Annotated in this window: 47 protein-coding genes and 1 riboswitch (1 of these 48 running past the window's edge); of the genes, 29 read left to right on the forward strand and 18 right to left on the reverse strand. The window is 63.9% G+C overall.

Going from position 1 to position 57,671, the window contains the following annotated elements:
- The 3 genes from ACS8Y6_RS07300 to ACS8Y6_RS07310 form a co-directional block, all read right to left on the reverse strand.
- Positions 1-587, reverse strand: the 5' portion of a protein-coding gene (locus tag ACS8Y6_RS07300) for a MerR family transcriptional regulator (protein WP_440851156.1). It extends 208 nt beyond the left edge of the window; 587 of the gene's 795 nt are visible here — the first part of the coding sequence; it begins with the start codon at positions 585-587; its stop codon lies beyond the left edge, outside the window.
- Between the two features lie 96 nt (positions 588-683).
- Positions 684-1,340 (reverse strand): 3,4-dihydroxy-2-butanone-4-phosphate synthase, encoded by a 657-nt coding sequence (gene ribB / locus ACS8Y6_RS07305; protein WP_440851155.1) that lies wholly within the window; start codon positions 1,338-1,340, stop codon positions 684-686.
- Positions 1,341-1,425: 85 nt separating this feature from the next.
- Positions 1,426-1,576: riboswitch (FMN riboswitch) on the reverse strand.
- A gap of 132 nt (positions 1,577-1,708) precedes the next feature.
- Entirely contained in the window at positions 1,709-2,704 is a 996-nt protein-coding gene (locus ACS8Y6_RS07310; protein WP_440855333.1) for a ferritin-like domain-containing protein, read from the reverse strand.
- A 721-nt stretch (positions 2,705-3,425) separates the two neighbouring features.
- Here ACS8Y6_RS07310 and tkt point away from each other — a divergent pair.
- The 6 genes from tkt to ACS8Y6_RS07340 all read left to right on the forward strand — a co-directional run bounded on the left by tkt (position 3,426) and on the right by ACS8Y6_RS07340 (position 11,048).
- The gene (gene tkt, locus ACS8Y6_RS07315; protein ID WP_440855292.1) at positions 3,426-5,426 is read left to right on the forward strand and encodes a transketolase; all 2,001 of its coding nucleotides are present in this window, start codon (positions 3,426-3,428) and stop codon (positions 5,424-5,426) included.
- 43 nt (positions 5,427-5,469) lie between these two features.
- Positions 5,470-6,480 (forward strand): type I glyceraldehyde-3-phosphate dehydrogenase, encoded by a 1,011-nt coding sequence (gene gap / locus ACS8Y6_RS07320; RefSeq protein ID WP_440851152.1) that lies wholly within the window; start codon positions 5,470-5,472, stop codon positions 6,478-6,480.
- Between the two features lie 329 nt (positions 6,481-6,809).
- Positions 6,810-7,988 carry a phosphoglycerate kinase gene (locus ACS8Y6_RS07325; RefSeq protein ID WP_440851151.1) on the forward strand — a complete coding sequence of 393 codons (1,179 nt, stop codon included), beginning with the start codon at positions 6,810-6,812 and terminating at the stop codon, positions 7,986-7,988.
- 9 nt (positions 7,989-7,997) lie between these two features.
- The gene (locus ACS8Y6_RS07330) at positions 7,998-8,846 is read left to right on the forward strand and encodes an AAA family ATPase (protein ID WP_440851150.1); all 849 of its coding nucleotides are present in this window, start codon (positions 7,998-8,000) and stop codon (positions 8,844-8,846) included.
- A 20-nt stretch (positions 8,847-8,866) separates the two neighbouring features.
- A complete protein-coding gene (locus tag ACS8Y6_RS07335) occupies positions 8,867-10,051 on the forward strand; it encodes a vWA domain-containing protein (RefSeq protein ID WP_440851149.1) in 1,185 nt (394 codons plus the stop codon).
- A gap of 280 nt (positions 10,052-10,331) precedes the next feature.
- Positions 10,332-11,048 carry a SanA/YdcF family protein gene (locus tag ACS8Y6_RS07340; RefSeq protein ID WP_440851148.1) on the forward strand — a complete coding sequence of 239 codons (717 nt, stop codon included), beginning with the start codon at positions 10,332-10,334 and terminating at the stop codon, positions 11,046-11,048.
- A gap of 8 nt (positions 11,049-11,056) precedes the next feature.
- On the opposite strand, the gene ACS8Y6_RS07345 is transcribed toward ACS8Y6_RS07340, so the two are convergent.
- The gene (locus ACS8Y6_RS07345) at positions 11,057-11,704 is read right to left on the reverse strand and encodes a TetR family transcriptional regulator (RefSeq protein ID WP_440851147.1); all 648 of its coding nucleotides are present in this window, start codon (positions 11,702-11,704) and stop codon (positions 11,057-11,059) included.
- Between the two features lie 116 nt (positions 11,705-11,820).
- Here ACS8Y6_RS07345 and ACS8Y6_RS07350 point away from each other — a divergent pair, with 116 nt between their 5' ends.
- From ACS8Y6_RS07350 to ACS8Y6_RS07380, 7 genes are all read left to right on the forward strand, one after another.
- Positions 11,821-13,047, forward strand: a complete 1,227-nt coding sequence (locus tag ACS8Y6_RS07350) for an efflux RND transporter periplasmic adaptor subunit (protein ID WP_440851146.1) — start codon at positions 11,821-11,823, stop codon at positions 13,045-13,047.
- A 3-nt stretch (positions 13,048-13,050) separates the two neighbouring features.
- A complete protein-coding gene (locus ACS8Y6_RS07355) occupies positions 13,051-16,275 on the forward strand; it encodes an efflux RND transporter permease subunit (RefSeq protein ID WP_440851145.1) in 3,225 nt (1,074 codons plus the stop codon).
- Positions 16,268-17,803, forward strand: a complete 1,536-nt coding sequence (locus ACS8Y6_RS07360; RefSeq protein ID WP_440855293.1) for an efflux transporter outer membrane subunit — start codon at positions 16,268-16,270, stop codon at positions 17,801-17,803. The genes ACS8Y6_RS07355 and ACS8Y6_RS07360 overlap by 8 nt, the downstream gene beginning before the upstream one ends.
- Before the next feature lie 116 nt (positions 17,804-17,919).
- A complete protein-coding gene (locus tag ACS8Y6_RS07365; RefSeq protein ID WP_440855294.1) occupies positions 17,920-19,038 on the forward strand; it encodes an MlaE family ABC transporter permease in 1,119 nt (372 codons plus the stop codon).
- Between the two features lie 46 nt (positions 19,039-19,084).
- Positions 19,085-19,885, forward strand: coding sequence for an ABC transporter ATP-binding protein (locus ACS8Y6_RS07370; protein ID WP_440851142.1), 801 nt, complete (start codon positions 19,085-19,087; stop codon positions 19,883-19,885).
- 36 nt (positions 19,886-19,921) lie between these two features.
- Complete coding sequence (locus ACS8Y6_RS07375; RefSeq protein ID WP_440851141.1) at positions 19,922-20,899, forward strand: MlaD family protein; 978 nt, start codon at positions 19,922-19,924, stop codon at positions 20,897-20,899.
- A gap of 160 nt (positions 20,900-21,059) precedes the next feature.
- On the forward strand, positions 21,060-21,617 hold the full coding sequence (locus ACS8Y6_RS07380; protein ID WP_440851140.1) for a PqiC family protein: 558 nt from the start codon (positions 21,060-21,062) through the stop codon (positions 21,615-21,617).
- A 25-nt stretch (positions 21,618-21,642) separates the two neighbouring features.
- On the opposite strand, the gene ACS8Y6_RS07385 is transcribed toward ACS8Y6_RS07380, so the two are convergent.
- From ACS8Y6_RS07385 to ACS8Y6_RS07395, 3 genes are all read right to left on the reverse strand, one after another.
- On the reverse strand, positions 21,643-22,449 hold the full coding sequence (locus ACS8Y6_RS07385) for an OmpW/AlkL family protein (RefSeq protein ID WP_440855295.1): 807 nt from the start codon (positions 22,447-22,449) through the stop codon (positions 21,643-21,645).
- A gap of 1,085 nt (positions 22,450-23,534) precedes the next feature.
- Positions 23,535-26,009, reverse strand: a complete 2,475-nt coding sequence (locus ACS8Y6_RS07390; RefSeq protein ID WP_440851138.1) for an acyl-CoA dehydrogenase — start codon at positions 26,007-26,009, stop codon at positions 23,535-23,537.
- A 79-nt stretch (positions 26,010-26,088) separates the two neighbouring features.
- On the reverse strand, positions 26,089-27,036 hold the full coding sequence (locus ACS8Y6_RS07395; RefSeq protein WP_440855296.1) for an alpha/beta fold hydrolase: 948 nt from the start codon (positions 27,034-27,036) through the stop codon (positions 26,089-26,091).
- Between the two features lie 403 nt (positions 27,037-27,439).
- Here ACS8Y6_RS07395 and minC point away from each other — a divergent pair, with 403 nt between their 5' ends.
- The 4 genes from minC to ACS8Y6_RS07415 all read left to right on the forward strand — a co-directional run bounded on the left by minC (position 27,440) and on the right by ACS8Y6_RS07415 (position 30,972).
- Positions 27,440-28,195, forward strand: coding sequence for a septum site-determining protein MinC (gene minC, locus ACS8Y6_RS07400; protein ID WP_440851136.1), 756 nt, complete (start codon positions 27,440-27,442; stop codon positions 28,193-28,195).
- A 3-nt stretch (positions 28,196-28,198) separates the two neighbouring features.
- Entirely contained in the window at positions 28,199-29,005 is an 807-nt protein-coding gene (minD, locus tag ACS8Y6_RS07405; protein ID WP_440851135.1) for a septum site-determining protein MinD, read from the forward strand.
- Between the two features lie 3 nt (positions 29,006-29,008).
- Positions 29,009-29,272, forward strand: coding sequence for a cell division topological specificity factor MinE (minE, locus tag ACS8Y6_RS07410; RefSeq protein ID WP_109992283.1), 264 nt, complete (start codon positions 29,009-29,011; stop codon positions 29,270-29,272).
- A gap of 62 nt (positions 29,273-29,334) precedes the next feature.
- Positions 29,335-30,972: a GMC family oxidoreductase gene (locus ACS8Y6_RS07415; RefSeq protein WP_440855297.1), complete on the forward strand. Its 1,638-nt coding sequence runs from the start codon at positions 29,335-29,337 to the stop codon at positions 30,970-30,972.
- Here ACS8Y6_RS07415 and ACS8Y6_RS07420 read toward each other — a convergent pair whose 3' ends face one another.
- Entirely contained in the window at positions 30,973-31,860 is an 888-nt protein-coding gene (locus ACS8Y6_RS07420) for a LysR family transcriptional regulator (protein ID WP_440851133.1), read from the reverse strand.
- Between the two features lie 104 nt (positions 31,861-31,964).
- Here ACS8Y6_RS07420 and ACS8Y6_RS07425 point away from each other — a divergent pair, with 104 nt between their 5' ends.
- Positions 31,965-32,894, forward strand: coding sequence for an AEC family transporter (locus tag ACS8Y6_RS07425; RefSeq protein ID WP_440855298.1), 930 nt, complete (start codon positions 31,965-31,967; stop codon positions 32,892-32,894).
- A 420-nt stretch (positions 32,895-33,314) separates the two neighbouring features.
- Here the strand turns inward: ACS8Y6_RS07425 and fadD are convergent, their stop codons facing one another.
- Together fadD and ACS8Y6_RS07435 are read right to left on the reverse strand one after the other, a co-directional pair.
- Entirely contained in the window at positions 33,315-34,976 is a 1,662-nt protein-coding gene (gene fadD / locus ACS8Y6_RS07430) for a long-chain-fatty-acid--CoA ligase FadD (RefSeq protein ID WP_440851131.1), read from the reverse strand.
- A 351-nt stretch (positions 34,977-35,327) separates the two neighbouring features.
- Complete coding sequence (locus ACS8Y6_RS07435) at positions 35,328-36,728, reverse strand: YihY/virulence factor BrkB family protein (protein ID WP_440855299.1); 1,401 nt, start codon at positions 36,726-36,728, stop codon at positions 35,328-35,330.
- Between the two features lie 80 nt (positions 36,729-36,808).
- Between ACS8Y6_RS07435 and ACS8Y6_RS07440 the strand changes: the two genes are divergently transcribed.
- From ACS8Y6_RS07440 to ACS8Y6_RS07450, 3 genes are all read left to right on the forward strand, one after another.
- Positions 36,809-38,524 (forward strand): PHA/PHB synthase family protein, encoded by a 1,716-nt coding sequence (locus tag ACS8Y6_RS07440; RefSeq protein ID WP_440851129.1) that lies wholly within the window; start codon positions 36,809-36,811, stop codon positions 38,522-38,524.
- 40 nt (positions 38,525-38,564) lie between these two features.
- Positions 38,565-39,347 carry an alpha/beta fold hydrolase gene (locus ACS8Y6_RS07445; RefSeq protein WP_440855300.1) on the forward strand — a complete coding sequence of 261 codons (783 nt, stop codon included), beginning with the start codon at positions 38,565-38,567 and terminating at the stop codon, positions 39,345-39,347.
- Between the two features lie 110 nt (positions 39,348-39,457).
- Positions 39,458-40,444 (forward strand): alpha/beta fold hydrolase, encoded by a 987-nt coding sequence (locus ACS8Y6_RS07450; protein WP_440850618.1) that lies wholly within the window; start codon positions 39,458-39,460, stop codon positions 40,442-40,444.
- Positions 40,445-40,484: 40 nt separating this feature from the next.
- Here ACS8Y6_RS07450 and ACS8Y6_RS07455 read toward each other — a convergent pair whose 3' ends face one another.
- The gene (locus tag ACS8Y6_RS07455) at positions 40,485-41,285 is read right to left on the reverse strand and encodes a lysophospholipid acyltransferase family protein (protein WP_440850617.1); all 801 of its coding nucleotides are present in this window, start codon (positions 41,283-41,285) and stop codon (positions 40,485-40,487) included.
- Between the two features lie 137 nt (positions 41,286-41,422).
- The gene (rnt, locus tag ACS8Y6_RS07460; RefSeq protein ID WP_440850616.1) at positions 41,423-42,079 is read right to left on the reverse strand and encodes a ribonuclease T; all 657 of its coding nucleotides are present in this window, start codon (positions 42,077-42,079) and stop codon (positions 41,423-41,425) included.
- Between the two features lie 101 nt (positions 42,080-42,180).
- Here rnt and ACS8Y6_RS07465 point away from each other — a divergent pair, with 101 nt between their 5' ends.
- The 7 genes from ACS8Y6_RS07465 to ACS8Y6_RS07495 all read left to right on the forward strand — a co-directional run bounded on the left by ACS8Y6_RS07465 (position 42,181) and on the right by ACS8Y6_RS07495 (position 49,825).
- Positions 42,181-43,392: an argininosuccinate synthase gene (locus ACS8Y6_RS07465; protein WP_440850615.1), complete on the forward strand. Its 1,212-nt coding sequence runs from the start codon at positions 42,181-42,183 to the stop codon at positions 43,390-43,392.
- A 64-nt stretch (positions 43,393-43,456) separates the two neighbouring features.
- Positions 43,457-44,338 (forward strand): FKBP-type peptidyl-prolyl cis-trans isomerase, encoded by an 882-nt coding sequence (locus tag ACS8Y6_RS07470; protein WP_440850614.1) that lies wholly within the window; start codon positions 43,457-43,459, stop codon positions 44,336-44,338.
- A gap of 792 nt (positions 44,339-45,130) precedes the next feature.
- The gene (locus ACS8Y6_RS07475) at positions 45,131-46,393 is read left to right on the forward strand and encodes an ABC transporter substrate-binding protein (protein ID WP_440850613.1); all 1,263 of its coding nucleotides are present in this window, start codon (positions 45,131-45,133) and stop codon (positions 46,391-46,393) included.
- Between the two features lie 84 nt (positions 46,394-46,477).
- Complete coding sequence (locus tag ACS8Y6_RS07480; RefSeq protein ID WP_109992271.1) at positions 46,478-47,344, forward strand: branched-chain amino acid ABC transporter permease; 867 nt, start codon at positions 46,478-46,480, stop codon at positions 47,342-47,344.
- The gene (locus ACS8Y6_RS07485) at positions 47,341-48,351 is read left to right on the forward strand and encodes a branched-chain amino acid ABC transporter permease (RefSeq protein ID WP_440850612.1); all 1,011 of its coding nucleotides are present in this window, start codon (positions 47,341-47,343) and stop codon (positions 48,349-48,351) included. The genes ACS8Y6_RS07480 and ACS8Y6_RS07485 overlap by 4 nt, the downstream gene beginning before the upstream one ends.
- On the forward strand, positions 48,348-49,097 hold the full coding sequence (locus tag ACS8Y6_RS07490; protein WP_440850611.1) for an ABC transporter ATP-binding protein: 750 nt from the start codon (positions 48,348-48,350) through the stop codon (positions 49,095-49,097). Before ACS8Y6_RS07485 ends, ACS8Y6_RS07490 begins: the two co-directional genes overlap by 4 nt.
- Positions 49,094-49,825: an ABC transporter ATP-binding protein gene (locus ACS8Y6_RS07495; protein ID WP_440850610.1), complete on the forward strand. Its 732-nt coding sequence runs from the start codon at positions 49,094-49,096 to the stop codon at positions 49,823-49,825. The genes ACS8Y6_RS07490 and ACS8Y6_RS07495 overlap by 4 nt, the downstream gene beginning before the upstream one ends.
- A 195-nt stretch (positions 49,826-50,020) precedes the next feature.
- Here ACS8Y6_RS07495 and ACS8Y6_RS07500 read toward each other — a convergent pair whose 3' ends face one another.
- The 5 genes from ACS8Y6_RS07500 to metG form a co-directional block, all read right to left on the reverse strand.
- A complete protein-coding gene (locus ACS8Y6_RS07500) occupies positions 50,021-50,680 on the reverse strand; it encodes a fumarylacetoacetate hydrolase family protein (protein WP_440850609.1) in 660 nt (219 codons plus the stop codon).
- Positions 50,677-51,324 (reverse strand): endonuclease III, encoded by a 648-nt coding sequence (gene nth, locus ACS8Y6_RS07505; RefSeq protein ID WP_440850608.1) that lies wholly within the window; start codon positions 51,322-51,324, stop codon positions 50,677-50,679. The genes ACS8Y6_RS07500 and nth overlap by 4 nt, the downstream gene beginning before the upstream one ends.
- Positions 51,325-51,549: 225 nt before the next feature.
- A complete protein-coding gene (gene rsxB / locus ACS8Y6_RS07510) occupies positions 51,550-52,209 on the reverse strand; it encodes an electron transport complex subunit RsxB (protein ID WP_440855301.1) in 660 nt (219 codons plus the stop codon).
- Positions 52,206-52,844, reverse strand: coding sequence for an NYN domain-containing protein (locus ACS8Y6_RS07515; protein WP_440850606.1), 639 nt, complete (start codon positions 52,842-52,844; stop codon positions 52,206-52,208). Before ACS8Y6_RS07515 ends, rsxB begins: the two co-directional genes overlap by 4 nt.
- Positions 52,845-52,964: 120 nt before the next feature.
- Complete coding sequence (gene metG, locus ACS8Y6_RS07520; RefSeq protein ID WP_440850621.1) at positions 52,965-55,028, reverse strand: methionine--tRNA ligase; 2,064 nt, start codon at positions 55,026-55,028, stop codon at positions 52,965-52,967.
- A 120-nt stretch (positions 55,029-55,148) separates the two neighbouring features.
- On the opposite strand from metG, the gene apbC reads away from it, so the two are divergent.
- Positions 55,149-56,240 (forward strand): iron-sulfur cluster carrier protein ApbC, encoded by a 1,092-nt coding sequence (gene apbC, locus ACS8Y6_RS07525; protein WP_440850605.1) that lies wholly within the window; start codon positions 55,149-55,151, stop codon positions 56,238-56,240.
- 276 nt (positions 56,241-56,516) lie between these two features.
- On the opposite strand, the gene ACS8Y6_RS07530 is transcribed toward apbC, so the two are convergent.
- The gene (locus tag ACS8Y6_RS07530; RefSeq protein ID WP_440850604.1) at positions 56,517-57,518 is read right to left on the reverse strand and encodes a lysylphosphatidylglycerol synthase domain-containing protein; all 1,002 of its coding nucleotides are present in this window, start codon (positions 57,516-57,518) and stop codon (positions 56,517-56,519) included.
- Positions 57,519-57,671: the final 153 nt, after the last annotated feature.

The following is a 57,671-nucleotide window of genomic DNA, read 5'->3' on the forward strand; positions in this document are numbered from 1 at the left end:
ACCAGGCGGACCATGGCATCGGAGGCCTGCTCGACGTTCTCGCGCAACTGGGCGACCACGTCGAGCATGTCCTCGAGCGGGATGCCGGCCGCGACCAGTTCCGCGCCGGCGTGCAGCATGCGGGGGCTGGGCACGCGGTAGCGCATGCCCTCGGGGCGGATCACCTCGAGGGCGACTGCCTTGTCCAGTGCCCGTTTGGAGAACTGGCCGCCGAATTTGCGCAGCAGCTGCGGCATGGTCAGATAGTCGGGCAGTTCGTCCGTCCAGGGGCTGGCGACCGCGGTTTCCAGACCCAGCAGATGGCCGATATCGTTACCCGATTCCCAGCTTTCGATCAGCTCGCCGATATTCGACAGCGTGTAGCCACGTTCCAGCAGCCGATTGATGATGCGCAGCCGCGACAGATGGGCATCGTTGTAGATGCCGCGGCGGCCGCGCCGTTCCGGCGGCGGCAGCAGGCCACGATCCTGATAGGCGCGGATATTGCGTACGGTCGAACCGGTTTCGCGTGCCAGCGCATCGATCGAGAATTCCTGCGGTGTCTCGTTCGGGCTGTTGCTGTCGAGAGCGATCGAGGAGCTGTTCATCCTGCCAAGGATAGTCCTCGGCCCGGATCGCGTCACCCGCGGTCGCGCCGTCGTCGGCCGCGGATGCGCGACATGGCGTTCAGGTCGGCAGCCGGATCAGGCGCATTCGCGGGTCCGTGCCAGTCGGGCCTCGCGGTAGCGCGCGATCTCGTCGATGGTCAGAACCGGCATGTCGTGGCGTGCGGCATAGCGCTCGATCTCGGCGTTTCCGGCCATGGTGCCGTCATCGTTCATCAGCTCGCAGAGCACGGCGGCGGGGCGCATGCCGGCCAGAATCGCGAGATCCAGCGAGCCCTCGGTGTGCCCGCGACGGGCCAGTACGCCATCGTCCACCGCCCGCAGTGGAAAGACGTGGCCGGGGCTGACGATGGCGCCGTGATCGCCGCCGAGTGCTTCCAGCGAGGCAGCGATCGTGCGCACGCGGTCGGCGGCCGACACGCCGGTCGTCACGCCGGTGGCCGCCTCTATGCTCACGGTAAAGCCGGTGCGGTTTTTCGACTGGTTGTTGTTGACCATCTGGGGCAGGCCGAGCGCGTCGATTTCGGCGCCGGGAAAACACAGGCAGACGATGCCCGAGCCATCGCGGATCATCTTGACCATGGTGTCGACCGACAGGTTCTCGGCCGCGGCCACGATGTCGGCCTCGTTCTCGCGATCGCTATCATCGAGCAACAGAACCGGGCGTCCGGCGCGATAGGCCTCGATGGCGGCGGCGAGCCGCGGGAAGCCGTGGAATTCGTTGGATGCTGACATGAAACGTCCTCTTGTCATGGAGTCAACGTTTCAGGGCTAGGCGAGAGGGCTCGCGCCGACGCACCGATTGCGCCGGACTGCCGCCACGCGTCTTCTTTCATCCGGACTGTGACCGTCGGCTCTGGATTCTGACCAGATCTGCTGACCTTCCAACGGGAGTCGGAAGCGCTCGTGGGCTCGGCTGCCTGTGCAGCCCTACCACCGGTGGGGAATTGCACCCCGCCCTGAAGACCATTGCAGCATAGCCGATCGCGGGGCCGGCGAACAGGGTGTGTCTCGTTCACCCGCGCCCGCCGTTGGCATCGCAAGGCCCCGGCAAGGGCCGGGGTTGTCGGTGGGACGACGCGCCCGTGCGGGTCGCGGCGGCTTCAGCTGCTGTTATCGGCGCTCATGGACAGCGCGCTGTGCCCGGGTATGTTGGTGCCGTTCGGGAAAAAGCCGCCCTGGGACACCTGGGCAGCGGTGGCATAGGCGATGTTGTGCACCTGCGCGATGGTGCGGTCATAGGCGAGCCCGTTAGCGTCCGTCGGCACGATATTGCTCGCCGCGTACAGGCTGCCGTTGATGCTGACCATGCCATTGGTCTCGCCCACGGCCTGGTTCTTGCCGATGCCCTGGTCGTCGTTGGCGGCCACCGGCGGTCGACCGTTGGCGTAGTCGGCGCTGACATTCGAATTGCCATCCACACTGTCGCGCACGCCCGAGATATTGTCCGTGAGGTCGCTGAACGCGGTGTTGCCGTTGTTGTAATCCGCCGCCGTGAGGAAGGTACGAACCAGCCCGGCATGATAGGCCTCCACGGCAAGAATGCCCGCGGCGGCATCGAGATAGGTGCGGCTTTTGAGGAACGGCGCGCCGCCATGATAGGCCGTGACCCCGACATCCTCGAAGATAAAGGCGCCGAGCAGGAAGTTCTCGGGGCTCGAGAACGGGTCGAAGTTGGATACGCCGATCAGGTTGCCGAGCGCAGCGAAAGAGTTCTTGAGATCGATCGCCGGAGCGGAAGCCGCATGCGTGCCCAGCGCCGCGCGCAGGAACTGCACGTGATGCAACTCATCCTGGGCGATCTCCGCCGCGTATTGGCCAATGAGTTTATTGCTGCTGAAATCCACTTGTGGCGATCCCTTGATGATCACCATGCCCGGATTGTTGCCCCGGTCGCTGTCGGCCAGTCCGTTGCCGGTCACGGCCCGCAGGTAATACTCGGCTTCGAGATATTCGAGATTCAGCGCGAAGTTGAGAATGGCTTCGTCGGGTGGGCCGCCCACATACACATTATTGTCGCTGGTCGCGGCGACCGCTTTGTTGCTGTGGTCGTTGCAGGCGCCCAGGAGCGCACTTCCGACCAGGCCGGCGGCATACATGCCGCCATGGGCGAGAAATCGGCGGCGGCTTCGGCCGGGCGTCACGCGCGGGGCGGGATGTTCGCTCGCCCCAGTCCCGGCAGCGGTTTCCTGGATGTCGGCATGTCCTGATTTTTTCATGATATTTTTTCCTGTGTCGGCGAGGGCGTGCAGGCACCCACGGGCCGAGTCGAAGCCGGGCCGTTCGGATGCTTTTTTTGTCTGCGGAACATGCGGGGACGCTGCAGACTCAATAAGCAACTACGCGGATTCGGGAAAATAGATGCTTATACAAAGAAATGGCCGTAAAATTCCTTGAATTGACACGCAGAAAGGGCTTGGCGCGCGGTTGAAGGCCTTTTGTTATGAGTTGTAACTACATCCGGGGCGCGTCGAATAGGCTGCCCCTTGGTCCGGCGCAGCGCCCGGTCAACGAGTGGACGACGCGATTGCTTGCGCGCCCGAAGCAGTAGTGTCTAGCCTGCCTTCGTTTTTTGCGCTCATTCGCGTGCGGAGGCAGAATGCTTCTGCTTATTCGGCCGGGTGCGTGTCGGACACAACCCGGGACCGGGTTGCGCAGGCCGGCTTGAATGAGGGATCGTGCCGCCTTCGAACGGGCGGGCTTGCGATAAGGCCGCACACTCTGCCCACGCGTTTGTGCGCTCATCGTCAATGTTGCCGATGCGGTCGTCTTTAATGGACAATGACCAACCTTTGTCAAGCCGTACTCGGGATGGTTGCAATGCCCTCACGACGAGATCTCGCCAACGCGATTCGTATTCTGGCCATGGACGCCGTCCAGAAAGCCAACATTGGACACCCCGGTATGCCGATGGGCATGGCCGATATCGCGGAAGTGCTGTTCAACGATCATCTGAAGTTCAATCCGACCAATCCGGACTGGGCCGATCGCGACCGTTTCCTGCTGTCCAACGGCCACGGCTCGATGCTGCAGTACGCCGCGCTGCATCTGACCGGCTACGATATGTCGCTGGACGACATCAAGAACTTCCGCCAACTGCATTCGCGGACCCCGGGCCATCCGGAAAACACCGAAACGCCGGGTGTGGAGACCACCACGGGCCCGCTCGGCCAGGGGCTGGCCAACGCGGTCGGGATGGCGCTGGGCGAAGCGGTGCTGGCTTCCCAGTTCAACACGGTCGAGCACAAGGTGATCGATCACCGTACCTACTGCTTTGCCGGTGACGGCTGCCTGATGGAAGGCATCTCGCACGAGGCCTGTTCGCTGGCCGGTACGCTGGGGCTGGGCAAGCTCATCGTGTTCTACGATGACAACGGCATTTCCATCGACGGCGAGGTCAAGGGCTGGTTCACCGACGACACGCCGGCCCGCTTCGAAGCCTATGGTTGGCAGGTGGTGCGCAACGTCGACGGCCACGACGCCGGGGAAATCAACACCGCGATCGAGACCGCCAGGAAGGAGACCGCCAAGCCCACGCTGATCTGCTGCAAGACTGTGATCGGTTATGGCGCCCCGACGATGAAGGGCACGGCCAAGGTCCACGGCGCACCGCTGGGCGACGACGAGGTCGCCGCGACCCGCAAGGCGCTGGGCTGGGCGGACGAGACGCCGTTCCATGTGCCGGACGATATCTATGCGGCCTGGGATCACCGCGACGCCGGCGCCGCCGCCGAGAAATCCTGGCAGGATGTGCACGCCGCCTATGTGAAGGCGAACCCGGAACTGGCCACCGAGCTGGATCGTCGCCTGTCCGGCACAATGCCCGCCGACTGGGAAGCCGGCATCGCCAGGCTGATCGACGCGATGCAGTCTGATGGCAAGCGCACGGCGACCCGCAAGTCCTCCAAGGCAGTGCTGGGCGCGGTATGGAACCTGTTGCCGGATCTGTTCGGCGGTTCGGCCGATCTGTCCGGTTCCAACGGCACCGATTTCGATGGTCACAAGGCCGTCACGGCCGCTGATTACAACGGCAACTATGTCTACTACGGCGTGCGCGAATTCGGCATGTCGGCGATCACCAACGGCCTGAGTCTGCACGGCGGCTTCGTGCCGTTCGGCGCGACCTTCCTGACGTTCTCCGACTACGCTCGCAACGCGGTGCGCATGGCGGCGCTGATGAAGTCGCGCAACGTCTTTGTCTACACCCACGACTCCATCGGCCTGGGCGAGGACGGCCCGACCCATCAGCCGGTCGAGCATCTGGCCTCGCTGCGCCTGATCCCGAACCTGCATGTCTGGCGCCCGGGGGACGACGTCGAAGTGGCCGTTGCCTGGAAGGCCGCCATCGAGCGCGAGGCCGGTCCCTGTGCGCTGGCGCTGTCGCGCCAGGACGTCGATCATCAGGATCGCGATGCCGACACGGTCGCCGCCATCGCCCGGGGCGGCTACGTACTGCGCGATACCGGCGGTGCCCCGGATGCCATCGTCATGGCCACCGGCTCCGAACTGGAACTGGCCGTGGCCGCCGCCGACAAGCTGGTTGGCGAGATCGCGGTTCGGGTCGTGTCCATGCCCTGCGTGGATCTGTTTCGCGAACAGCCAGCGGCGTATCGTGATAGCGTTCTCGACCCGGCGGTTACAGCCCGCGTGGCGGTCGAAGCCGGCGTCTCCGATGGCTGGGTCGGCTATGTCGGCCCGACCGGCCAGGTGGTGGGTGTCGACCAGTTCGGTCTTTCGGCACCGGGGCCCGAGGTCTACAAGGAACTCGGCGTGACCGTCGAAGGCGTTGTCGAAGCGCTCCGGAATCAGGTCAAGGCCTGATTTGGAGCGTACTCAAGTTCAATTCCAAGTTCGAGGAGCGAACATGGCAGTCAAGATTGGTATCAACGGCTACGGTCGCATCGGCCGCAACGTGCTGCGTGCCCTGTATGAGAGCAAGCGCACCGGCGAGATCGAGATCGTGGCGATCAACGACCTCGGCGACGCCAAGATGAACGCGCACCTGACCCAGTACGACACCGCCCACGGGACGTTCCCGGGCGAGGTCAAGGCCGAGGGCGAGGATCTGGTCGTCAACGGCGACCGAATCAAGGTGCTGTCCGAGCGCGATCCGGCCCAGTTGCCCTGGGGCGATCTGGGCGTGGATGTGGTGCTCGAGTGCACGGGTCTGTTTGCCAGCAAGGACAAGGCCAGCGCCCACCTGAAGGGCGGCGCCAGGAAAGTGCTGATCTCCGCGCCCGCCGGCAGCGATCTCAAGACCATCGTCTACGGCGTCAACCACGAAACACTCACCCCGGAAGACAAGGTCGTCTCCAACGCCTCCTGCACGACCAACTGCCTGGCGCCGCTGGTCAAGCCCCTGCACGACGCCTTCGGCATCGAGTTCGGGTTGATGAACACCATCCACTCGTACACCAACGACCAGGTGCTGTCGGATGTCTATCACAAGGACATCCGCCGGGCGCGCAGTGCGACCCAGAACATGATCCCGACCAAGACCGGCGCGGCCGCCGCGGTCGGCCTGGTGCTGCCGGACCTCAACGGCAAGCTGGATGGTTTCGCCGTGCGCGTGCCGACCATCAACGTCTCCTTCGTCGATCTGTCGGCCAATGTGTCCAAGGACGTCACGGTGGAAGACGTCAACAACGTGCTCAAGACCGCCGCCAACGGCGAGCTCAAGGGCGTGCTGGCCTACACCGAGGAAGAGCTGGTCTCGCAGGACTACAACCACACTTCGGTGTCGTCCACGGTCGATTCCAAGCTGACCAAGGTTGCCGGTTCGCGCCTGATCAAGGTCTGCTCCTGGTACGACAACGAATGGGGCTTTTCCAACCGCATGCTGGATACCGCGCTGGCCATGGCCAACGTCGGCTGATCGAACGACGATCGTCAGCACTCGAAAAGACCGGACGCAGTCCGGTCTTTTTTTGGCAAATCTGCCCGCAAAAGAACGCGAATAAATGCAAATAGAGTGGCCAAGCACGCCGCCGCGCTATTGAACATACTGTAGCGTGTTCGCTGAGTATCAACGACCACGGCCTGTGTTCAATCTTTATTGGCGTCCATCTGCGGACTGTGCTTTTACGAACGCGATCTCGAGGTCGCCCAAGGCGGCTTTGTATTCGAGCGCGGTGACGGTTAGATTCCTGATCCTGACCAGGTTGCCCGACGGCGCACCGCCCAATTTCTGAACGAGGACACTATATGACCATGCTATCGATGGACGACGTCGATCTCGCCGGCAAGCGCGTGCTGATCCGCGAGGATCTGAACGTGCCGGTGAAAAACGGCCAGGTGACTTCGGCCGCGCGCCTGCGCGCCTCGCTGCCGACCATGAAAAAAGCCATGGCGGCCGGCGCGAAGGTCATGGTCATGGCCCATCTCGGTCGGCCGACCGAAGGCGAGCCGTCGGCAGAGGACAGCCTGGCGCCGGTGGCGAAATGGTTGTCCGACGAACTCGACCGCGACGTGCCGCTGGCCATCGACTGGCTGGACGGCGATGTCGAAGTCGCGGACGGCGAAATGGTGGTCTGCGAGAACGTGCGCTTCAATGTCGGCGAGAAAGCCAACGACGCAGGCCTGGCCCGGAAAATGGCCGCCCTGTGCGATGTGTTCGTCATGGATGCCTTCGGCACCGCCCACCGTGCCCAGGCCTCGACCGAGGGCGTGGCGCGCTTCGCGCCGGTGGCCTGCGCCGGGCCGTTGCTCATGGCCGAGGTCGAGGCGCTCAGAGCCGCGATGAACGATCCGAAGCGCCCCTTGGTGGTCATCGTCGGCGGCTCCAAGGTGTCGTCCAAGCTCGAGCTTTTGAAATCGCTGGCCACGCTGGCCGATCAGCTCATCGTCGGCGGCGGCATCGCCAACACCTTTTTGGCGGCGGCCGGGCACCATGTCGGCGGCTCGCTCTATGAAGCCGATCTGGTCGATTCCGCGCGGGCGATTCTCGCGGACATCCGCGCGCGCGGTGGCGATATCCCGTTGCCCGAGGACGTGGTCGTGGCCACCGAGTTCTCGGAATCCGCCGCGGCCGTGACGCGCAACATCGCCGATGTGGCCGACAACGAGATGATTCTGGACATCGGACCCAAGGCGCGCGCACAGATGGCAGCCATTCTCAAGAACGCCGGCACAATCGTCTGGAACGGGCCCGTCGGCGTGTTCGAGATCGATCAGTTCGGCGGCGGTACCGAAGCCCTGGCCCAGGCCATCGCCGAAAGCGACGGTTTCTCGATCGCCGGCGGCGGCGATACCCTGGCCGCCATCGAAAAATATGGCATCGGCGAGAAAGTGTCGTATATCTCGACCGGCGGCGGCGCCTTCCTGGAATTCCTCGAGGGCAAGACGCTGCCCGCGATCGCGGCGCTCGAAGCGCGCAGCAAGTAGGCGGGCGTGATGAGCCACCAGTTCGAGGGCACCGAGCGCTACGTCGCGACCGACGATCTCAAGCTGGCCGTGAACGCGGCCGTGACGCTGACGCGGCCGTTGCTCATCAAGGGCGAGCCCGGCACCGGCAAGACCATGCTCGCCGAGGAGGTCGCCGCCGGGCTGGGCAAACCGCTTCATCAGTGGCATATCAAGTCGACGACCAAGGCGGCGCAGGGGCTGTACGAATACGACGCGGTCTCGCGCCTGCGCGATTCGCAGCTCGGCGACGCGAAAGTGCACGATATTTCGAACTACATCGTGCCCGGCCCGTTATGGGATTGCTTCACCGCCGCCGAGCAGCCGGTGCTGCTGATCGACGAGATCGACAAGGCCGATATCGAGTTCCCGAATGATCTGCTGCGTGAGCTCGATCGCATGGCCTTCGACGTTTACGAGACGCGCCAGACCATCGAAGCAAGGCACCGGCCGATCATCATCATCACCTCCAACAACGAAAAGGAACTCCCGGACGCTTTCCTGCGCCGTTGCTTTTTCCACTTCATTTCGTTTCCCGACAAGGACACGATGAAGGCCATCGTCGACGTGCATTTCCCGGGCATCAAGGCGCGGCTGCTGTCGGACGCGCTGGATCTGTTCTTCGATATCCGCGATGTGCCCGGTATCAAGAAGAAACCGTCGACCTCCGAGCTGCTGGACTGGCTGAAGCTGTTGCTGGCCGAAGATATTCCGGCCGCGGCATTGCACGGCGACGCGGACGATGCGCTGCCGCCCATGCACGGCGCGCTGCTCAAGAACGAACAGGATGTGCACCTGTTCGAGCGGCTTGCCTTCATGAGCCGGCGGGCCCGGCGCTAGGCTGGCCCTGAGCCGACCTCATGCTGGTCGAATTCTTCTATGAGTTGCGGGAGGCCGGGCTGAAGCCCTCGGTGACCGAGTTCCTCACGTTGATCGAGGCGCTCGATGCGCACGTTGCCGGCCTGAGCGTCACCCGGTTCTACTATCTGGCGCGAGCGTCGCTGATCAAGGACGAGACCCTGTTCGATCGTTTCGATCAGGTCTTCGCGCATTATTTCGAAGGTATCGCGGCGTTGCCGCTCGACCCGGAAACGGCTATTCCACAGGAATGGCTGGACAAGCGCGACGAGCTGGAACTCAGCGAGGAACAAAAAGCCGAGATCGAAGCGCTCGGTGGCTGGGACAAGCTCATGGAAACGCTCAAGCAGCGCCTGGAAGAGCAGGGCAAGCGGCATCAGGGCGGCAACAAATGGATCGGTACGGCCGGGCGCTCGCCGTTCGGCGCGTTCGGCTTCAATCCTGAAGGTATCCGCATCGGCCAGGATCGCTCGCGTCATCGGCGCGCGGTCAAGGTCTGGGACCGGCGCGCGTTCGCCGATCTGGACGGCGATCGCGAGATCGGCACCCGTAACATCAAGATGGCGTTGCGCCGCCTGCGGCGCTTTGCGCGCGAAGGCGCGGCCGATGAACTGGACCTGGACGCCACCATCCGGGGCACGGCGAACAATGCCGGGCATCTCGATCTGGTGATGCGGCCCGAACGGCGCAATGCCGTCAAGCTGCTGGTGTTCTTCGATGTCGGCGGCTCGATGGACGATCATGTCGCCGTGTGTGAAAACCTGTTTTCGGCGGTGCGCGCCGAGTTCCAGCACCTCGAGTATTTCTACTTCCACAATTTTCCCTACGAAGGCTTGTGGCGGGACAATGCCCGTCGCCGTAGTGAACGTTTCGACACCCAGGATATCTGTCGGACCTTCGATACCGAGTACAAGGCCATCTTCGTCGGCGATGCGACCATGAGCCCGTATGAAATCGCCTATCCGGGCGGTTCGGTGGAGCACTGGAATGACGAACCCGGTGAAGTGTGGCTGCGGCGATTGCTCGAGGCGTTTCCACGGGCGGTGTGGCTCAATCCCGAGCCGCGCCGGCGCTGGGATCACACGTCGTCCGTACAGATGACGCGGGAGTTGATGGCCGGGCGGATGTACGAGCTGACGCCGAACGGGCTGGATGAAGCCGTGGCAGCGTTGTCGCGCGCGCGTTGACAGCCTCTCGCGCTTGCCCGATTCTCGCCACAGATTCGTTGCCAGTGGAGCATGGCGTGTCCGTGAGCCGAGAAACGAGGCGGGCGATGACGCAGGGCCGGGCATTGTGGGCCGCGGCCGGGCGGGCAACGCCCAGCGCGTACATGCCGGGCGAGCCGCTCGCGATTGCGCATCGGGGCGGGCGTGACGGCCCCGTCGGCGCGGCCGCCGCCGTCCTGTCGCTTCGAGGCGAGCCGTTGCCGTGAAGAAACGCGCGGGGCTTCGGTCAGCGACAGACCGGATGCCGGTAGCGGCCGGCGGCGCCCGGCGGCGTCGGCTCGGGTCGGTTCTGCGCTGGACGGCCACGGCCTTGGGCAGTCTGTTGCTGCTGGGCATTGCGGCCAATGCCTGGGTATTGGGGAGTACGCGGGATCGCATCTATGACGATGCGGCACGCCTGCCGGTCTACGATTTCGCCGTGGTGCTCGGCACCAGCCCGTACACGCACACCGGTAATCCCAACGCCCTGTTCAGCAACCGCATGAAGGCGGCGGCCCGGTTGTATCACGCCGGGCGCGTCCGGCATCTACTGGTTTCCGGCGCCAATCCAAGCCGGGCCTACAACGAACCGCGCAAGATGTATCAGTCGCTGCGCCGCCGCGGTGTGCCGGATTCGGCGATCAGCCTGGACTACGCCGGGTTTCGCACCCTGGATTCGATCGTGCGGGCCCGGCGAATATTCGGTTTGCGCGCCTTCGTGATCGTGTCACAGCGATATCACGAGTATCGGGCGCTGTTTCTGGCCCAGCACGAGGGGGTCGAGGCGGTGGGCTATACCTGGCCCGCGGAGGACCGGCGGCAGCCGTTGCGCACCGAGGCGCGCGAGTATTTCGCTCGGATCAAGGCCGTCCTCGATCTGTATGTTCTGCATACGCGGCCGCGCTTCCTCGGGCCCGCGCGGCCGATCGACCTCGGCCCGTCCTCGGCGCGGGGCTATATCGCACACGCCGCCCGATGAGTGTGCCGTCAGCCGGGGGGGGCAGGCCGGCTCCGGGTCGTCACGAACAGGCCGCCGAGCACGGCATCGACCTTGGCCTCCATGCTGTGTTCGATGGAATACAGCCCGGGGTGACGCAGGCTGCATTCATACAGGCCGATCATGAAGGCGATGATCACGTCGGCGGCATCCTCGGCGGTGAGCGGCTCGCGCAGGGGGCAGACCGTGGCGATCTCGCGGCACAGCGACACCAGCACTTCACGACTGTCCTCGAACATGACGCTCAGCATGTGGCCGGTGGCATGTCCTCGTTCTGTCATCTCGCAACGATGAAATACGATATGGCAGACTCGCCGGTGCTGTTCATCATTGGCCAGACGTGATATCCCATGGAGCAGCATTTCGCGCATCAGCCGCATGGGTTCGTCGCCCGGGATGTGTTGTCCGAGGCACTGGCGCAGATCGCGCAACGGCATCGCGGTGCGTTGAACCATGGCTTCGAGCAGTGCCGTCTTGTCCGCGAAATGCCAGTAGATGGCGCCGCGCGTGACATCGGCCCGGCGAGCGATGCGTTCCAGCGACGTCTGCGTGACGCCACGCTCTAGCATCTCGGTTTCGGCCGCGTCCAGAATGCGTGCGCGCGTCTGGGCGGATTCCGTTTTTGTCTTGCGTGCCATGTGCCAGTCCATCCATGCCGCGCGTTTTTTTATCGCGGCGCCCTCCATCTTACATACATACACGAATGTATGTATCATGCGAACGATCAGGGAACCCCATCTCAGGATTCGGCGGTATGCGTAACAATGACTACAACGCGCCTACAGGCGCGCTGGCGCTGCGGGCGCTGATCATTCTGGCAAGCACTCTTGCCGTCACCGCATGCGGCAGCAGTAGCGGTAAAAGTCAGGCGCAGGGGCAACAGCCGCCGCCGACGCCGGTGCAGGCATTGACCGTCAAGCCGCATTCGGTGGATGTCTATGGTGAATATCCAGGGCGGGTTCAGGGCAAACAGACTGCCAAGGTCATCGGCCAGGTGACCGGCGTGTTGCAGGCCAAGCACTATCGCGAAGGGGCGACCGTGCACAAGGGCGACCCCTTGTTCACGATTGATCCCAAGCCGTACCAAGCGACCGTGAACCAGCGCAAGGCCCAGCTGGCCAGTGCCAAGGCCGCTCTGGCCAATGCCACCCGGGCATGGCGCCGCACCCGCAAGCTGTACAAACAGAATGCGGTGAGTCAGGCGACCCGCGACCAGGATCTGTCGACCTACCAGTCGGATAGGGCTGCAGTCCAGCAAGCCAAGGCCAATCTGCAGTCGGCCCAAATCAATCTCGATTACACCCATGTCGATGCGCCTATCAGCGGTGTGACCAGCCTGCGCGATGTTGATCTGGGGTCGCTGGTTACCGCGAACCAGACCCAATTGACCACCATCACCCAGATCAATCCGGTCTATGTCCTGTTCGCGCTACCGGAAAATGACGCCTTTGCCCGCCAGAAAGCACTGCACGCGAGAGGCAAGGACAGCAACAGCGCGTCGATGCGGCAGGCGACGATCATTCTGGGTAACGGCAAGGACTATTCACACAAGGGTGAGGTTGACTTTACCCAGAGCACGATTGATCCGCAGACGGGCACGGTGAGTATGCGTGCGACGGTGAAAAATCCGGACAACCGACTGATGCCCGGCCTGTACGTCAGGGTTCGGGTACGAATCGCAACGCTTTCGAAGGGCATCGTGGTACCAGAAAAAGCGGTCTTCACGGGACAGTCGCGCACGTATGTGTATGTGGCCGATAACGGCAAGGCCAAAAAACGATTCGTGAACCTCGGGCCAAGCGTTGCCAATGGCAGAGTCATCAGCAAAGGTCTGTCCGGCGGCGATCAAGTGATCGTCTCTGGCCTCGGTGCGATCAAGCCGGGCGCGCCGGTAAAGATCAAAAAAAAGTCGGACGACAAAAGCGGCAAGCAGCAAGCGAGCGCTAACCCGGGTCAGGCTGACATGCGCGAGGCGAGCTAGCCCATGATTTCCCGCTTCTTCATCGATCGGCCGATATTTGCCACCGTCATATCCATCATCATTGCGCTCGCGGGCATCATCAGTGTCCGGGTATTGCCGATCTCGCAGTATCCGGCGGTGGTGCCGCCGCAAGTGTCGGTGCAGGCGAGTTATCCCGGCGCCAGCGCCGAAACGATTGCCAATACGGTGGCGGCGCCGCTGGAACAGGCGATTAACGGCACGCCCAACATGATCTACCTGTCGTCGACCTCTTCGGACTCGGGGCAGGCGAATATCACCGTCACGTTTGCGATCGGCAGCGACCCGGATCAGGACACGATTAACGTCAATAATCGGGTCCAGACCGCGACATCGCAGCTGCCGTCAACGGTCACCGCGACCGGGCTCAAGGTACGCAAGAAGTCGAGCAGCATTCTGCAGGTCGTGCTGCTGTACTCGCCGCATCAGACGTTTGATCCGACCTATATCGCCAACTACGGGCTGGTGAATGTCATCAGCGCCCTCAAACGTGTGGACGGCGTCGGGCAGGTGCAGCTGTTTTCGCAGCAGAATTACTCAATGCGCATCTGGCTCAATCCCGCCAAGATGGCGCGCTACAACCTCACCACAACCGATATCAAGAACGCGATCCGCGATCAGAACTCGCAGTTCGCAGCGGGCAAGTTTGGCGCCCGACCTTACGGCGGCGCGAATATCGCGTTCACATTCAAGGCGTCGGCGCAGGGTCGATTCAAGACCGTCAAGCAGTTCAAGAACATCATTCTGCGTGCGCAGTCCGGGGGCAAGGTGCTGCGCCTGAAGGATGTGGCGCGCGTGCAACTGGGCGCAGAGAGTTATGCCACCGGCCATAGCTTGAACAACAAGCCGGCCGTGCCGATGGCGATCTATCTCGAGCCCGGCGCGAACGCGCTGGCCACCGCGCAGCGCGTTCGCGCCCGGATGGCCCAGCTCGGGTCGAATATGCCTGAAGGGCTAACCTACAAGATTCCGTTCAACACCACGAAGTTCGTTCAGGCGTCGATCCACGAAGTCTTTTTCACCCTGCTGATCTCGATGATGCTGGTGATGGCGGTGATCTTCGTCTTCCTGCAGAACGTGCGGGCGACGCTCATCCCCATGGCAGCCGTGCCGGTGGCCTTGCTGGGCACGGTCGGCGGGATTTATATCCTGGGATTCTCGATCAATCTGTTGACGTTGTTCGGCATGATTCTGGCCATCGGCATGGTGGTCGATGATGCGATCGTGGTGATCGAGAACTGCGAACGACACATGAGCGAGGAGGGGCTGCCTGCGCGGGATGCCGCAATTCAGGCCATGAAGGAGGTCACCGGGCCGGTGATTGCGGTGGTCTTGGCGTTGGACGCTGTTTTCGTGCCCGTGGGTTTTCTCGGCGGCCTTGCCGGACGTATGTATACGCAGTTCGCGATCACGATCGCGATCGCGATTACGATTTCCGGCTTTGTTGCGCTGACGCTGACTCCGGCGCTGTGCGCGACGTTCCTGAAACCACGCCAGAGCAAGCCGCTATTACCGTTTCGCTTGTTCAATCGGGGCTTTGCGGCACTGACCGACGCGTATCTCTGGGGCGTCAATTTTCTGATCCGCTATGCGCTTGTCGGTGTGTTGTTGTTCTGTGGCGTGATGGGTGCGACCTGGGTGGTTTCGCAACAGGTGCCGTCCGGGCTGATACCGCAAGAGGATCAAGGCTATATTTTCGCGTTGTATACCTTGCCGCCGGCATCGTCTCTGCAGCGGACAATGAAGGTGGGTCACGAGCTGACGACCAAGGAACTCAAGAACATGCCGGGCGTTGCCAACGTCATCGACGTGCCGGGATTTGACTTCCTGGCGGGCGCAACGCGAACGTTCGCGGGTGTCGAGTTTCTGACGCTCAAGGATTGGGGGGATCGCAAGGCCTCCTCGTTCCAGGATGTCAAGAAGGTGTTTGGTATCGGTGCCGGGGTAACGTCGGCCAATGTGCTGGCCTTCAATCCGCCACCGATTCTCGGGCTGTCGACCACGGGCGGCTTTACCGGTTATCTGCAGAACGTCGCCGGGGGCAGCTACAAGGACATCAAGAAAGAGGCCGATAAACTGGTCGCAGCTGCCAACAAGAATCCCGCCCTCAACGGCGTGGCCACGACGTTGACAACCGATGTGCCGCGTTATGACGTCAAACTGGACCGCGCGAAAGCCAAGGCCCTTGGCGTGCCGATCAGCAATGTTTTTGATACGTTACAGGCCACCTTCGGGCAGTTGTTTGTCAACTATTTCAGTAAACTCGGCCGTAACTTCCAGGTCAATCTTCAGTCTGACGCCCAGTACCGCATGAAGCCTGGAGATCTGGCCGGCGTGTACGTGCAGTCGACCACCACGCAAAAGATGATTCCGATCAGCTCGCTGGTCAGTTTTCACCGTACGACCTCGGCGGATATCGTGGAGCGTTATAACGTCTTCCCCGCCGCCAAGATTCGTGGCAACCCGGCCCCGGGCTATAGTTCGGGCCAGGCGGATGCGGCGATGAAGCAGGTGGCCGACAAGGTGCTGGGCCAGAATTATCGATTCCAGTTTACGGGCACGGCTTACCAGGCGCAGAAAGTCGGCAGTTCGTCGCTCATGGCCCTGGGCTTCGGTGTGGTCATGGTCTTTTTGATTCTGGCGGCACTGTATGAGCAGTGGACGCTCCCGCTCGCGGTGCTCACGGCGGTTCCGTTCGCCGCGCTGGGCGCTTTTGTCGCGGTATGGCTTAAGGGCATCAACAATAATATTTATTTCACGGTCGGCATGTTGGTGCTGATTGGGTTGGCCGCGAAAAACGCGATTCTCATTGTCGAGTTCGCGGTTATCGAGCATAACGCCGGACGAACGCCGGCCGATGCGGCGCGTGCAGCGGCCCGACTTCGCTTCCGGCCGATCATCATGACGTCTTTGACCTTCATTCTGGCGAGTGTGCCGTTGATTACCGCCAGCGGCGCGTCCTCCAACAGCCGGATCGCGCTGGGGACCTGTGTCATCGGGGGCATGCTATCGGCCACGGCGTTTGCCATTCTGTTCGTGCCGCTGGCCTACGACTTGTTACAGCGCGGCAGCGAGCGTTTTTCGCGAAAGTCAGGACAGTCGACCTCCGCGACACGAAAGCCCGCGGATCAGGAAAAGCAGTTGACCGAGGATGACGGTTCTCATCAGTTGACGGATCAGTCGGACGACGGAGATAACAATCATGCGTAGTGCACTCGGCCTGATTGTCGTCATATTGTTGGCCGGGTGTACGGTCGGCCCCGACTACCACCGGCCGAACCTCGACCTGCCGAAGTCGGCCCTCGACTCGACGCTGCTGTCCAAGCAACAGCAGCAGTCGCTGGCTTATTGGTGGACCCGGTACAAGAACCCGACACTCAACAAGCTGATCGACCAGGCGCTGGACTCGAATCTCAACATCGCACTCCAGGCTCAGAAAGTACGCCAGGCGCGCGCGGCGCTCGGCTATCAGAATGCGCAGCTCTATCCGTCGATTTCCGGCCAGGCACAGGGCATGCGCGAGCGCGTTGGCAATGGTGCGGCCAGCAGCAGCGGGGCCGGCTCCACGAGCAGCTCATCGGGCGGCGGCTCGCATGGTTTCAACTACTTTTCCGTGGCCGGCAGCCTGAGCTACGAGCTCGACCTGTGGGGCGCGTTGCGCCGTTCCGACCAACAGGCGCGGGCGCAGCTGCTGTCCTCGGCCTATACCCAGGATTCGATTCGTCTGCAGACGGTCGCGGACGTGGTGACGAACTACATGTCGCTGCGCTCTTATCAACGCCAGATCCGGGTGACGAAGCAAACCATCAAAACCCGGAAGCGAGCACTGTCGCTCGATAACAAACGCTACCAGTACGGTGCGATCGACAAGCTGACGCTGCTGCAGACCCGGTCGTCGCTGCAATCGGCCCGCGCTCAATTGCCGCCGCTTGAGCAGCAGGAGGCGAAGCTGCGGACCTCGCTGGCGATTCTGACCGGCAAGGCGCCACGCCAGATCATGGCCGCGACCAAGCTGCCCAAAGGCGATTTCTCGGATATAACCCTGCCCAAGGGGTTGCCGGCCGTGTTGCCTTCCACGCTGGTCAACCGGCGGCCCGACGTGCGCGCGGCCGAAGCCAGCCTGATTGCCGCCAACGCCAATGTCGGCGTGGCCAAGGCCCGGTTCTTCCCGACCTTCAATCTGTCGGCCATGATCGGAACCCAGGCGTTCAAGGTGGACAACTTGTTCGAGCCGTTTACCAAGGTCGAGCAGGCTGGGGGATCCATCACTGCGCCGATTCTCGATTTCGGCCGCATCAACGCCCAGTACCGTAGCGCCAAGGCACAGAAGGCGGAAGCGGAAATCCAGTATCGCCAGACCGTGCGCCAGGCGTTCCAGGACGTGCGCAATGCGCTGGACGAAGTCAAGTACACGCGCGAGCGTCTCAAGCAGGTTCGGCAGGAAGTCGATTCGTATCGCCAGACACTCACGCTGGCGAAGCTGCGGTACCACGCTGGGGCGACCAACTATTTCAATGTGCTCGATGCGCAGCGCAATCTGTTGTCGAGCCAGCTCAATCTGGCCCAGGCGATCGCGAGCCGGTTCACGGCCACGGCCGATCTGTACAAGGCGCTGGGTGGCGGCTGGACCGACGGCAGCGATTCGCTGACACCCGCGATGCAGAAGGTTGCCAATCACTATGCGCCGGTCAAGGGCGGCAAGGATGGCGCACATGCGGCGGCGAGCCAAAATCCCTGAAGCGATGGCAAGCCGAATACCGGGATGCGACCCTCCTGTGTCCCGAATACCGGCCTCGACGGGGTAGAATGCCGCATGCTCTGGTTTAGACGACCGCGCGTTCGGGCGAGCCGTACATGAGTGGCCCGACCGCGCTGTACAGGCTCGACAGCGGATCCGGTGAATCCGTGCTCCGGCTCGCGGGCGACTGGGGCCAGGCGGTGCGTCTGCCTTCTGCGGCATCGGTGTATCGCGACATTGGCCATCCCCGTGCGGTGGTGATCGATGGCAGCGAACTTGAAAGTGGCCACCCGCGGGTAGCGGCTTTCGTGCATGCCTTGAAGCAGGAGCTTGGCCATGCTGGTGTGAGCGTAACCGAGCGCGCGCTGCCGCGGGATGTCGCGGCGCTCATGGCGTTGGCCAGCGAGCCGCCGGCGAGAACGGAGCGCGTTCTCGCCAAGCCGCATCTGGTGGCGCGACTCGGATTGCGCTTTGAGCGGCGGGTCCGGGTGGCCCGCGACGCCGCGGCGTTGGTAGGCCAGGCGCTGGCGCGTACGCCGGCGCTGGTAACCGGACGTGCACAGACACGCTGGCGCGATTTCATCGAGTTGGTGCGCGAAACCGGGGCCGCATCGCTGCCGGTCGTGACCGTGGTCAATCTTTTGATCGGCGCCGTACTCGGCTTCATCGGCGCGGTGCAACTGGCAACCTTCGGCGCCGGCATGTATCTGGCCGACCTGGTTGGCATCGCGTCGGCGCGCGAGATGGCGGCCATCATGACCGCGTTCATCATGGCCGGGCGGATCGGTGCGACCTTCGCCGCGCATCTGGCCACCATGGAATCGAACGAGGAAGTCGATGCGTTGCGCATGATCGGCGTCTCGCCGTTCGAGTTTCTGGCGCTGCCGCGATTGGCGGCGCTGACGTTGATGATGCCGTTGCTTTATCTGTACGGCACGGCGCTGTCGATCGCCGGCGGCATGGTGGTGGCGCATATCGTGCTCGGCACACCGCCGATGGCATTCATCGAGCGCTTGCAGGATGCCGTGGCGGCTCGGCAATTCGTCATCGGGCTGATCAAGTCGGTCGCTTTCGGTGTACTGATCGCCCTGACCAGTTGCTACATCGGGCTGCACGCCGGGCGCAATGCCGCCGAAGTGGGGCGGGCCGCGACCCGTACGGTGGTGGTCTGTATCATCGGCGTTATTTCCATCGATGCGGTGGCTGCGCTGTGCACGAACGCGCTGGGAATCTGATGGTGTTCGGCGGGGCTCGCCCGGGCATCACGACAAGGCGTCGCCGATGGCCGAGTTGAATCCGAATGCCGCGATCCCCGAACGCGGCCTGACTGTACGCAACCTGCGGCTGGCCTTCGGCGACACGGTGGTTCAGCGCGACATCTGTTTTCACGTCGCGCCGGCGAATATCTTCGTCATCATGGGCGTATCCGGCTGCGGCAAGAGTACGCTGCTGCGCCATATCATCGACCTGCAACGTTCCGAGGCCGGTGATATCTGTTTCGATGGACAGCGCTTGATCGGCGACGACCCGGACGAGCGGGCCGCGTTGCAGCAACGCATCGGCGTGCTGTTCCAGTCGACCGCGTTGTGGAGCTCGATGACGGTTGGTGAGAATGTGGCGTTGCCGATGCAGCTGCACACGCGCCTGCGTCCGCCCGAGATCCGCGATCAGGTCGCGTTCAAGCTCGCGCTGGTGGGGCTTGCCGGACAGGAGTCGCGTATGCCGAGCGAACTGTCCGGCGGCATGCAGAAGCGCGCCGGGCTCGCGCGCGCGATTGCGCTCGATCCGGATTACCTGTTCCTGGACGAGCCGAGCGCCGGGCTCGATCCGATTACCTCGCAGCGCCTGGACGCCCTGATCATGCGTCTGCGCGATGCACTGGGGCTGTCGGTGATCGCGGTCAGCCATGAGCTGCCGAGCATTTTCACCATCGCCGACGACAGTATCTATCTGGACAATCAATCGAAGACCGCGATCGCCCACGGCAACCCGCGTGACCTGGCCGAACAGGCCAGCGACGCGCGTGTGCGCGCCTTCCTCAAGCGCGAGCCGATCGAGGAGCCGACGCGGGGCCCCGTATAGTCGGGCCGGGAGAGAACCGACCAGTGAGCACAAGCCATGGCGAGTAACCGCAGCTACACCATCATCGGCGCCTTCCTGCTCGGGGCGATCGCCCTGACGGCCGTCGGGATCCTGACGTTTGGCAACACGGGGCTGTTCAAGCAGCAACGCCAGGCGGTGATTTTCTTCAATCAATCCGTACTCGGCCTGACCAACGGCTCGCGCGTGCTGTTTCGTGGCGTGCAGGTCGGCACCGTGCGCCATGTGCAGCTGCGCCTGAATCCGAAAGGCGGGGCCCGGATCGCGGTGACGATCGAGATGTCGGGCAATGACGTGGTTACGCAGAACGGTAAGCAGTTACCCAGTCATCTGACCATTCACCAACTGGTGCAACGCGGTTTGCGGGCGCAACTGGTGGTTTACAGCTACGTGACATCACAACTGGCGGTGAACCTGGACTTCCATCCGAACAGCAAACCGCATTTCGTCGTGCCGCAGGGCCGGCTCGAACTGCCGGAAATTCCGGCCGTGCCGTCCGAGATATCCCAGCTCAAGGATACGGTTGCCAAGATTCCGTGGCAGAAGACATTGAATCGAGTGAACCAGACCATGAGCACGATGGTCCAGCTCGCCCAGGATCTGGACAAGACCGTGAACGAGGTCGGGCCGAATCTGAACAAGACCACGCAGAGCACGCAGCAGACGCTGAAGACGGTCCAGAAGGCGGTGGCCGCCAACAACAAGCAGCTGCAGGCCACGCTGGCCAGTGTGAAAAAGCTGAGCGACACCGCCAACAACGAGATTTCCAAGCACGATCAACAGATCGACAAGCTACTCACGAGCGCCCGGAAAACCAGCGAAAACCTGAGCAAGCTGTCGAACAACCTCGAGCAGTTGACCAGCCCGGAATCCGGCACGGGCCAGGATGTGCAGAGCACGGTGCGCGATCTCTCCGCGGCCGCCGCGTCGCTGCGACGGTTCTCGGAAAAGATCGAACGCGATCCGCATACGCTGCTCTATGGCGGTTCGCGGTAGGCGTGGCGTATGCCCCTCGTTACCGTACGGCCGGCCGGCGATGTTGGTATCGTGGTCGGAGGCGTCGGCACGTCATCATACGAGCCGGTGACCGGATCGATTGGCTCATGCGGCGCGAACCGGCGGCCTGGACGGCGGCCAATCCATTGAAGAGGCAATTGTGAAAGTTGGTTCTGTTTCCCGAACGCTCCTGACGGCCGTGGTCACGGCCACCGTATTGCTCGCCGGCTGCAGTTCGCTGCCGCCGCTAAAGCACGTGATGCTGACGCCGCCCCAGACCCAGCGCCTGGCCGCACGGCCCAGCGACTGGAAAGTCCAGCGCGTGCAGATGCCGGAATATCTGGACAACTACGATATCCAGCTGCGTACCAACGATTACGTGCTGACGCGCCTGCCCGATGCCAAATGGGCCGAGCGCCTGCCGGTGGCCGTGACCCGGCTGCTGCAGCAGACCATCGACGAAAAACTACAGACCAAGCGCGCCAAGCATTACCAGGTGCACGTGAATATCGACACCTTCGAGCCGCAGCCCTCGGGTCAGGTGGTACTGTCGGCCGACTGGCGCGTGACCGATGCCAACGGCCAGACGGTGGTTCGCCACGACAGCCTGATCAAGGAGCCGTTGCCGAAGACAGGCCGCAATGCCGACACCATCGGGCGCGCCATGTCGACCGCCGTACGGGAGTTGGCAATGCAGATCGTCGCGCGCGCGGGCTGAGTCGCGCGCGCGACTCGGCTCGCGGTTAGAATCGCCAGCCGATGCCTATCGTATACAAAGCGGCTTTCCAGTGATTAGTGGAACTGATGGTGGTCGCGGGGAGACCGGCGGCTGGGTTGGCCGGAATCGACAGTTTCGATTTCACGTCGGCGAGGCCGATATAGCGGAAGTCGAGATTGAGATACAGCCGGCTCCAGAGATTGATATCCGCGCCCACGTCGCCGATAAAGGCCACGGGCTCGCTCAACGACAGATTGGCACCGAGCGCCTTGTAGGTTGGATTGGTGACTTGGGTATCGTAGGTATTCAACCAAGTGGCGCCGACACCGATGTAGGGTCGGATGCGGGTGCTGACCCACGGCCGGTAGACGGCCGTAAAGTTCGGCGGAAAGGCGCGGAAAGTTCCGATTTTCTGGTAGCCGTTACTGCCCTGTTGCTTGGCTTCGAAGTTGAAGTCGAGCGGCGGCGTCAACTGAAACTGCAAAGCCAGGTGATGGTCCGTACGCGGGAGATACAGACCGTAGGTGATTTCGGCGGTGGTAGTGCTGCTTTGGCTCGAACCCGAGCCGGGCAAGGTTTTGCTTAAGCCGAATGCCGGAACGTTTTGGGTCAGTGCAGTACTGTTGCCGAGGTACTGCACATGCAGCCCGCCCACCGAGACGAAGCTGTTGTGAGCAATATAATGCATGGCCGACCCGATCGGGCCGTTGCTTGCCGTGTCGGTATCTGCCGTTGCTGCTGTCGCCTGGCTGGCGACGACTGCTCCGGCAACTAAAGTGCTCGAAAAAAGTGCGCACTTTAAAGTTTTGCCGAAATTTGCCTTATTATTCATGGTTCCCCTCCCTTTCTGGGGTAATGAGTGATGGCCAGCCCCAAGACTTTTCGCGCACTCACTTATCGCTGATTTATTCAATAAGTTAATAAAAAATATGAGATATTTTAATTCAATTTGACCTCGTTCTATAAGTATAAAAAAGTCATTCGCACTATGCTTGTAGACTTTCGGATTAATTGTGGATAATATAAATTATCTTGCCGTAACCTGGGTTGAACATGGTGCGATGACTCACGTTGGGTAGGTGTGCTTGCTAACCGAGCGCCGTCAGCGTCCGGGTCTTGGCGTGACACCCCGTCGGTGGGGATTGCGGATTGTTGGATCGCAGCTGCGCCTGGGCTAGGCTGGGTTGATCGGGCCGGTGGAAATCGATCCCGTGCAGGTGTGGGTCGGCCGGCAGAGCTGCTGCTCGAACTCGACTCCAGTCCGGCTCTTGGCGCGTAAGGTCATGCGGCTCGCTGTACGGGCAGATAACAACCACGTCGCATCTCTGTATGCTGAATGGGGTGACATTGCCCCTGCAGCTGATGGCGGCGATCACGGTGGCCGGCGGGTCAGCGGTCCCATCAGACAGCCTTTCAAGCAGGCTGTTTCTCTCGAGCCCATCGATCGTGAATCGCCGTCGTGCGTTTGTATGTGTAGCCACCGGCGCCCCGCTAAGTCGCTTCTTCTGCACGATCTTCTCCCTTGACGCGGTCGGTGTCCGCCGGAATGCGACACGCTAAATTTTTAGAATCATGCGTGTCCGAGCGTAGCGAACCGAAACGGATCGCGCTACAGCTGCAGCTATCCGTCCCGGCGGCGGCCGGGTGACGGCGTGCAAGGTCGCTGCGGCATGACCCATAAAGTGCTTTTGTCGCAGTCGTTTGCCCGTTCGTCCCGATCATTTGCAACGTACGAAAAAGCTCGCGGGGCGACGATTTATACCTTGGTATTATCCCGGGTTTCGCGGACTGGAAGGCGGTGGCATTGCGCGCATTCCCGATTTTTCGGTAACCCGGGTTTCCGATTCTGCCTTTGCTGCCGACCTGTTGGAATCCGGCCGGCATGAACGGCGCCGACCGGCCGACATACGGTGCGATTCAGGCGGCGTCGGCGCGATCGTGTGGCGTTTTCCTGACCTGTGAGCGCATTTCCTCGGGATCGAAATCGTCGACGCGGATCACGGCCATCTGCAGATCGAAGGCCGCGCGCAATCGCTGGGCCTCGTCGGCATTCAATACATCGGCCTGCTCGGCCTGATCGATCTGGTCACGCGGATGATCGGCATCGATGGTGCCGGCCTTGCGGGCCTTGACCACAGCCTTGTGCCATTCGGCGGTATCGAGCGTGGCCTGCATGGCGCGCTCGTACAGGGAGAGCGCCGTGTCGGTCCGGATTTGCGAGATATAGCAGCCGGGTGTGAGCCGGTCGCGCGCGGCGCCGGGGGTCTGCAAAAGACGGGCGATACGGCGCCCGAGTCCGTCGCTCGGCAGGCGGGCCGTGCGCCCGAGCGGAAAGATGAGGATACCGGCAAGCCAGGCGGCGGGGCGGTTCGGCAGGTGTCGGAGCACGCCGGCCAGCGCAGTTTCGATATCGGCGAAGGCCTGCTCGCAAACCCAGGCCACCAGTGGCCGATCCTCGGCATGTTCGCCGTCTTCGACAAAACGCTTGAGCGTGGCGCTGGCGATGTACAGGTTCGACAACACATCGCCGAGCCGTCCCGAGAGCGATTCGCGGAATTTCAGCGTGCCGCCGAGCGTACCCATGGCCACATCCGAGATGAGCGCCAGATTCGCGCAATAACGGTTCATCGCGCGGTAATAGGGCGCCAGTTCGGTGGCGCGCCCGGCCGCAGAGCCGATACCGCCGGTGAACCCCATCACCAGCGAACGCGCGGCCGCGGCCAGGTCGTGGCCGATATGGCGATAGAGCAGATCATCGAACGCTTCGAGCGCGGCCTCCTGATCGCGGTTGTTGGCGGCCGCGATTTCGTCCAGCACGTAGGGATGACAACGAATCGCGCCCTGGCCGTAGATCATCATCGACCGGGTGAGGATGTTGGCCCCCTCGACCGTGATGTTCACCGGCGCGGCCTGGAAACTGCGCGCGACCGGATTGGACGGGCCCAGCATGACGGCCTTGCCGGCATGCACGTCCATCGCGTCCTTGGCGACTTCCTGCGCCAGGGTGGTGACGTGATACTTGGCGATGGCCGAGGCCACCGACGGTTTCTCGCCGAGATCGACCGCGTTGGCGGTGAAGCGACGCACCGATTCACAGGCATAGGTCTTGCCGCCGATGCGCGCCAGCGCTTCCTGCACGCCTTCGAATTCGCCGATGGAAATATTGAACTGGCGGCGCGTGACGGCATAGGCGCCGGTCAGACGCGCGTTGGCGATCGCATCGCCGGTCGAACCCGACGGCAACGAAATCGCACGGCCCGCCGACAGGCATTCCATCAGCATGCGCCAGCCTTCGCCGATCATCTCGCGCCCGCCGATGATGGTGTCGAGCGGGACGAACACATCAGTGCCCCAGGTCGGTCCGTTCTGGAACGGCGCACTGGCCGGAAAGTGCCGGCGCCCGGTATGGCAGCCCGGCGTGTCGGTTGGAATCAGCGCACAGGTCACGCCCAATTCCGTTTCGCCGCCCAACAGGCCGTCCGGGTCGTACACCTTGAAGGCGAGCCCGAGCACGGTGGCCACCGGGGCGAGCGTGATATAGCGCTTGTCCCAGGTCAGTTTCATGCCGAGCACCTCTTCGCCGTTCCACTGACCCCGGCAGATGACGCCGCGATCGGGGATCGCGCCGGCATCGGAGCCGGCGAACGGGCTGGTCAGGCCGAAGCAGGGGATTTCCTCGCCGGCCGCCAGGCGCGGCAGATAGTAGTCGCGCTGTGCATCGGTGCCGTAGTGCATGAGCAGTTCGGCCGGGCCGAGCGAGTTGGGCACCGCCACCACCGGCCCGACCGTGCCGCCGGCGGGGCCGGAACCGACCTTGGCCAGGACGCAGGAGTGCGCGTAGGCAGAGAATTCGAGACCGCCATAGCGCTTGGGGATGATCATGCCCCAGAACTTGTTGTCCTTGATGTATTGCCAGGCCTCGGGCGGCAGGTCGGCGTCCTCGTGGGTGATTTTCCACTCATCGCACATGTCCAGCAGGGTCTGGACCGGCCCGTCCAGGAACGCCTGTTCCTCTTCCGACAGGCGCGCGGGCGGGATTTCCTCAAGCCGGCGCCAGTTCGGCATGCCGGAAAACAGTTCGCCCTCCCACCACACCGTGCCGGCGTCGAGTGCCGTGCGTTCGGTCGCGGACAAGGTCGGCAACACGCGTCGGAAAAGCTGCAGCGCGGGCCGGGTCAGGTACGGCTTGCGGATGGCACTGATGTGCAACGCTCCGAACACGACGATGAATAATGCCCACAATACGATTGCCGCCAGCGCGCCGGTGCTGGTGAGCGTGCAGGCGGCCAGCAGTATGCCGAGGGCGGCGGTCGCGGTGGCCCGGCCCGCGCCGGTGTAGGCGAGGGCGAGGAGGGCGGCGAGAAAGATGATGAGCCAGAGCAACGCGATCATGCCAGAGTCCCTGCGCCGGCGGCCGGCGCCCGAAAAGCGTTATTTTCGAGCATAGGCACGGCGCCGACGGTGGTGCAACTCAGGCTCGGGCATCGATTCGCCGCAGGAATGCATGCAGCCGTTCGGCAACGGCCGGGGCATCCTGCACGTGCAGCATATGGCCGCAGTGGGCGAGCGTGCGGTGTTCGATATCGGCAAAACAGGCCCGTCGGGCGGCACGTGTTTCGGCGTCGACGAACATCGTGGCCTGAGAGCGCCCGCCGTCGAGACAGAGCACCGGGCATTGCACATCGCGCCACAGCGCGCAGGCTTCGGCGGCGCGAAAACCATAGGGCATGCGGCGGTGGTGCGCGGGATCGATACCCAGGCACTGACGTCCGTCCCCGGTTGGCCGCAGCCAGGCGCTGGCAAGATAGTCCAGCGCCGCGTCATCGAGCTCGGGGTAGCGGCGCGCGAGCCGGGCCGCGAAGTCCGCCACGCTGGCGTAGACACGCGGGTCTTGCGATGCGCAACCGGTGACGGTGTCCAGCCAGTCGCGATAGCGCGCCGGGCTGTTGTTCGGATCGCTGTCGGGGACGTTGAGACTGTCCAGCGCGACCAGGCCGGCCACACGCTCGGGCCGGGCGCCGGCATACAGGCTGGCGACCTGGCCGCCCATACTGTGGCCGATCAGCACCACGGGCCCGGTCACGCCGAGGGTATCCAGCAGCGTCTCGAGATCGGCCAGGTAATGCGGGAACCAGTAGGCGCCGGGCGTGGCCTCGCTCTCGCCGTGGCCACGCCAGTCGGGCGCGATGATGTCGCGATCGAGCGCATGCTCTGCTTCGAGTGCGGCCAGCAACGGTGCGAAGCCGGCCGAGTTGTCCATCAGTCCGTGCAGCAGCACCAGCGCCGGACCGCGTTGGGGCCCGATGCGCCGGTAGGCCTGGCGCCTGCCGGCCATGGTCTGTTGTGCCAGTGCCGCGAGAAATTCGCCGTGGGCGGCGAGTGTGGGCGGCTCGGAATCGGGCCTGTCGGTGGGGCGCATCGGTCGTCAGCCGCGCGGCATCGGCGGCTGGCGCCGCCTTGCGCCCTGGCGGGCAGGATTTGGCGCGCCGCCGCGCAGGCGGCGCGGTTCCCTGTCCAACAGTCGGGTGTCGTGCATGGGCAAAACCATCAGGCCCGGAATTTCGCCCATCCTCCCACGAATGCGAAGCGCTGTAGCGAAAGGCAGCAGTGCCTGGTGAGTGCCCGGGCCTGTCAATCGCTCCGTACGTGGCCGAACCGATGGTGCCGGCCCCCCGGCATCGACCGCCGGGTCGGGCGCTACCGGACAGGGCGGTTCAGGAACGGGAAAGACGCGCTATGTCTACGTGATCGCGGCAAAAAATGCAGGATGTATGGGTCGATCAGCGTGCTAGACTCGTCGTTTTACCCAACACCACTCGGGCATGTCGCAAACCAAGACCACCGCGGGTTCCAGCGTTGTCTTCAAGGGACGGATGATGACGCTCTCCGTCCTCGAGATCCGGGAGGCCGACTGCGATCGCATCGCCGCTCTGGTGGACGAGCAGCTGGCCCGGGCGCCGGGGTTTTTTACGCGCCTGCCGGTGCTGCTGTCGTTGCCCGAGGCGGTGCCGGACCTCGGGCGCGTGGCCGAGATCATGACCACGGCGGACCTGGTGCTGGTCGGTGTTCTCGATCCGTCGCCGGCCGCGGCCGAAGCGGCCCGCGAGGCCGGGCTGGGCGTGATCACATCGCCGGCGCGCTCGGCCAGCGCGCCCGAGCGTCAGAGCAAGGCGTCCGAGGTGCCGGCGGCGCCGCGTCAATCCGGAACCAACGCGGCCGCGGCGCCCGAACCCGAAGCGGCGCCGCGCACCCCGACGCGCCTGATCACCAAGCCGATCCGCTCGGGCCAGCAGATCTACGCCCGCGGCGGCGACCTGGTGATCGCGACCTCGGTGTCGGAGGGCGCGGAAGTGTTGGCCGACGGCCATATTCATGTCTATGGCGCGCTGCGCGGGCGGGCGCTGGCCGGCGCGTCGGGCGACACCGAGGCGCGCATCTACTGCAAGCGCTTCGAACCGGATCTGGTCGCGATCGCCGGCTGCTACAAGGTCGCCGACGCGATGGACGAGGGGGTGCGGTCCAAACCGGTCCAGGTCCGGTTGGACAACGACAATTTGCTGATCGAACTTCAGGAGTAATCAGTGGCCAAGATCATCGTAGTCACGTCGGGCAAGGGCGGGGTCGGCAAGACCACGACCTCGGCCTCGTTCGCCGCCGGCCTTGCCATGCGGGGGCACAAGACGGTCGTGATCGATTTCGACGTCGGCCTGCGCAACCTCGACCTCATCATGGGATGCGAGCGCCGCGTGGTGTTCGATTTCGTCAACGTCATCAATGGCGAAGCCAACCTCAAGCAGGCATTGATCCGCGACAAGCGGATCGACAACCTGTGCATCCTGGCGGCGTCCCAGACCCGCGACAAGGACGCGCTCAACGAGGAAGGCGTCGAGCGCACGCTGAACAAGCTGTCCGAGGATTTCGATTACATCGTCTGCGATTCGCCGGCCGGCATCGAGAAGGGCGCGCTGATGGCGATGTACTTCGCCGACGAAGCGCTGGTGGTGACCAATCCGGAAGTGTCCTCGGTGCGCGATTCCGACCGCGTGCTTGGCATGTTGTCGTCCAAGACCAAGCGCTCGATAGACGGCCGCGAGCCGGTGCGCGAACATCTGGTGGTGACGCGTTATGCGCCGGACCGGGTCGGCAAGGGCGAAATGCTCTCGCTGGACGATGTCGGCGATATCCTGGCCATACCGTTGCTGGGCGTGGTGCCGGAATCCGAGACCGTGCTCAATGCCTCCAACTCGGGTATGCCGGTGGTGCTGGAGGACAACGCCGACGCCGGCGGTGCGTACATGGACATGGTGGCGCGTTTCCTCGGTGAGGATCGGCCGCTGCGTTTCACCCAGGCCAAGAAAGGCTTCTTCGACCGACTGATGGGGAGATAAACCATGGGTTGGCTAGACGTTTTCCGTTCTAACGAGAAGAAGGGCTCGGCCAAGATGGCCAAGGAGCGCCTGCAAGTCGTGGTCGCCCATCGGCGGACCGGGCGCGGGGATCAGCCGGCCTATTTCCCGCAGCTGCAGCAGGATCTGCTGGCCGTGCTGCGCAAGTACGTCGAGGTGGGCGAGGACGCGGTCCAGATGGAGATCGAGCGCGAGGGCGACCTCGAAGTGCTCGAGCTCAACATCACGCTGCCCGAAGCTAAACATTGATCGATGGCACGATTGCAGATACACATGATAGGCCAACAATGATCTGAACCCGGGGAGCTGCCATGACCGATCGAGAACAAGTCTTCGACTATGTGATCGTCGGTGGCGGCTCCGCGGGCTGCGTGCTCGCCAATCGGCTCTCGGCCGACGAGCGCATATCCGTTGCCGTGCTGGAGGCCGGCCCGCGCGACTGGAACCCGCTCATCCATATTCCGATCGGCATCATCGGCCTGATGTGGTCGAAGATGTTCAACTGGGCCTACTACACCGCGCCGCAGACGCGGCTGGCCAACCGGCGGCTGTTCTGGCCGCGCGGCAAGACGCTGGGCGGTTCGAGCGCGGTCAATGCCATGTGCTATACGCGTGGCAACGCCGCCGACTACGATCGCTGGGCCGCGGACGGCAACGAGGGCTGGGGTTATCGCGAAATGCTGGCCTACTTCCGCAAGTCGGAGGGCTTCGAGGGCGGCGCGAACGAATACCACGGCGATGCCGGCGGTTACCGCGTCAGCCGCGGCCGGCACAACAATCCCCTCAACGAGAAATTCATCGCCGCCGCCCGGGCCTGCGGCTATCCGCGCAATGACGACTTCGGCGGCGCCACGGATGTCGGCGTGGGGCTGTACAACGTGGCCCAGGACAACGGCCGCCGCTGCTCCAACGCCGATGCCTTCCTGCATCCGGTCGCGCATCGCAAGAATCTGACCGTGATCACCCGGGCACGGGCCACGCGTGTGACCTTCGAAGGCCGGCGCGCCACCGGCGTGGTCTATCGCCGGGGGTGGTTCGGCGGGCCGCGCACGCTCGGGGCGCGGCGGGAGGTGCTGCTGTGCGGCGGTGCGATCAACTCGCCGCAACTGCTACTGCTGTCGGGCGTGGGCCCGCGCGACCAGATCGAACCGCACGGCATCCAATTGCACCACGAACTGCCGGGTGTCGGGCGCAATCTTCAGGATCATCTGGACATCAGCGTGATCGACCGCGAGAAGACCACGCTCAGCCTGCGTCTTGACGCAAAGTTCGTCTTCCTCGAGGCGCCGGTGGCGCTGTGGGACTATCTGCGTCATGGGCGTGGCTGGCTGACCAGCAACGTGGCCGAGTCCGGCGGTTTCATCAGCAGCAGCGACGATCCGACGCTGGGCGATCTGCAACTGCATTTCATCCCGACCATCGAGCAGGATCACGGTCATCGGATGCGGAATACGATTCGCTATCATGGCTACACGCTGCGCATCTGCGACCTGCGGCCCGGGTCGCGCGGTCATATCGGGCTGGCCAGCGCCGACCCCGGGGCCGATCCCTATATCGATCCGAATTATCTCGACGATCCGCACGATCTGGCGCAGCTGGTCAAAGCCGTGAAGATCGGGCGGCGTATCATGCGCAGCCCGCCGTTGGCCGGGCACCGGGATACCGAGCTCGAACCCGGCGAGCAGATCCAGGACGAGGCGGCCATCGAAGACTATATCCGGCGCCGTGCCGAGACCATCTACCACCCGGTCGGCACCTGCAAGATGGGCACGGGCGAGGACGCCGTGGTCGATGCGCGCCTGCGCGTGCACGGGCTGGACGCCCTGCGCGTGGTCGATGCCTCGATCATGCCGACCATCGTCGGCGGCAATACCAATGCCCCGACCACGGCGATCGCGGAAAAAGCGGCCGATATGATCATCGCCGACCGCGACGCATCGCCCGGCTGATCAGACCGGCCGGGCGGCCAGCGTCGCCGCGCTTGCGATGAATGCCGCCAGGCCCGGATTGTCGTCATCGTGCCGCCAGTACAGCCCCTGCTCGATCGACGGCGAGTGCTCGATCGCGGCGAACACCACATCGTCCAGACGCAGGCGTGCGAGCGAAGCGGGCACCAGCGCAACGCCGAGCCCCTCCGCGACCAGGCTGACGATGGTCTGCTGCAGGTGCGTCTCCAGACGGATGCGCGGGGCGAAACCATGCGCTGAACAGCACGCCAGCACGGCTTCGTGCAGGCTGGGCGCGGTCGTGCGGGGCAGCGTCACGAAGGGTTCGCCGGCCAGCCGACGCACGTCGACCGTGGCCCCGCCGGCCAACGCGTGGTCGGCCGGGAGCACGGCGCATAACGGTTCGTGGACCAGCGGCTTGTAATCGAGGGGGGCGGGGCGGCCCATCGGCATGCCGAGCCCCACATCGATGCGCTGTTCCAGCAGGGCCTGCTCGGTGTCACGGGGGAGCATCTCTTCCAGGCTGAGCGTAATGCGCGGATGGGCATCGCTGAAACGCCGAACCAGGCGCGGCAACAGACTGAAGGCGGCATACATGGCAAAGCCGAGTCTCAGGGTACCCGTGGCCCCGGCCGCCGTGGCGCGTGCGGACTCGCCCGCGCGTTCGGCATCGGCGAGCAGGCGTACGGCATGCCGGTAGTAATCGGCCCCGGCCGGGGTGAGTTCGACATGGCGCGAATGGCGTGTGAAAAGCGGTACCGACAGCTTCGCCTCCAGGGCCGCGATCTGTCGGGACAGCGGTGGCTGTGTAATATGCAGGCGTTCGGCGGCCCGGCCGAAATGCAATGTCTCGGCAAGCACGACGAAGTAACGCAGTTGACGGAAATCCACGATCGATACCAGATTGGCATGGATTCAAAGGGTAAATGATATTAGACGGTATCGATCGGTCGCCGTAGTCTTGCTGGCCTGATTCCCGTGGACGAGATGCGCTCGTGTCGTCGGTCACTCACGTGCTTCTGCCGATCTTTGGCCTGATTCTGGCGGGCTATGTCTGTCGGCGCACATCACGTCTGGGTGCCACGGCCGCCGCCGAGCTCAACAAGTTCGTGGTCTGGCTGTGTCTGCCGGCGCTGCTGTTCCAGGCCACCGCCACTGCCGACTGGGCCGAGATCTGGCATCCGCGTTTTGTTGCGGTCTGTACGCTCGCCACGCTGGGCATGTTCGTGGCGACGCTGGCCTGGCGCTGGCGTTCGCCGCGACATCTCGTGGATGCCAGTATCGATGGCCTGAGTGCGGCCTATGCCAACACCGGCTATATCGGCATTCCCTTGTGCGTGCTGGTACTTGGCAAGCACGGACTGGTGCCCGCGCTGATCGCCACACTTATTGTGGTCTGTGTGTTATTCGCAATCGCGGTGGTATGCGTCGAGGTCGGCCTGCAGGCGGAGAAGACGCTGCATCATGCGATCGCCAAGGTTGTGCTCGCCCTGGCCAGGAACCCGCTGGTGGTCGCGCCCGTGATCGGCGGCCTCTGGGCCGTCAGCGGCCTGGCACTGCCACAGCCGGCCGACAAGTTCCTGCATCTGCTGGGCGCCGCAACCACGCCGTGCGCGCTGGTCTCACTCGGAGCCTTTCTGGCGGCCCGGCCGGCCAGCAGCGGGCGGGGTGCATTCACCCTAAGCGCCCTCAAGCTGATCGTGCATCCGGCGATCACCTGGGTTCTGGCGGTGTGGGTCTTTCATCTGCCGCCGCTGTGGGCGAATGCGGCGCTGTTGCTGGCGGCGTTGCCGACCGGGACCGGCCCGTACATGCTGGCCGAGTTCTATCAACGGGAGGCGTCGGTGGTTTCCGGCACCATTCTCTATTCGACGCTGGGCTCGCTGGCCACGCTCTCGGCCTGCCTGTACCTCATCCGGTCGTAAGCGCGATGGCGCCGGCTGATCCGGTGGCTTCGTTCTTTAAGACGTTCATCCACAGCTTTCCTGGATGACACAGATGGCGGTTGTGTCGTTGTGCTCTGACGAATACCCGGGGCGAGGAAACGCTCGTGCTTTGTTCATGGCCGCTGAAGGCGGATGATGCTGTAAAAATCCCGTGCTACTCAGCCGGCCATGGGCGCCTCGATTCCGCTATATCGGGAAAGCTCAACCGCATCTGCGTCGATCTGCGGATGGTTTCAAAGAACGCTGCGACGATTCGAAAAGCCATTGGCGCCACGTTCTCGCTACGTCATGAAAGGTCTGCCGCCAATCTGTGTCATCTGTGGATCGATTCAAGGGCTGACGACTCCATAGGTCGAGTTGCCCGAAAAGCCGGAATCGAAGCGCGTGTCCGGTCAGGGTTTATGAGTCCCGGAGCTCCTTGCGCAGGATCTTGCCGACGTTGGATTTCGGTAGTTCGTCGAGGAACACGACCTGCTTGGGCACCTTGTAGCCGGTCAACTCCTGGCGGCAGAACTCGATGAGTTCGTCCTCGGTGAGGCTGTCGTCGCGCTTGACCACGAACACCTTGACCACTTCGCCGGATTTTTCGTCCTCGACGCCCACGCAGGCGGCTTCCAACACTTTTGGATGCGAGGCGACGACATCCTCGATCTCGTTGGGATAGACGTTGAAGCCGGACACGAGAATCATGTCCTTCTTGCGATCGACGATGTAGAGGAATCCCTTGTCGTCGAACTGGGCGATGTCACCCGTACGCAGGTAGCCGTCGGCAAAGAAGGTCTTGTCGTTCTCCTCGGGCTTGTTCCAGTAGCCGGCCATCACCTGGGGCCCGTAGACGCAGAGTTCGCCGGGCTGGCCGGGCTCGACTTCGTCGCCGTTTTCATTCCGGATGGAGATGTCGGTCGAGGGGATCGGCAGCCCGATCGAGCCGTTGTAGCTTTCCAGGTTCAGCGGGTTGATCGATACCGCGGGCGAGGCTTCGGTCAGGCCGTAGGCCTCGATCAGCGCCACGCCCGTGATTTTCTGCCATTTCTCGGCCACTGCCTTCTGGACCGCCGCGCCGCCGCCGAGCGTGATCTTCAGAGCCGAAAAATCGAGCTTGGCGAAGTCGGCGTTGTTCACCAGCGCATTGAACAGGGTATTCACGCCGGTGAATGCGGTCGGCCTGTGCTTGTCGAATTCCTTGACCAGCGCCGGAATATCGCGCGGGTTGGTGATCAGCACGTTCTTGCCGCCCTGCTGAAGAAAGACCAGGCAGTTGGCCGTCAACGCAAACACATGGTAGAGCGGCAGCGGCGTGATGATGAGCTCGCGGCCCTTTTCGGTCCAGGGGTCGAGCCAGGCCTGGGCCTGCTCGATATTGGCCACCATGTTGCGATGCGTCAGGATCGCGCCCTTGGCCAGCCCGGTGGTCCCGCCGGTGTATTGCAGAAAGGCGATGTCGTTGGGCTCGACCGCGACCGGCTTCATCGATTGCTTGGCGCCGCCCGACAACGCCGTGTTGAGCGTGATCGCGCCCGGCAGCTGGAACGCCGGCACCATGCGCTTGACGTGCTTGACGACGAAATTGACCAGCGTGCGCTTGATCGTCGGCAGGCAGTCCCCGACCTGGGTGGTGATGACCGTTTCCAGTGGCACCTTGTCGACCACTTTCTCGAGTGTGGCCGCGAAATTCTCCACGATCACGATGGCCCGGACGCCGGCGTCTGACAGCTGGTGTTCGAGCTCGCGCGCCGTGTACAGCGGGTTGACGTTGACCGCGACCATGCCGGCCCGAAGAATGCCGAACAGCACGATCGGGTACTGCAGCAGGTTCGGCATCATGATGGCGACGCGGTCGCCCTTGGCGAACCCGAGATCGTGCTGCAGATAGGCCGCGAAATGCCGGGATTGAGCCTCGATCTCGCGATAGCTCATCTCGACGTCCATGTTCGAGAAGGCAGGCGCGTCGCCGAATTCGCGACAACTGTCCTCGATGACATCGACGAGCGTGCGGTTAACGTCGAGCTGAATTTCGGCGGGCACCCCGTCCGGGTATTGCTCTAGCCAGGTCTTGTCCACGGTCTCTCCTCTAGGGCCTGTTGCCATTTCGTCCGCGTCCGCGCCAAGTGCTGTTCTGCGGCAAGACGGCGCCACGACTGCGGCGTAGCAAGTCTACGCGAGCGAGCTGTAACGCTGGGTTGTGGTCGTGTTGTCAAACATGGGGCGCTTGTGCCTTCGGCTTGGGCCGCCCATGAAATCAATCAGGGCGTCGATACCGCGTTGCGCGTCTTGTGTCGGCCGATTTGCGGTCTCCAACGCGGCACGTGCACGAAACGGCAACAGGCCCTGAACAAATCGTTGTCGTGGACGCGTACCGGCGAAAATTGATGTTGTCATGTCTGGCCTCGCGCCGTCGCATGCTGGCGTGGCTCAGGCGGTGTCCGCCAGTGTGCCATCTGCGCTTTCGCTTTCGCTTTCGCTTTCGCTTTCGCTTTCGCGTTCGGCGTGGAGCTGCAATGCCATGTCGCGCAGCGAACGATCGCGGTAGACGGATTGTCCGGCCTGTTCGATCTTTCCGAGGAGCGTGTCGATGGCCCGGGCTGCGTTGGCGTCGCGCGGCTGGGCGCGTGCCGAGGGATCGCCCGCCCGCACGATCTCCAGCACCCGAGCCAACCGGACCTCGGCGATATCACGGCGCGGCAGCAGTGTCGTGCCGAGCTCGCCCGCTTCGATGAAAAGCCCGCCGGTGACGAGCTGGTCGGCGATGTCCTGGATATGATCGGGCGCGGTGCGCAGCGTACGGGCCAGCGCCGATGTCGTCCAAGGCATGCCGCCCCGCATGAAGCGATCGGCCACGAGGGTCGTGATCAGCAAGGCCAGGCGCTCGCGCTCGGCCGCCCCCAGCCGGGGCGGATAGTCGCCCCGGGTAAGCCGTTCGTTGTGCTGGAGCAGGAACGCCACCCGGCAGCCCAGCAGCAGGATCATCCAGGATACATAGAGCCAGATCAGCAACAGGATCAGGATCGCGAAGCTCGAATAGATCGCATTGACATTGCCGGCGTTGCGGGCGAACAAAGCGAAGCCGAGGCTGGCGGTCTGCCAGAGTACGCCGGCGAAGATGCCGCCGCCGAGGGCCGGCAGCAGCCGGACCCGGGTATTCGGTATGAACTTGAACAATACCGTGAAGCCGATGCCGTAGAGCACGTAGGGCAGAATGCGCCCGGCCAGGTACAACGCCGCGCCGAACGGCTCGATCGATGTCAGCCAGCCGACGGTGCTGTTCGAACTCACGGTGGCGGTCATGCTGGCTGCGGCGAGAATCACCAGTGGCCCCGCGACCAGTACACTGATGTATTCGGTCACCCGGCGGCCGATCGAGCGGGGCTTGCGCACGTGCCAGATATAGTTGCAGCCGGCCTCGACCTTCTGGATCAGCGAAACGACCGAATAGATCAGCGTGACCATGCCGATCGCGCCCAGTACGCCGACCTGGACGTTCTGCACGAAGTCCACGATCTTGTCGATGATCTGGCCGCTGCCGGCGCCGAGTGGCGACAGGAAGCGCTGCAGCACCGGCCGCAGGGCATTATCGACACCAAAGGCCTTGAGCAGGGAGAACGCCAGCGCCAGTAGCGGGACCAGCGACACCAGCGTGGTATAGACCAGCCCCATGGCGCGCATGGTGATCTCGCCGTTGCGGAAATCCTCGATCAGCGTCAGCAGGATACGTACGGCGACGAGCGCCCAGCGGCGCGGCCCATGCAGACGCTCGAGCTCGGGCTGCCAGACGATGGCGTCGAACCGGCGGCCCAAGGCTCCCACCCATCCCATGTGCGACTCGCTTGAAAAACGCGTGGGCCCATTGTAACCATCAATCGTCGTCGACAGACGTCGCTACAACAGGAGGCGCCGTGAACCACCCATCCGCGGTATCGGATCCGGTCGAGCGCGTGGACCGCCGGCCCAGCGTCGGCGAAGGGCCGGGCGCTTTGGCAACGGCGGACGCCCGGTGGCCGGATATCGGCGCTGCGGCGGCCGAACTGCTGCGCGTGCTGGCTTGTCACCCGGCCGCGGCCCTGCGTATCGAAGCCCGGTTTGGCGTGCGATTGACCCTGGCCCTGCTGGGGCGCGGCGGCCCGGGCCCCACGGCGGATGACCCGCGCTTTGCTCATCCGGCCTGGCGGGCCAGCCCCGTATTCGGCCGCGTGGCCCGTCTTTATCTGGTGCTGGCACAGACATTGCGCGAGTTGGTGGGCGTGGCCGGGTTGCCGGAAGTCCGCCGCCGCCAGCTGTCGTTCGCGGTCGAGCACCTGATCGCCGCCCTGTCGCCGGCCAATCTGTGTCTGACCCATCCGGGCTTTTACGACAACCTGCTTGCCACGCGCGGCCGCTCGGCGCTGACCGGGCTGTATCAGTTGCTGCGCGATCTGCGCGACAACCGCGGGCTGCCGCGCCAGGTCGATCGGGAGGCCTTTACCCTGGGCGCCGACATCGCAGCCACGCCGGGCGCCGTGATCTATCGTGACGAGATCTGCGAGTTGATCCAGTACACGCCGCATACGGGACAGGTCGATGCATCGGCGATCCTGCTGATCGGGCCGCAGATCAACAAATACTACGTGCTGGACCTGAGCCCGGAGAACAGTCTGGTGCGCCACGCGCTGGTCAGCGGGCAGCAGGTTTTCGTGGTCTCGTGGCGCAACCCGACGGCGGCACAGCGCCGCTGGGGCTTGGCCGATTACGTCGAGGCCACGACGCAGGCCGTCGAAATCGTCTGGCGCGTAACCGGCCGGTATCCGGTCAAGCTGGCCGGGGCCTGTGCCGGCGGGCTGACGGCCGCGGCCGCGGCGGCACGCTTGGCGGCCGCGGGAGACGGCGAGCGGATCGCCTGCCTGTCGCTGTTCGTGACCCTGCTCGAATCGCCGCACAGTCTGGCCGATGTGCCCGCGGGCCAAGACGAGACCCTTGCGCGCGCGTTGTCGCGTGTGACCGGCGACGGCGTCGTCGAGGGCGCGGCCCTGGCGCGTGCCTTTGCCTGGCAACGGCCGGATGCATTGGTATGGCGCTTCGTCACGCATAACTACGTGCTCGGCGAGACACCGCCAGCGTCCGACATCCTGTACTGGAACAGCGACACCACGCGTCTGCCCGCGCGTCTGCACGCCGATCTGCTCGGCATCTATCGCGACGATCAGCTGCGCACCACCGACGGACTGCGGCTCGGCAAACAGCGGATCGATTTTTCGGCTATCGAGCAGGATGTGTTCGTGGTGGCCGGCGCCGCCGACCATATCGCCCCGTGGCAGGCCTGCTACCGCTCGATGCAGATGTTCCGCGGCCGCCGCCGGTTCGTGCTCGGCGCCGGTGGCCATGCCCAGGCCATCGTATCTCCGCCGGCCTCGAAAACAGCGCATGCGGCCCGGGGCTTCTGGGTCAACGACAATCACGAACTCGCGCCGGCCGAGTGGCGCCGCGGTGCGCGTGCCGCCGGGACGTCCTGGTGGCCCGACTGGATCGACTGGTGTCGTGCGCACGGCGGTCCGACGGTGCCCGCTCCGGAGGTTTTCGGCAATGACGACTTCGAGCCCATCGAGAGCGCGCCCGGCCGTTATGTGCGCCAACGCTGACACGTGTCGTATCGACACTTTTCATATTGGCGGCGACGCGATGGTCGTCGCCCGTACGGCCGGCCGCGGGCCGCCGCTTCTGATCTGCAACGATTTTCTTGCCGATTATCGCGTTGTGCAGTCATTCTGCGATGCGCTGTCGCGCGCCACCATTCGTTTCGACGGGCCGGGTATCGGCGGCACGCCGGGCACGCCGCGAATGGCGCGCATGGCCGGTCTGGCGGCTCGGGCGGCCCGCTTGTGCGATGTGCTGGAACACGATGTCGTCGACGTGCTCGGCATAGGCTGGGGTGGCCTGCTGGCGCAGCGCCTGGCGCGGGATCATGGCGCGCGGGTCCGGCGCCTGGTGCTGGTGGCGACTTCGATTGGTCCGCTCATGTTGCCCGGCCGCGCGGCCAGCCTGTGGCGTCTGGCCTGGCCCGGCGGCCCGGGGCGGGCCGTGGCCGATGGGCGCGACGTGCGTGCACTGTTCGGCGGCCGGCGTGCCGATGAATGCGCGGCCGTGGCCGCGGCCGTGCGCCGGGCCTGCCCGCCCACGCGACGGGCATTCGCGGCCCGGATCTATGCCACGGCGGGTTTTTCGAGCTTGCCCTGGTTGCATCGGTTGCGCATGCCGACGTTCATACTCGCGGGCGACGATGATCAGGTCGTGCCGCTGCCCAATGTCCGTCTGCTCGGCCTGTTGATCCCGGATTCGCGGCTTTCGATCATGCGGGGCGCCGGGCACTGGCTGGTGCTGGAACGCCCGGACGAAGCCGCCCGGCGGATCGAGGAATTCCTGGATACGCCGCACCCGGTGCAGCCGGGGGGTGAAGCGATCTGAGCGACGCGTGCCTCGCCTTGCGACAGCCCGGGGCCGGCGGCGCCTTGTCACAACGCCCGGCAGGCTCTACTGTCGAGCACATGGGCGGCGCTACAGGTCGCATGAGGCCGATGTCCGATCCGTCAGGAAACAGAATTCATTCGCTGCACGCCATCCGGCGGCCCGGCCGGCGGCTGCCGCCCGAACTCAGCGTATTGCGGCGCCGCACCCGGATCCAGGTTGACTGGCTTGATGTCGACGGCGTGCGCCTGCGCTATGGCATTCGGCGCGGCCGTGGCCGGCCCATGCTGGTCCTCAATGCCATGGGCGCGAATCTCGATATGCTGTTGCCGCTGGTCGACGCGCTGGATGACGCCGAGATCATCGTGCCCGAGATGCCGGGGGCGGGGCGTTCGCCGGCCCTGGCCGTGCCGCGGCGGCTGGGCTGGTACGCCGATCTGATCTCGACCTTTCTGTTGCGTCTAGGCTACGACGAGCCGCTGGATGTCGTCGGTCTGTCCTGGGGCGGCTCGCTCGCCCAGCAGTTTGCGCTGGATCATCCGGCCGAGGTCAATCGGCTCGTGCTTGCGTCCAGCGCCATTGGTTGGCCGAGTCTCGCCACGCGATCGAGTACGTTCAAGCGTCTGGCGGCGGCGCGGCGCTACGAGCGCGCGGAAACGCTGCCGTCCGCGGTGGCGGGCCTCTACGGCGGGCTGGTGCGCCGGCGGCCGGAACTGATCAGCCGTCGCGGTCGTTATGCCAGCGGCCCGAGCACACGCGGCTACATCAACCAGTTGATGGCCTCGCTGGGCTGGACCAGTGCGCATCGCCTGCATCGTCTGCACTGTCCGACGCTCATCATGGGCGGCGACGACGATCCGATCGTGCCGCTGGTCAACAGCCGCATCCTGTATTGGCTGATACCCAAGTCGTATCTGCATGTCGTGCGTGGCGGCGGGCATCTGTTTCTGCTGATGCGAGCCAACGAATCGGCCGGGGTGATTCGTCGTTTTCTCAACGAACGCCGCTACGACGGAACCGACGGCGCAGACTACTACGCCGCTCGCGGGCTCGCGGCCGACGGCGCACTCAAGCCGCGCCTGCCGGCCTCGGCCTGACGGGCCGGGCGCGTCAGGCCGAGGCCCGCTCGGGGCCGTATTATTTTCCGTGCCGGCGGTCGCGGGCCGCGGCGACGGCCTGGCGATGCGCCACCGCCATCCGGGCCGCCTCGGCGAGACTGCGACGATCGTAGCCGCGGGGATCAAGCGGGGCGCAGACCCGTACTTCGGCCCGGATCGCGCGCAGCCGGAACAGATCCTGGAAATGCGGCCACAGCGGGGCCTCGTTCACCCACGGCGCCAGCGCATGATGCATGCCCGGGGGCGTGGTGTCGTCGCAGTAGCGCAGGCTCACCGGCAGCACGTTGTAGCCGCCTTCGATGGCGGCCGCGAACAGCCGGGCATGAAACCGTCGCGGGTTGGGGTCGGGGGTGGTCGTGCCTTCCGGGAAGAACAGCACCGAGCGACCGGATGCCAGCATCGCGCGAATCGATGCGCTGGTTTCCCCCGTCTTGCCCTGACCGCGGTCGAGGAACAGTGTGCCGCCGGCACGGGCGAACGCGCCGACCACCGGCCACCGGCCCACTTCGGCCTTGGACACGAAGGCCGTGTTGAAGATGCGGCCGAGCACCAGGATGTCGAGCCACGAACAATGATTGGCCACCACCAGCATCGGCCCGGCCGGCACGTCGCCATCCACATCCAGACGCACGTGTAGTGCGCCGAGCATCCGGCCCAGCCACCAGTTGATCAGATACTTGCTGCGCCGGCCCAGCAGCGGCACCGCCGGCAACAGCACCAGGCCGAGCAGCAGCGTGGCGCCGAAGCGCAGGGCCTTGAAGCCCAGGCCGATGCGGCCGAGCAGGGGGTGATCCGTGGCGAAGGAGGAGGTCGTGGACATAGGCGCGTATCGTGGCCGGTTCGGAATCGTACGACGTCGCGCGGCAAACGGCCATGGACGGCCGGTTGCCCGCGGTATCGCGAACGCAGTTTAGCCAGCGCCGCCGCAGGCCGACAACGCCCACGTTGTCGGCGGGGTCAAAGCTGGGGCTCGGGCGGCACGGCTTCGTAGATCGGCTGGAATCGATTCACGATCGTGCAAAACAGGCGCGCGGTCTGTTCCGTGTCGTAGCGCGCGGAGTGTGCCGCTTCGTTGTCCCAGCTCATGCCGGCCGCCGTGGCGGCGCGGCGCAGGACTGTCTGGCCGAAGGCGACACCGGCCAGGGTGGCGGTATCGAAGCAGGAAAACGGGTGGAACGGGCTGCGTTTGATACCGCTGCGCGCGATCGCGGCGTTGAGAAAACCGAGATCGAAATGCGCATTGTGGCCGACCAGCACGGCGCGTTTGCAGCCGTCGGTCTTCATGGTTTCGCGTACCATGCGAAAGATGCGGCCGAGCGCGTCGCGCTCGGGAATGGCCGGACGCAACGGGTGGTGCGGGTCGATCCCGTTGACCTCGAGCGAGGCCTGCTCGATGTTGGCGCCCTCGAACGGGGTCACGTGATAGGACGCCGATTCGCGCACGGCGAGCTGGCCGTCCTCCTCGAACCCTACCGTGACGGCAGCGATTTCGAGCAGGGCATCGGTCGCGGCATTGAAGCCGCCGGTCTCCACGTCGATTACCACCGGCAGGAAACCGCGAAAACGAGTGGCCATCCGCGGCGTGGTCGCGGCTTCATCATGGGAGTCGATCATGGCGGCATGGTAGCAGCTGCATTGCTTCGACGGGACCGGTGGCGACGCGATTCTGTATACTCAACGGCCTTCAAACACTCCTACGGCAGCGGATTGCAGCAATGAGCAGTGACGTGCGCAAGGTCGTGCTGGCTTACTCCGGCGGCCTCGATACCTCGGTTATCCTGAAGTGGCTTCAGGATGAATACGATTGCGAGGTGGTGACCTTCACCGCCGACATCGGCCAGGGCGAAGAACTCGACGAAGTCCGGCCCAAGGCCGAAAAGCTCGGCGTGAAGGAAGTCTTCATCGACGACCTGCGCGAGGAGTTCGTACGCGATTTCGTCTATCCGATGTTCCGCGCCAACGCGATCTACGAAGGCGAGTACCTGCTCGGCACGTCGATCGCCCGCCCGCTGATCTCCAAGCGTCTGGTCGAGATCGCGCAGGCGACCGGCGCCGACGCCATTGCGCACGGCGCGACCGGCAAGGGCAACGACCAGGTCCGCTTCGAGCTGTCCGCCTATGCGCTGATGCCGGGCATCCAGGTCATTGCGCCCTGGCGCGAGTGGAACCTGAATTCGCGCGAGAAGTTGCTGGCCTATGCCGAGGCCCACGGCATCGATATCCGCAAGAAGGTCGACGGCGGTTCGCCGTATTCCACCGACGCCAACGCGCTGCATATCTCCTATGAAGGCGGCGTGCTGGAAGACCCGTGGACGCCGGCCGAGGATTCGATGTGGGAATGGAGCGTGGCGCCCGAAGACGCGCCGGACGCCCCGCAGGAGATCGACCTGACCTTCGAGCGCGGTGACATCGTCGCCATCGACGGCGAGCCGCTCACGCCTTATCGGGTGCTGGCGAAATTGAACGAGTTGGCCGGGGCGCACGGCATCGGGCGGATCGACATCGTCGAGAACCGTTATGTCGGCATGAAGTCGCGCGGTTGCTACGAAACACCGGGCGGCACGGTCATGCTCAAGGCACACCGTGCGATCGAGTCGATCACGCTGGACCGCGAGGCGGCGCATCTCAAGGATGAGCTGATGCCGCGCTATGCCAAGCTGATCTACAACGGCTACTGGTTCTCGCCCGAGCGCGAGATGCTGCAGGCGGCGATCGACCAGTCGCAAACCCACGTCAACGGCGTGGTGCGCGTGAAACTGTACAAGGGCGCGGTGAGCGTGGTCGGCCGGGCGTCGGCATCGGACAGCCTGTTCGACCAGGCCATCGCCACCTTCGAGGACGACCGCGGCGCCTATGACCAGAAGGACGCGGCCGGCTTTATCCGCCTGAATGCGTTGCGGTTGCGCCTGGGTCACCGCCAGCGCTGACATGCTTTAGCTGACCAAGCCTTTCACGTAGGCTTGCCTTGCCACAATGGATAGGAAAGAGGCCATGAAACGAACGATTGCACTGTTTGCCTGCGCTTTCGCGCTGACGGCGTGCGGCAACCAGTCGAGCTCGGACAACACTCAGTCCGGCGGCGATAACAGCCAGTCCGGATCGAGCACGAGCCAGGCCGACAATGCCAAGGCCAAGGCTGGCGCGTCCGGGCAGTTCGCCAACAAGAAGGAAAAACGCAGCTATGCGCTGGGCATGGACATCGGCAATTCGCTCAAGGATCTGCCGATGGATGTGGATCTCGACCAACTGACCCAGGGCGTGCGGGATGTCGTCAGTGGCGGCAAGACCAAGCTGAGCCAGAAGCAACTGCATACCGTGATGCAGGGCGTGGTATCCGACATGGAAGCCGCTCAGAAGAAACAGCAGAAACAGAAGGCCGTGGCCAATCTCAAGGCAGGCCAGAAGTTTCTGGCCCAGAACAAGACCAAGCCCGGCGTGAAGACGCTCAAGGACGGTCTGCAGTACAAGGTGATCAAGAAGGGTAACGGGCCGCAGCCGGATGCCAACGACAGCGTGACCGTGGACTATACCGGCAAGCTGATCGACGGCACCGTCTTCGACAGTTCGAAAAAGCGTGGCAAGCCGGTGACCTTCCCGGTCAATGCCGTGATCCCGGGCTGGACCGAGGCCCTGCAGCTGATGCACGCCGGCGGTGAATACAAACTGTTCATCCCGCCGGATCTGGCCTACGGCGAGCGTGGCGCCGGCTCGAAGATCGGCCCGAATGAAACCCTGATCTTCGACGTGAAACTGATCAGCGTGCAGAAGAACAAGGGTAACGGCTCGAGTGGCAACGGCAATTCGGGTGACACTTCCGGCTCGAGCGACAGCTCGAATGCCGACTCGGGCAGCAGCGCGGGTAGCGGAAACTAGTCGCGTACCTTGTCTCGCACCCTGCGCAAACCGCCGGCCCTTGAGCCGGCGGTTTGCGTTTCGGGGGACGACGAGGCCGCCGGTCGGTTTCCGATGGGTGGGCTGCGGCCCGGGGCGTCGCGTCGCGCCCGGCACCGTCAATGCAAAGCGCGCGGCCCATCAGGCAACCTCGCGAGCCGATCGGCCGGCCACCGCGCACGCCGACTCGAGGGCCGCGGAATCTGTCGAGATGCATGTATTATGCACCATCTAAATCGTGCGCAATCGAGCCCGCGGCAGGGCCAGTCGCCTTGCCATGCGACTAATGGGCGAGCCCGCGGGGCGCTGACGCGATGTGGGGCGTGCGCCCATGCGTTGACGGCTTCCGGGCGCCGAAAAGCGAGCTGCAAGAGCGCCGGACGCGCGCCCGTGAAGCGGCGAGCGTGCCGATAGTGATCACGTTTCTTGACAGTTTTTCAAGGGCTTGGTAACTCATCAGTTCCAGGGAAAAATATGAGGTTCGGCCGCGGTCCGCTCTGGCATGGCGGCGCGGCGAAAAGGGGGGAGCGTGGAGCAGATGGCGAATGTACGGGCGCCGCACGGTGTCGTGCTCGGCAGGCGCGCGGTCGCGTTGCCGCGTCCGCACGCGGGCGCTCGTCGCGTACTGCTTCATCGTCCCCATGTTCAAAACAGCCATGCGATGACCGGCCCATGTGCCATCGTTTCAATCCGTATTCCCAAGTGCCCAAACCCTGATCGCCACGGCGGTCGGGGTTTTTTTTGCACCGTCACCAGCGAGGAGAGCCAGACCAAATGAGCGTATTCGACTTCGACGATTACAAGATCAACCGTAGAACACTACTCAAGACGGGGGCCGCGGTCGGCGCTTCAACGCTGTTGTATCCAGCGATGAATGCGTTTGCCAAAAGCGATAACCCGATCAAGATCGGCCAGATCGACCCGCAGACCGGCACCTATGCCGCGCTGGGCGGCAACCAGATCGCCGGCGCACGACTGGCCGTCGACCAGATCAACGCCAAGGGCGGCGTGATGGGCCGGCCGCTGCAGCTGCTGGTCGAGGACAGTGCGGCCAATGTCGGCCAGTCGGTGCAGAAGGCCCGCAAGCTGGTCAACCGCGACAAGGTCCACTTCCTGATGGGCGCGGTGTCGTCTTCTGTGGCGCTGGCGGTGTCGCAGGCGGCACGCGACATGAACACCATCTACATGGATATCGGCGGGCACGCCGACTCGGTCACCGGCGACAAGTGCAGCTGGAACACGTTCCGTACCTGTTCCACGACCTGGCTGCTCACCGCCGGGGACTTTCAGTCCATCTTCGATAAATACGGCAAGCGCTGGTATTTCATCACGCCGGACTATTCCTTCGGCCATGCCCTGCACGCCGATTACCTGACCCAGCTGAAGAAGGCGGGCGGCAGTGAAGCCGGCAACGCGCTCGCGCCGCTGGGCACGACGGACTTCTCGTCGTATCTGATCAAGGCGAAGTCGGCCAACCCGGACGTACTCATCGTACTGGGTGCGGGCGACGACATGATCAACACCCTCAAGCAGGCGACCCAGTTCGGTCTGAACAAGAGCATGGGCGTGGGCGGGCCGATGATGGAACTCGAGGTGCTGCAGTCGCTGCCCGATGCCGCGCGCTACGGGATGTGGAACATGGAGTGGTACTGGAACCAACCCAATGTGCCCCATGTGGCGGATTTCGTGGATTCGTATCGCAAGGCCAACAACGGCAACACGCCCAGCGCACGCAGCTGGTTCGGCTTCGCCAGCGCGCACGCCCTGGCATTGGCCGCCGAAAAAGCCAAGTCGCTGGATGCGCGCAAGGTCGCCCGGGCGCTCGAGGGGCTGGAGCTGCCGCCGGAGGTGGCCCTGCAGCCGAACAAGGCCGTGTATCGTGCCGGTGACCATCAGCTCATCGGTAGCGAATATCCGGGCACGATCAAGTCGAACGGCAAGTATCCGGATCTGTTCAACGTCGCCGACGTGGTGGATTCCAGCAAGATCGCCCGCTCGGTCGCGGAGAAGGGCTGCAAGATGACTTATCCGTCGTAGTGGAATGGAATGGCGCGGGCCGGAGCGAGCGCGCCGGCCCGCGCTCATGCCAGGGGGCGCTTTTCCGCTACGCGAGGTGGGTGAATGGAACTTCTGCTGTTCAATATCTTCAACGGTCTGATCATCGGCATTTTCTATGCGCTGATGGCCTTGGGCCTGTCCCTGATCCTGGGACTGAACGGGATCATCAATTTTTCTCATGGCGGGTTCCTGGCGCTGGGTGGCTATATCGCCTACAGCCTGTCGCCCGTCATCGGCTTCTGGGGCGCGTTGATCGTGTCGCCCTTCATCGTGGGGTTGCTGGGCCTGGTCGTCGAACGTGTGCTGATCCGGCCGCTGTATTCGCGCGACCCGTTGTTCAGCCTGCTGCTGACCTTCGGTCTGGCGATGATCATGGAGGACTTGATCCGTACCTTCTGGGGCGCGAACGGCCTGCCGTTCAACGTGCCGGCTGCGCTGAGCCATCCGTTGAGCCAGACCTATTTCTTCGTCACCGGCTATCGCGTGTTCCTGGTGGTGCTGGCGCTGCTGGCGATCGGCTCGCTGTTCGCGCTGCTGCGCTATACCCGGATCGGGGTGCGCATTCGGGCCGGCAATGCCGATCTGGAAACCGTTTCCGCACTGGGCATCAATATCTATCAGCTGCGCGCGATCAACTTCGGCGTCGGCATCCTGTTCGCGGGACTCGCCGGCGTGCTCGCGGCCGGGCGTCTCGGCCTGACCCCGACCATGGGGGCCTCGCTGATCATGCCGAGTTTCGTGGCCATCATCGTCGGCGGTGTGGGCAGTCTGCTCGGCAGCCTGCTCGGCGGCATCATCATTGGTGTGGCGGCCGGCATCGTGACGACCTATTACCCGGCCGCCAGTGACGTGGTGATTTACGTGATCATGGGTGTGGTGCTCGTCGTGCGCCCGCGCGGATTGCTTGGCCAGGAGGGCCTGCTCGAATGAATGCCACGACGATCCCAGGGAAATCGCCGACGGCGAACGGGGCGCGTGCTGCCACGGCAGCAATCGACCTGCCGCGGCTCGTATCCGCGCTGGTTATCTGGGCGCTGTTGCTCACCGTGCCGTTCTGGTTGCCGCTGGTCGGCGGCTACACGGTGCTCGGCACGCGCGTGCTGATCTTCGCGCTGGTCACCCTCGGCCTCAACCTGTTGCTCGGTTTCACCGGCGGCTTGTCCTTCGGGCATGCGGCCTATTTCGGGCTCGGCGCCTACGGCACGGGGCTGATGCTCAAGTTCGTCTCGCCCAGCACGCCGCTGGCGATTCTGGTCGGGGTGCTCGCCGGCGGGCTGGCGGCCACGCTGTTCGGCCCGCTTACGGTGCGCCGAAAGGGCATCTATTTCGCGATGATCACGATCGCCATCGGCCAGATGTTCTATTTCATCGCGGTGCGCTGGAACAGTCTGACCGGCGGCGAGGATGGCCTGACCGGTTTCTCCCGCACCAACATCCATTTCGGGAACTGGGTGCTCAATATCCACGACCCGACGAACTTCTATTACTTCACCCTGTTCTTCTTCGCCATCGGTTGTCTGGTGGTCTGGATGGTGCTGCGTTCGCCACTGGGGCATACGTTCGTGGCGATTCGGGAAAACCCCAGGCGCCTGCGTTTTCTCGGTCTGCCGATCGGCGTGTACATCTGGATCGCCTTCGCCATCTCGGGCTTCGTCGCGGCGCTGGCGGGCGCGCTGTATGCACTGCTGAACAACTTCACCTCGCCCGAGGACATGAACTGGATCCTGTCGGGCGACTTCGTGATCATCTGCGTGCTCGGCGGCATGCGGACCTTCTGGGGGCCGCTCGTCGGCTCGGTGATCTACGTGGTGGTGCAGGATTATCTGAGCAGCATCACGGTGAACTGGATGTCGTTCATCGGTGCGATCTTCGTGCTTTCCGTGCTGTTCTTCCCTTGGGGACTGCTCGGTTTCTTCCAGGGGCGTTTCAACAAATGAGTCTGCTGTCGTTACAGAACGTCACCCGCCGCTTCGGCTCGCTGACCGCCCTGTCGAATATCTCGATCGAGGTGCCGCAGGGCGAGCTACGTGCCGTGATCGGCCCCAACGGCGCCGGCAAGACCACATTGTTCAACCTGATCAGCGGTTTCTTTCCGCCCAGCGAAGGCGAGGTGGTGTTCGACGGGCAGTCGATCAAGGGCGTGCCGCCGGAAAAACTGGTGCATCGCGGCATGACCCGCACGTTCCAGATCACCGAGATCTTTCTCGATTTGAGCGTGTACGAGAATCTGGAAATTGCCGTGGAAACCGCGCATGGCCTGAATCTGCGCCCGTGGCTGTCACCGGCCCGGCGGCGACAGGTCCGTGCCCATATCGACGAATTGATGCAAACACTGCATCTGGAAGATCTCGCCTACCGGATGGCCGGCGAGCTGGCGCACGGCGACCAGCGCGTGGTGGAAATCGCCATTGCGCTGGCGCGTGAGCCGCGGCTGCTGCTGCTCGACGAGCCGACCGCCGGCATGGGCGACGAGGAAACCGACCGTATGACCGATCTCATTCGTCATCTTCATCGCGAACGCGGCATCACCATGCTGTTCATCGAACACGATATGAACATCATCTTCAACGTGGCCGATCGCATCACCGTGCTGGATAACGGACATCTGCTGGCCGAAGGCACGCCGGCCGAAATCTCGGCCAATGCCGACGTGCAGGCGGCTTATCTGGGGGCGGCGCAATGAGCGATATTCTGCACGCCGATCAGTTGCATACCTACTACGGCAAGAGCCATATCCTGCACGGCGTATCGCTGCGGGTGGAGGCGGGCGAGATCGTGACGCTGCTGGGGCGCAACGGCGCCGGCAAGACCACGACCCTGCGCTCGCTCATGGGCCTGACGCCGCCGCGCAAGGGGCGCATCCAGCTGTTCGGCAAGAATGTGACCGGCTGGCCGCCGCATCGCATCGCCAGGCTCGGTGTCGGCTATGTGCCGGAAGGTCGCAAGATATTCGGCCATCTCACGGTGCACGACAACCTCCGGGTGCCGGCGGCCACGAGCGGCCGCTGGACACTGGATACGGTGTACGAACTGTTTCCCCGCCTGGCCGAGCGCCGTACCAGCAAGGGCGGACAGTTGTCCGGCGGCGAACAGGAAATGCTTGCGATCGCCCGCGCGCTGCTGCTCAATCCGCGTTTCCTGATTCTGGATGAGCCCTCGCAGGGCCTCGCCCCCGTGATCGTGGAGGAGGTCATGAAGACGGTGGTGGCCATGCGTGACGAGGGCATCGCCGTGTTGCTGGTCGAGCAGAACGCGTGGTTGGCGCTACGCGACGCCGATCGCGCCTATGTGCTGGGCGATGGTGCGATCGTACACGAGGGCTCGGCCGCGGAACTCGCGGCCGATGAGGACCGCGTCAAGGCGCTGGCGGGCGCCAGCCTCGATACGTCGGCCTCGGCTGCGATCGGCTGATTCATCCGGGCCGCGTGATCGCCCCCGGCGCCGGCATGCACCGGCGCCGGGGGCGGCACGGCATGGACAGGCTTTGGCCATGGAGCACGCCCGTGGCCCGGCCGGCGGGCCATGGGCCTTATTGGGGCGCGGTAGCGCGTTTCCTGTCGCCGGGGTAAGCGCGAACGTACGGGCGATGAGGCCGCGGCGGGCGCGTCAGGCCAGCGTCCATGCCGCGCTGGCCAGTCCCGGCCCCGACAGTTTGAGATGCTGACCGGGTTCGATCGCCCCGACGCCCTCCGGCGTGCCGGTGAAGATGAGATCGCCCGGCATTAACGCCCAGGTCCGGCTGACCAGCGCAATCAGGTCGGCAATGCCCACCAGCATGTGCGCGGTATGCCCGGACTGGCGCACTTCGCCGTCCACCGCCAGCTCGAAATGCAGATCGCCGAGATCCATGTTTTCGCCAAGCGATACCATCGGGCCCAGCGGGGCGCTGGCGTCGAAGGCCTTGGCGCGCTCCCACGGCTCCCCACTGTGCTTGAGTTCCGTCTGCTCGGCGCGCAGCGTCAGATCGAGCCCGAGGCCGACGCCGTGGATATGCTCGCGCGCAGCCTCGGCGCGGATATCGCGGCCGCCCAGGCCGATCTCGACCACCAGTTCGGCTTCGTGGTGGATCTCGCCGAGCCCGACCGGCAGCCGGACCGCCTCGTCGGGCGCGACCAGCGCGGAGGCCGGCTTCATGAAGATCACGCATTCCGCACCGGGCAGCGTGTTGTTCAGTTCCTCGATGTGCTTGGCGTAGTTGCGCCCGATACAGAAGATGCGCGGCGTGCCGCGGTGCGAGAAGGCTTCGGCCTGGTGTGACGAACTCATTCGCTGGCTCCTTGCAGGTTCTTGTGCTTGTATTCGCACAGGTCGACGATAACGCAGGCGTCGCAGGCAGGCTTGCGGGCCTTGCAGACATACCGCCCGTGCAGGATCAGCCAGTGGTGCGCATCCTGCAGATAGGCCCGGGGCACCCACCGCAGCAGCCGCTCCTCGACCTCGCGTACCGTCTTGCCCGGCGCGATGCCGGTCCGGTTGGATACGCGAAAGATGTGCGTGTCCACGGCCATCGCCGGCTGGCCGAAGGCCGTATTGAGCACGACATTGGCGGTCTTGCGGCCGACGCCGGGCAGGGCGGTCAGTTCGGCTCGGGTCGCCGGCACTTTGCCGTCGTGCTCATCGAGCAGGGCGCGGCAGGTCTTGATCACGTTGGCGGCCTTGCTGTTGTAAAGGCCGATGGTATTGATGTAACGCTTCAGGCCGTCCTCGCCCAGATCGAGGATCGCCTGCGGTGTATTGGCGACCGGGAACAATTTTCGCGTGGCCTTGTTCACGCCGACGTCGGTCGCCTGGGCCGACAGCATCACCGCGATCAGCAACTCGAATGTGGAGCTGTATTCCAGCTCGGTTTTTGGCGCCGGGTTGGCGGCCTTGAGCCGTTCGAATATCTCGGTGCGTTTCTGTTTGTTCATTCAATGGGCTTCGATCGACTATCGAGGGCGTTCTTTCGTTCATCCGCAGATTACACGGATGACACAGAGTGCAAGACACATGACTCCGGTTTCAGAGCCTCCCTCGCCGACAGGCGCTTGCCTTGACCCAGTGCAAACCCGCTTCGGTCCGAGTTTGCCGCCCAATGATCTGTGTCATCTGCGTAATCTGTGGATGACAGGCTCGGCAACCGATCTCGTGGTTTGTCATCCGCTACGTTTTTCGCGTTTGGCCTTGGCGCGGGCGATGGCATCGGCGATGGTCGATTTCTTGGCCTCGGCCGTGGCGGCGGCATCCTCGCGGGCGTCGTGGGTTGCTTCGTGACGGTTCGCCCGGCGCTTGCGCGTGGTGCGGCGGTTGAGCCGTTTCTGGCGTGCTTCGAACAGACGCCGGGCGCGGGCTGCGCGCTCGGCGTCGATCGGGCGCTGCGGCGGCCACAGCGGCTGGCCGGTTTTGGGCGTGGATTCCGGCATGTCGATGCAGTCGACCGGGCAGGCCGGTACGCACAGTTCGCAGCCGGTACAGTCGGCCTCGATCACGGTATGCATCTGTTTGGCCGCACCGATGATGGCATCCGTGGGGCAGGCCTGGATGCAGCGCGTACAGCCGATGCATTCGTCCTCGCGGATGAAGGCCACCTTGGCCACGCTGGCATCGCCGCATTCCGGATCGAGCGGCTTGGGGTCGATGCCGGTCAGCTCGGCCAGATTGTCGATGGTGGCCGCCCCGCCCGGCGGGCAGCGATTGATATCCGTCTCGCCCGCCGCGATCGCCTCCGCATATGGCCGACAGCCGTCGTAGCCACAGCGCCGGCACTGGGTCTGAGGCAACAGGGCATCAATGGCGTCGACTGAAGCGTCGGTCATGGAGTCGCGATGGGTACGTCCAAGACTGCGTCGGTATCGGCTTTCAACTCTCGACGCACGTTGTGGTCCATATGATCGAGATAAATTCGAATTCCTTCGCGACGGGCAAATCGAAATGCTGGCACAAGATCGCTATCACCGGTAGATACAACGATCGTGTCCACGAAGCGTCTGAGAGAAAGGCGTGCGATATCTAGACCAATACGCAGATCCACGCCTTTCTGTGAAGTATTGGGTACGAGATCGTTAGCTTGTAGCGTGCGTGGTTCGCCTCGGGTCAGCGAGCGCATTGCCGAGCTCCCGATTTTCCAATCGTGCGTAACCGTTTCGCCCATCCGAAGCGCAAAGTTCGGCAGCATCTCGAGACGATCGAGCAAGCTTCGATGCTGGCGCGATACCTCCGTGCGGGACAGATCGAGGCTTTCACGACTAATGGGGTTCAGCAAGCGATCCTGTGCTGGCGGCGCATGATAGAAGTAAATTCGCAGAAGCGTTCGATCTGCAAGCAGTGGATGATTACACAGCCGATAGCAAGCCGCTTCAATATCAGAAGCGGCAGGAAAGCGTCGAAGCGTCTTGTGAAGCTTTTTGATGACGAAGCCGCCATCAAGTAGAACCGCGTATTGATCAGACATAAAAATGGACCGCTAACCGCTCGTGGCACCGAAGTGCGCTTGAATCAGAGACGAACGGCGCGGTCACTTCTTCTATCAGTTTATAGAATGCGCGTTTGAGCGTGCTGATTCAACCCTGGTCTACTTGATCTTGTCCCCCGGCTTGGCGCCCTCGTCCGGCGAGAGCACGTGCGGCGAGTCGCCGGCGGCAAGTACCATGCCCTCGGAGACGCCGAAGCGCATCTTGCGCGGCGCCAGGTTGGCGACCAGCGCCACCAGCCGGCCTTCCAGCGCGCTCGGGTCGTAGGCGGACTTGATGCCGGCAAATACCTGGCGTTTGCCGAGTTCGCCCACGTCGAGCTGCAGGCACAGCAGCTTGTCCGCGCCCTCGACATGATCGGCCGACTCGACCCGGGCGACGCGCAGGTCGACCCTGGCGAAATCGTCGATGCCGATCATGCCGTCGTCTTCAACAGGCTTCGGGGCATCCTTGGTCTGTTTCTTTTCTTCCTTCGCTTGTTCCGGTTCGGCCTGGGCCGGCGCCGCGGCGGCTTCCAGATCTTCCTTGCTCGCCTCGATCATCTTGTCGATCGCCGGCTGCTCGACGCGGCGCAGTAGCGGCTTGAACTTGGCGATCTCGTGATCGAGCAGCGGCGTATTCAGGTCGGCCCAGGCCAGCGGTTCGATCTGCAGGAAGGCCTCGGCGCGCTCGGCGGTGGCCGGCAGCACGGGCTTCAAGTAGATCGTGAGCTGGCGGAACAGATTCAGCGCAGTGGTGCAGATCTGCTGGAGTTCGGCGGCGCGGCCGTCTTCCTTGGCGACCTGCCAGGGCGCGCGCTCGGCGACATAGGCATTGGCTTCGTCGGCCAGCGCCATGATCTGGCGAATGCCCTGGGCATAGCGACGCGATTCGAAGTGATCGGCGATTTCCTCGCCGGCCGCGGCGAAGTGCTCGACCAGTGCCGGCCGGTCGAGTTCGGCGGCGAGTTTGCCGTCGAAGCGCTTGCCGATGAAATTCGCACAGCGGCTGGCGATATTGACGTACTTGCCGACCAGATCGGAATTGATCCGGGCCAGGAAATCCTCGAAGTTCAGGTCCAGATCCTCGACCCGGTGTGTCAGCTTGGCGGCGAAGTAGTAGCGCAGGAATTCCGGATTGATATGGTCCAGCCAGGTGCGCGCCTTGATGAAGGTGCCACGGGACTTGGACATCTTCTCGCCGTTGACGGTGACGAAGCCGTGCGCATGAATCGCGTCGGGGGTGCGATAGCCGGCGCCTTCCAGCATCGCCGGCCAGAACAGGGCATGGAAATAGACGATGTCCTTGCCGATGAAGTGATACAGCTCGGCCTTCGAGTCACGGCCCCAGAAACGATCGAAGGTCAGCGCCGGGTCGGCCCGTTTAGTCACCAGATTCTGGAACGCGGCCATGTAACCGATCGGCGCATCCAGCCAGACATAGAAATACTTGTCTTCGGTGCCCGGAATCCTGAAGCCGAAATAGGGCGCATCGCGCGAGATGTCCCAGTCGCGCAGGCCGGTGGCAAACCATTCGTCGAGTTTACGGCTCATGGATTCCTGCAGGCGGTCGCCGCGCATCCAGTCGCGCAGGAAGCCCTCGAAATCGGCCAGCTTGAAGAAATAATGTTCCGAGTCGCGTTCGATCGGTGTGGCGCCCGACAACACTGACACCGGATTGCCCAGCTCGGTCGGCTGGTAGGTCGCGCCGCAGACTTCGCAGGCATCGCCATACTGATCGGGGCTGCCGCAGTTCGGGCAATCGCCGCGGATGAAGCGATCCGGCAGAAACATCTTGGCTTCGGGGTCGAATGCCTGCGAGATCGTGCGCCGGGCGATATGGCCCTCGGCGGCGAGTTTGTCGTAGATCGCGGCCGACAGTTCGCGGTTCTCGTCCGAATGCGTGGTGTGGTAGTTGTCGTAGACCACCATGAAATCGGCGAAATCGCGCTGGCGCTCGGCCGAGACGCCGGCGATCAATGCCTCGGGCGAAATCCCCTGATCGCGCGCCTTGAGCATGATCGGCGTGCCGTGCGCATCATCGCCGCAGACCGCGATGCAGTTGTGCCCGCGCAGTTTCTGGAAGCGCACCCAGATATCGGTCTGGATGTGTTCCAGCATATGCCCCAGATGCGTCGCGCCGTTGGCATAGGGCAGGGCGGAGGTGACCAGAATATCGCGCGCCATGATGTGCTCGAAATCGTCAGTTTTCAAAGCGCGCCAGTATGCCACACCGCGCCCGTGGGCCGCCCCGAGTTGCTATCATTCGCGCCAGCCCATTTACACGCACAACCACACGGTGCGCCCATGAGCGATTCCCTTCGCCAAAGCATCGAGGCCGAACTGGCCCGATATCACGAATCCTATCTCGATACCGACCTGATGACCGCGCGCGCCGTGCGCTCGCTGGCGGTCGAGGCCGGTCGGGTAACCCTTGAACTGGACCTCGGCTTCCCCTGTGGCCGCTACGGTCAGGAGCTTGCCGAGCGCGTGCGCGAGAAGCTCGAAGCGCTGGCCGATGTGCAACAGGCCGATGTGACCGTTGGCTTCTCGATCAGCCCCAAGGCCGTGCAGTCGCAGCTCAAGCGCATCGACGGTGTGGCCAACATCATCGCCGTGGCCTCGGCCAAGGGCGGCGTCGGCAAGTCCACGGTGGCCGCCAACTTCGCGCTGGCGCTGGCCGCCGACGGCGCCAACGTCGGCCTGCTGGATGCGGATATCTACGGCCCCAGCCAGCCGCGCCTGATGGGCATCGACACCCGCGCCAAGGCTGCTGGCGAGAACGTGATCGAGCCGGTCGCCGCCCACGGGCTCAAGACCATGTCGATCGGCTATCTCATCGACAAGGAAAGCCCGGCCATCCTGCGCGGGCCGATGGTGACCTCGGCGCTGCAACAGATGCTGTTTCAGAGCGCCTGGGGTGATCTGGATTATCTGATCATCGACCTGCCGCCGGGCACCGGCGACATCCAGCTCACGCTCGCGCAGAAGATCCCGGTCTCCGGTGCGGTGGTGGTCACCACGCCGCAGGATCTGTCGCTGATCGACGCGCGCAAGGGCGTGGAGATGTTCAAGAAGGTGAGCGTGCCCGTGCTCGGCATCGTCGAGAACATGAGCACGCATATCTGCTCCAAGTGCGGCCACGAGGAGCACATCTTCGGCGAGCACGGCGGCCAGACCCTCGCCGATGAATACGACGTCGATCTGCTGGGCGAATTGCCACTGGATATCTCGATTCGCGAATACGCGGATTCGGGCAAGCCGACCGTGGTCGCGGCCCCGGACTCCCAGATCGCCGCGGCTTATTTCGATATCGCCCGCAACGCGACCGCGCGGCTGTCGCGGCAGAAAAAGGATTACGCCAGCAAGTTCCCGAACATCAAGGTCGAGAGCACATAGCCGGCGCGAGCCCGGCGTAAAAGCGCCGGGCCGCCCGACGACCGTGGATGCGCGCAGGCCCGGCGTGCCCTGGCGCGTGCATGGCGCATCACGCCCCGGGGCACGATGTCTGGCGATGGTGTTTATTCGCCGACGCAAGCCGAAGCACAAGGATGATCGGGTCGGTCTATCGGCGCCGGGCGCAAAGCGATAGGGGCGCTCAGCGCTGACCGACGCTCTTTTCTGAATCGGCGCAATCCGTGAAATCTGTGGGTAAACCGACCTGTCGTCAGGACACTAGAGCCTGTTGCCGTTATGGCCGGAACGCAGCTGGCGTGCCTCATAGATCTGCCAGGACAGCAGAATCGGTATGCCGATCACGATTTCACGTCCGCGTTTGATCAACGACAGGGCCAGCGCGGCGTCGTTCGACAGCCCGAGCATTTGCCCGAACACCATCAGTCCGGCTTCCTGCACACCGAGTCCGCCGGGAACCAGGAAAGCCAGGTGGCGAATGGTCAGGGTGACGGATTCCAGAATCACGGCGGTTTCCACGCCCACCGGATGCCCGAGCAGGTGCAATGCAAGCCAGACTTCGAAGCTGCCGCTCAGCATGCCCACGAGCTGCCACACGGTCGCTTTGGCGAGACGCCACCGGTGTGTGATGACGTTCTCGATTTCCTGGTCCAGCGTGGCGCCGCCGCTGAGCATCTGGGTCAGCCGGCTGCGACCGCCAAGCGTGCGCTCGGCGAAACGTTCGAGCCGCTGGAAGATGCCGGCGTTGTCGAGTAGGAGTAGTGCGATGATCGGCGCCGGGCAGGTGAGCGCGATGCCGATGAGCACCTGCGTGGTGGTTTCGTTCGACTGGGTCAGGATGATCAGAAGCGCGACGCCGATGGCCGTGAACAGATACTGACTGAGCAGCGATGTGAGGACTTCCACGACCACGCTCGCAGTGGCGGTGGCGCCGTCCACGCCGCGCAGGATGAGCAGTCGGATACCGGCGAGTTCGCCGCCGACGCTGGCCACCGGCAGTAACCGGCTGACCCCTTCGCGGACCAGTGCGATCCAGGTGAGTACGCCCCAGCGGGCGCGCCGGTACGGATCGGGGCGCACGATGAGCAGGCGCCAGCCCAGCGCGTCCAGTGCGATCGGGCAGAGGTGGTAGGGCAAAAGCCAGAGCAGGTTCCAGCCGCCGATCGCCAGGGCGTTGAGTACCGCGCGATAGCCGGTATGGGCGATGAGACCGATGACAAGCAAACCGCCGACCAGGGCGACGACATAAGCGAGTCTTTTCACATGGGCCTCGCGTCGGTCACAGGTATGGACGGGTCAGCATTCAAAACCATCGGCGCATCTCATCAGGGCCGGGCGGTAAACCAATCCGGCGCGTGCAAAGCCGAGAGCGTAGCGGTCCAGATCACGGCGTCAACGGTGGATCGAGTGGCAAGG

This window comes from Salinisphaera sp. RV14 (assembly GCF_052044135.1).
GTDB lineage: Bacteria > Pseudomonadota > Gammaproteobacteria > Nevskiales > Salinisphaeraceae > Salinisphaera.

Coding starts and splice junctions, on each gene's coding strand:
- ribB (WP_440851155.1), bottom strand. CDS start 1,340: ATGTCAGCATCCAACGAATTCCACGGCTTCCCGCGGCTCGCCGCCGCC.
- ACS8Y6_RS07310 (WP_440855333.1), bottom strand. CDS start 2,704: ATGTATGCCGCCGGCCTGGTCGGAAGTGCGCTCCTGGGCGCCTGCAAC.
- tkt (WP_440855292.1), top strand. CDS start 3,426: ATGCCCTCACGACGAGATCTCGCCAACGCGATTCGTATTCTGGCCATG.
- gap (WP_440851152.1), top strand. CDS start 5,470: ATGGCAGTCAAGATTGGTATCAACGGCTACGGTCGCATCGGCCGCAAC.
- ACS8Y6_RS07325 (WP_440851151.1), top strand. CDS start 6,810: ATGACCATGCTATCGATGGACGACGTCGATCTCGCCGGCAAGCGCGTG.
- ACS8Y6_RS07330 (WP_440851150.1), top strand. CDS start 7,998: ATGAGCCACCAGTTCGAGGGCACCGAGCGCTACGTCGCGACCGACGAT.
- ACS8Y6_RS07335 (WP_440851149.1), top strand. CDS start 8,867: ATGCTGGTCGAATTCTTCTATGAGTTGCGGGAGGCCGGGCTGAAGCCC.
- ACS8Y6_RS07340 (WP_440851148.1), top strand. CDS start 10,332: ATGCCGGTAGCGGCCGGCGGCGCCCGGCGGCGTCGGCTCGGGTCGGTT.
- ACS8Y6_RS07345 (WP_440851147.1), bottom strand. CDS start 11,704: ATGGCACGCAAGACAAAAACGGAATCCGCCCAGACGCGCGCACGCATT.
- ACS8Y6_RS07350 (WP_440851146.1), top strand. CDS start 11,821: ATGCGTAACAATGACTACAACGCGCCTACAGGCGCGCTGGCGCTGCGG.
- ACS8Y6_RS07355 (WP_440851145.1), top strand. CDS start 13,051: ATGATTTCCCGCTTCTTCATCGATCGGCCGATATTTGCCACCGTCATA.
- ACS8Y6_RS07360 (WP_440855293.1), top strand. CDS start 16,268: ATGCGTAGTGCACTCGGCCTGATTGTCGTCATATTGTTGGCCGGGTGT.
- ACS8Y6_RS07365 (WP_440855294.1), top strand. CDS start 17,920: ATGAGTGGCCCGACCGCGCTGTACAGGCTCGACAGCGGATCCGGTGAA.
- ACS8Y6_RS07370 (WP_440851142.1), top strand. CDS start 19,085: ATGGCCGAGTTGAATCCGAATGCCGCGATCCCCGAACGCGGCCTGACT.
- ACS8Y6_RS07375 (WP_440851141.1), top strand. CDS start 19,922: ATGGCGAGTAACCGCAGCTACACCATCATCGGCGCCTTCCTGCTCGGG.
- ACS8Y6_RS07385 (WP_440855295.1), bottom strand. CDS start 22,449: ATGAATAATAAGGCAAATTTCGGCAAAACTTTAAAGTGCGCACTTTTT.
- ACS8Y6_RS07390 (WP_440851138.1), bottom strand. CDS start 26,009: ATGATCGCGTTGCTCTGGCTCATCATCTTTCTCGCCGCCCTCCTCGCC.
- ACS8Y6_RS07395 (WP_440855296.1), bottom strand. CDS start 27,036: ATGCGCCCCACCGACAGGCCCGATTCCGAGCCGCCCACACTCGCCGCC.
- minC (WP_440851136.1), top strand. CDS start 27,440: ATGTCGCAAACCAAGACCACCGCGGGTTCCAGCGTTGTCTTCAAGGGA.
- minE (WP_109992283.1), top strand. CDS start 29,009: ATGGGTTGGCTAGACGTTTTCCGTTCTAACGAGAAGAAGGGCTCGGCC.
- ACS8Y6_RS07415 (WP_440855297.1), top strand. CDS start 29,335: ATGACCGATCGAGAACAAGTCTTCGACTATGTGATCGTCGGTGGCGGC.
- ACS8Y6_RS07435 (WP_440855299.1), bottom strand. CDS start 36,728: ATGGGATGGGTGGGAGCCTTGGGCCGCCGGTTCGACGCCATCGTCTGG.
- ACS8Y6_RS07445 (WP_440855300.1), top strand. CDS start 38,565: ATGGTCGTCGCCCGTACGGCCGGCCGCGGGCCGCCGCTTCTGATCTGC.
- ACS8Y6_RS07450 (WP_440850618.1), top strand. CDS start 39,458: ATGTCCGATCCGTCAGGAAACAGAATTCATTCGCTGCACGCCATCCGG.
- ACS8Y6_RS07455 (WP_440850617.1), bottom strand. CDS start 41,285: ATGTCCACGACCTCCTCCTTCGCCACGGATCACCCCCTGCTCGGCCGC.
- rnt (WP_440850616.1), bottom strand. CDS start 42,079: ATGATCGACTCCCATGATGAAGCCGCGACCACGCCGCGGATGGCCACT.
- ACS8Y6_RS07465 (WP_440850615.1), top strand. CDS start 42,181: ATGAGCAGTGACGTGCGCAAGGTCGTGCTGGCTTACTCCGGCGGCCTC.
- ACS8Y6_RS07470 (WP_440850614.1), top strand. CDS start 43,457: ATGAAACGAACGATTGCACTGTTTGCCTGCGCTTTCGCGCTGACGGCG.
- ACS8Y6_RS07475 (WP_440850613.1), top strand. CDS start 45,131: ATGAGCGTATTCGACTTCGACGATTACAAGATCAACCGTAGAACACTA.
- ACS8Y6_RS07480 (WP_109992271.1), top strand. CDS start 46,478: ATGGAACTTCTGCTGTTCAATATCTTCAACGGTCTGATCATCGGCATT.
- ACS8Y6_RS07485 (WP_440850612.1), top strand. CDS start 47,341: ATGAATGCCACGACGATCCCAGGGAAATCGCCGACGGCGAACGGGGCG.
- ACS8Y6_RS07490 (WP_440850611.1), top strand. CDS start 48,348: ATGAGTCTGCTGTCGTTACAGAACGTCACCCGCCGCTTCGGCTCGCTG.
- ACS8Y6_RS07495 (WP_440850610.1), top strand. CDS start 49,094: ATGAGCGATATTCTGCACGCCGATCAGTTGCATACCTACTACGGCAAG.
- ACS8Y6_RS07500 (WP_440850609.1), bottom strand. CDS start 50,680: ATGAGTTCGTCACACCAGGCCGAAGCCTTCTCGCACCGCGGCACGCCG.
- nth (WP_440850608.1), bottom strand. CDS start 51,324: ATGAACAAACAGAAACGCACCGAGATATTCGAACGGCTCAAGGCCGCC.
- rsxB (WP_440855301.1), bottom strand. CDS start 52,209: ATGACCGACGCTTCAGTCGACGCCATTGATGCCCTGTTGCCTCAGACC.
- ACS8Y6_RS07515 (WP_440850606.1), bottom strand. CDS start 52,844: ATGTCTGATCAATACGCGGTTCTACTTGATGGCGGCTTCGTCATCAAA.
- metG (WP_440850621.1), bottom strand. CDS start 55,028: ATGGCGCGCGATATTCTGGTCACCTCCGCCCTGCCCTATGCCAACGGC.
- apbC (WP_440850605.1), top strand. CDS start 55,149: ATGAGCGATTCCCTTCGCCAAAGCATCGAGGCCGAACTGGCCCGATAT.